We start from the raw sequence: 55428 nt of genomic DNA, 5'->3' as shown, positions 1-55428 counted from the left end.
CATTTCGACCTACGCGCTGTTTCTTGTTGGCGTTGTGGTTATGTCCGTGCTCTTCGCTATCGCCGCGATCTTCTTGCTCATCCGTCGGCTGACGCTTCCGTTTGACGTGTTGACCCACGGCATTCAGCGCGTCGAAGAGGGAGATCTGAGTTATCAGATCCCGCTCGACAAGACGTTCGGCGAATATCGGACTTTTGCGGACGGCTTCAACAAGATGGTTGCAGAGTTGCAGCGTATTCACGAAAGCCGCCGCCACATGCTTCTGGCGCTGCCGCATGAAATTCTCACGCCTCTGTCCCGCCTTAAGGTGCGCAAGGACATGGTGGACGATGCCAAGCTGCGCGAGCAGATCAGCAAGGACATCAGCGTGGTTGAAGAGATCCTGTCTTCGATCCTCGCGGCCGAAAAACGCAGCGCAGGCGAAAGCACGGCGGATTTCATCGACATCGAACCCTACGCGGACGAGCAGATCGCCCAGCTGACGCATCAGGGCGTGGACATCTCTATCCGCAACGATACTGGTCGCAAGACGGCCTATTTCGACAGCTTCCTGACCAGCGTGCTTCTGAAGAATTTCGTAAGCAACGCAGTGCGTTACGGGGAAGGAAATCCCATTGTTGTGCGCTTTTCCGATGACGGAGAACGCGGCTGCGACATGCGGATTGCGGTCCAGGATCAAGGGGTCGGCATCGCCGCCGATCAGCTGAACTACATGACCGAGCCGTTCTGGCGCGCCGATGAATCCCGGGGACGGGCTTCGGGCGGCTACGGGCTCGGGCTGTATCTTTGCAAGACTATCGTGAACGGGCTTGGCGGGCGTATCGATATCGAGAGCACGCTGGGCGTTGGAACAGAAATCAGCGTGGTTCTGCCGAATGCGCTGTGTACCACCCTGGAGGATATCTGACATGACACCTGCGACCCTCGCGCGGACCGACTTCCTGGATTTTGACCATCCCGGTGTGGCCGCATTCTTTGACAAAGCCACGCGCAACAGCGGCGATGATCCGAAAAAAATAGCCGTGGATCTCTTTTATGCCGTTCGGGACGGACTCTTCTACGAGATCTACAATGCGGATTTTTCCGAAGAGGCAATGAAGGCGAGCGCGATCCTGAAGCGGCGTTCGGGCCTGTGTATCCACAAATCCGTGGTCTACACCGCGCTTCTGCGACGCGCCGGCATTCCCGCCAGGCTCTGGATCACTGACGTGAAGAACCACCTGTGCTCCCCGCAGCTTGCCCAGCTGATGGGGACAAAGGTGTTTCACTATCATGTTCTGGTGTCTCTTTTTCTGAACGGGCACTGGATCAAGGCGACCCCAGTCTTTAATGCGCGTCTTTGCCAACTGTATGGAATGACTCCGCTGGACTTCGATGGAGAGAATGATTGTGTGCATCACGCATTCGATACAACCGGACGCGCTTATATGGAGATTATGCATGACCACGGGCAATACGATGACCTGCCGCACGAAATGATCTTGGATGGTTTAAGGGAAAAACACGCCCCCATGTTTCTAACAGATACCAAATTCAAGTCCGGATCGTTGGTGGCCGATATGGCGTAAATAATACCTGGTCAAAGTACCAAATTCAGTTTGTTCTGAGAGAAGCGGCCGTCGGACTACCGGCGGCCATTTTCTATTAAATAACTGTAATCTAAACAAAAAACTCTGTAACAGAGGCCTTCGATTTCTGAACGAAATCTCGCGCTCGCCAGAATTTTTCGTGTTTAACAAAAATCTTTCTGAACAAAACTACAAACTATCCACGAAATAGATGGGCTATAAATGATTCATGCCGGGATGGCAGGAAGATAAGCCCAATATCCTGGACACCGAGAAACCTGACACGAGGACACCATGATTATCAATTCTCTCGAAAAGATCGCCAATACAGAGCGCGATGTTGATTGGGGCAACGGAAAAAGCCGCCGTCTCCTGATCGAAAAAGACAAGATGGGGTATTCCCTGACCGATACCATCATCGAAGCCGGTTCGGCCTCCCTTCTGGAATACAAAAACCACCTGGAAGCCTGCTACTGCGTGGAAGGCGAAGGCGAAGTTGTGGATACCCAGACCGGCGAGGCGCACGTCATCACCCCTGGCACGATGTATGCGCTCGACAAGCATGACAAGCATTGGCTGAAGGCCAGCAAGACCATGCGTCTGGTTTGTGTGTTCAACCCGCCCCTCAAGGGCGACGAACGCCACTCGCTGAGCGGTGAGAGCTCGGCTTACTGAAACTTCGCTTGTTTCTACTCCCTGTCTCGCGCGTTCGGAGCACCCCCTCCCTGGCTTTGAGCGCGCAACTATCCCCACCGACTGACCAAAGGGTTGCACTGACATGATGGACAGCATCGTAATATCGGCAAGTCTGGCCGACGCCGCCTCCCAGGACCTCCTCCCTCCGGATCGGCCCATGGCAGATGCTCCCTTTGGTCCTTTTCCTTTGTATTATCTTGATCATGGGGCCGCGGAAGCGGACGCCCGGACGTCGAAAGGCCGTCACACACGTGTGTCTTTCCGTCTTGATGACATGATCACCCGCCTTCTGGCGCAGACCGGATTGAGCCGCGAGGATATCGCGGGCCCGGGCACCGGGTTGATTTCCGGCTCCTGTTACGGCTGCGCCCAGGTTTTCGAAATGCACATGCGCTTACGCAAAAAGGGTCCGCGCGGCGTTGACCCTGTCAGCTTTGCGCAGGCCACGCATAACTACCCTATCTCGGCCGCTGCCATTGAGTTTGGCATAGAAGGGCCGTGTCTTGCGGCTGTCAGCGCGGGTGGTGCGGGCCTAGATGCCTTGCAGATTGCCACGGACTGGCTGCGCGAAGGACGCTGCGAGCGGGTTCTTGTCGCTGCCTACGAGGATTTCGCGCCGCCAATTGCTGATCACCTGGCAGCAAGGGCGCAAACCACGCCGGGCAAATCCTACGGCGAGGCCATGGTTCTGCTTTTGCTGGAACGTGAGAGCGTGGCTGCCGCGCGCGGCGTACATGGCGCGCCGGAGCTGATGTCCATCGTCAATCAGAACACCCCGGAACCCAAGGTCGGAGCCAAGCCGCAAACCCCTTTTGCGGCGCAGACCTTTTCACCCAGAACAATCGACTATCTCGGTGCGGGCGGCCTTCTGGCCGTGCACGACCTGCTGAACAGCCCGGATGTGGGCCAGCGAGGGTCGGAGCACTGGCAAATCGCGGCGCCTGCCACTGCAGGCAGCAGCGTGGCCGTCCGTATCGGGATAAGGCAGATGGAAGATTGCATATGAGCCGCTCTGTTGTTGTGACCGGGTTGGGTGTGGTGGCGCGCGGCGCCATTGGCCTGCCCGCTTTTGAAGACTTGTTGGCGCAGGGCGGTGACGCCCCCGATGCACCCATGCATTTTGACACATCGGGTTTCCGCGCCCGGCGCGCCTATGCGGCTGACCCCCGCGACACGGAAGAGGCTTTGAGACAGGCCGAGCGCGCCGGGCAGTTGTCCGGGTTGACTGAACCGCAGATTGTCTGCGCCGGGCACGGCATACTCGCCGCGCTGGAGGCCATTCGGATGGCCGGTTTGTCCGAGATGCCGCGCGGCGTGGGCTGTGCCGTGGCCACCACGTCCGGTGGGCTGATGGACGGTTACAGCGATGCGCTGATGGCCGGAAAAGGTGAGCGGGACGCCCCGGATCTGGTGACCCCCGCCAGCGCCGCGCATGTGCTGTCACAGGTCTTTGATTTGAACGGCCCTCTTTGCGCCTTCTCTTGCGCCTGCGTGTCGTCGCTGGGCGCCATGTCTTATGCGCTCAGCCGGGTTCGTAACGGCGATGCTGACATTATGATTGTCGGCGGGAGCGACCGGATGCGCGCTGCCGATTTCGCCGGGTTCAACGCCCTGCGCGCCATGGACCGCGAAACCTGTCGCCCGTTTGATCGTACCCGCAAGGGGATGATGATCGGCGACGGCTCTGCCATACTCGTGATCGAGGCCGAAGACCATGCAAAGGCGCGCGGTGCCGAGCCGATTGTGCGCCTGAGCGGCATGGGTCTCGCGAGCGACAGCCATCACATCACCAGCCCCAATCCTCGCGGCTTGACCCGCGCCATGAAGCAAGCTTTGCAGCAGGCCGGGCGCAAGCCGTCGGACATCTCGTATGTCAACTGCCACGGCACCGGCACACCTCTCAATGATGCGGCTGAAGCAGAGGCTTTGGACGGTGTGTTCACCGGCAAAGGCGATCTGATCATCAGCTCGACAAAAGGGACGACGGGCCATCTGCTCGGGACCGCAGGCGCAATCGAGATCGTGGCCACGATCCTGGCGCTGAAGTCTGGCAAAGCCCCACCGATGCTGTCGACCAAAGATCCGGAGGACGTCCCCTTTACCCTGTCCCTTCCAGAGGCAGACCGGACCCTGGCCACCGGCGTGGTCATGAAAAACTCGCTGGGTTTTGGCGGGCTGAACGGCAGCCTCATTCTTGAACTTCCCGACATTGGAGACCTGTGATGCGCGCGATCCGCAGCCTGCCGCTTGGCGGCACTATTGAGAATTACCGCACCGACATGATGGCCCCGTTTTTTGAGGGTCTGGAGCAGTGGGCCCCGGCTTTCAATGACGGCTGGCAAGACGACGACATGATGGGCCGTTTTGGCACGGACCGTTGGAAAGCGGTTGTCGAGGCCGGTCTGACAGGCGTTGTCACCAGCGAAGAAGAGGGTGGTCTGGCGCTATCCGTGCCGGAATTGACCGATCTTCTGGAGACCTTCGGTCACATTTGTGAAGACAGCGGCCTCGGCTTTTCGCTCTCCACGCATCTGTGCAGCACCTGTCTGCCGGTAGAGCGGTTCGGCTCTGACGCGTTGCGTGCTGAATTACTGCCCAAGCTCGCGGAAGGGTCGCTGGTGGGGGCTCATGCGATTACCGAGCCGGACAGCGGTTCGGACGCTTTTGCGATGAAGACGACCGCGACCAAGGATGGCGATGACTACATCCTGAATGGCGAGAAATGCTTCATCTCCAACGCGCCGATTGCTGACATCATGGTGGTTTATGCACGCACGCATCCGACGAAAGGCGCGCTGGGCGGCTTCTCGGCTTTTGCGGTGGATACCAAGTCCGAAGGCTTCACCATCGGCAAGCCGCGCAAGAAAATGGGCATTCGCACCGCGCCCATGGCGGACCTCTACTTCAACAATGTGCGCGTGCCTGCCAGCCGCCTGATCGGGCGCGAAGGGCAGGGGTTCTCGATCCTTGATTACGTCATGCGTTGGGAGATCCTGTCGATCTTTGCTCTGCAGACCGGGGAAATGCGGCGGCAGATGGACCGCTCCATCGCCCATGCCAAAGAGCGCCAGCAATTTGGTGCGGCCATTGGCTCGTATCAGGCCATCTCGCACCGCATCGCCGACATGCACATGCGGCTGCAATCGGCGCGGTCGTGGCTCGCGCGGTTGGTGCAGGCGATGGAAGGGGGCGGCAATGCGTCGCTCGAATTTGCCTCTGCCAAGCTGGCGATTTCCGAGGCGCATGTGGCGAACAGCATCGACGCCATCACACTGCATGGTGGCTCTGGTTACATGGTGGAAACCGGGGTCGAGAGCCATCTGCGCAACGCCATGGGCGGGCTGATCTACTCCGGCACCTCCGACATTCAGAAAAACCGCATCGCTGCGATGCTTGGCCTTTAGGGCCCTTGGACCTGACCATTCGAGGACACTGACATGCTGCACCAGGACTTCTTTCAGATCGTAGGCACGCGGGCGTTTTCCGATTGCCTGACCGTCGAAATGGAAAAAACCCCGCGCTCGAAGATTGTCGACAGCGCTGGGGGAACAACCAGTTATCGCGCGTTGAGCGCATTGGCCGAAGAAATCGTTGCCCGCCTGCCCGGACCCGGTGTTCTTGGCGAAGAGGTGGTGGCCATTTGCGCCGAGAAGTCGCCGGGCTGTCTGGCCGCCGTTCTGGCCGTCCTGTCGACTGGCCGTGCTTATGCGCCGCTTGACCCCACGCATCCGGACGGGCGGTTGATGGACATTCTGACGGATCTCAATCCGGCCGCCCTGATTGTCGATGAGACGACTGCCCAGCGGTTGAAAGCCTGGGCTCTGGAGATGGGCGTATCCCTGGTTGAACTGGGTGATGCGGAGCCGCCCGCCCCGGCGTCTGTTCTGGAGAGCCTCATTCCGCGTCCGAACGTGGTGGTTTCGCAGCAGAACCTTGCTGCGGTACTTCACACCTCTGGATCGACGGGCAAGCCGAAGCGGGTCGAGATCGAAGCCCACGCGCTGAACGTGTTTCAGAATTGGGTGGTCGATGAGCTTGATCTCAATATCGACGATTGTCTGCTGAGCCACGCGCCCTTTGCCTTCGATCTCTCTTTCCTCGATATCTTTGCGTCTCTCATGTCCGGCGCTGATCTGGCGCTTGCGGATGCCAAGACCGCCCGTAACGGCGCGCGTCTGGTCGAGATGATGAAGCAGTCCGGCGTGACCGTTTGGCATTCCGCCCCATCCGCGCTCAAGCTGGTGGCGCAAGCGCCCGGCAATCCGATCTTGCCAGAGGTGCGCTCTGTGCTCTTTGCCGGGGAGCCCATGCCCGCCAAGACACTGGAACGTCTGTTTCAGGTCTTTCCCAATGCGCGCTTCCTGAACATCTATGGCTGCACCGAGACAAACGACACGTTCTTCTACGAGGTGCCGCGTGAGGGCACACCGGACCCGCTGCCGCTCGGGCGCAAGTTGCCCTACGTCGAATACCTTCTGGCCGATCCCGAAGGCATGCCGATCGAAGGCAAAGGCGAGGGCGAGTTGTGGGTGCATTGCCCGACGATGATGCGCGGCTATTCGGACCCGGAGCTGACCGCCAAGGCTACTGTCGTGCATGACGGCAAGCGCTACTACCGGTCCGGAGATATTGTCCGCCGTGATCGGGCAGGGATCATCCATTTTGTTGGCCGCAATGACAGCATCGTCAAGCTGAACGGCGTGCGCGTGGATCTCAATGAGGTGGACACGCATCTCAATGGGCACGCGGGTGTGTGCGAAGCGTTGAGCTTTGTCACGCGGTCCGGCGAAGGCACGATTCTGAATGCCTGGGTCAAGACCAAGGGCGAGGGCCTGAACAGTCTCGATCTGCGTCTGCATTTGATGAAGCGGCTGCCGGTTGCGGCGATCCCCCGGAATTTCACCATTTCCCTGCTGGAGGTTCCCAAGAACTCCAATGGGAAGGCCTGCCGGCGGATGCTGGCTCAAAACTGCCAGAGCGCGACCGCGTGACGGCCGACCTCGGACATCTATCAACAAAGGAGTTTTCCCATGTCCTACCCAACCTTGCGAACGTTCATCGCCGAAGAATTCGCGATGGATATTCCCGCAGATCAACTGACCGACGATCTCGACCTGATCGACACCGGCATCGTTGACAGCCTCGGTGTGCTCAAACTGATCGCTTTCCTCGAAGGGGAATTCGAGATGACGATCACCCCTGACGAGCTGGACGCGGATCTCTACCGCACCATCGGCCAGATCGAGACGATGATCGACGCAAAGCAGGTGCAGGCGGCCTGATCGGGCGCCATTTGACCAACCAAGACAAGGAGCGAAGGCCATGACGCCGGAACAGACCGCAGGCCAGCTTATCGCTGGACGCATCCCGACCGAAGATCAGATGCTCGACTACTGGCGGGCCACCGACGAAGGCCTTCGCCCCAAGGCCGAAACCGTGGCGGTGCTTGCCGCCCTTTCGGCATTGCCCTCCAATCTTGGGATGATGCGCAGCTTTGTGCGTTTCATTCGAGAGGCTTACCCGCCCGAAGCCCTGCCTGCCGCGCGCGACGCGGTGAACATCGTGGGCACCGGGGGCGGGCGCTCGACTTTCAACATCTCGACGACCTCCGCTTTTGTTGTTGCCGCCGCGGGTGGCAAAGTTCTGAAAAGCGGCTCGTCTGCGTATTCTTCTTCGGTTGGTTCCGGGGATATCCTGAACGCGCTGGGCCTTGCCCGGACTGCGTCGGATGAGTTTACCAATGCCATGCTCGAAGAGGTTGGTCTCGCCTTTGCCGCACCTCAGCGCTATGCGCCGGTGTGCAAACGGCTGGCTATTGCTGCTATGCCGCTGCCGTTCAAGATGATCGGGCGCTTCGTCAATTCGCTGGGGCCGCTGATTTGTCCTTATGACATGAAAGCTCATGTGATCGGCGCCTCCTCTCAACGCCTGTTCGAGCAGGTTCACCAGATCACCGGATCTCTCGAAATTCCGGCTGTCATCGTGCACTCGAACCTTGGCGTGGATGAGTTGCTCAGCGTTGCCACCAACCGTTGGGTGCGGGCAAACGAAACCCTGCCGCATCGGCTTTTGCCGACGGATCTGGGGCTTGGGAAAGACAGTATGCTTGGCGATCTCGCTGGCGGTGATCTTCAGGAAAACATCGGTATCCTGACTGACATTCTGAAAGGCAAGGCCAGCCGCGCCCAGATGGAAACCGTTGCCCTCAATGCCGGGATGGCGTTGCAGGCAGGCGGTGTCGTTCGCAATCTGGCTGAAGGCACCTGGCTTGCGCTCGATTGCATGAAGGATGGCGCGCCCTACCGCACGCTTGAAAAGGCGCAAGCTTTTGCCGCCGCCGAGGCCCCGAAACTGGTGGCCATGGCATGACATCGTCCTTTCATGATGCACTTGAGCGGGCAGTTTGCCCGCTCATCGCTGAAATCAAACCCAGTTCCCCAAAAGTCGGGCCGCTGCTGGCGAAACGCTCTGTGAGCCAGATTGCAGACGACTATCTACACGCTGGTGCGCCGTGTCTATCCGTGACGACGGGGGCCTGGCACAAGGGCAATATCGGCATGGTGTCTGAAATGGCCGCCACCGGCCTACCCGTCCTGCGCAAGGACTTCATCACCTCTCAGAGACACCTTGATGCGTCGAAAGAGGCGGGGGCCAGCGCCGTTTTGCTGACCTGCACCCTGCTGCGCCGCGCCGATATTCTCCGTCTCGCCGAAGCCGCGCTTGCCATGGGCCTCACGCCCTTTGTCGAGGCGGCAAATGCCAAGGAGCTCGACGGGCTGATGCTCCCGAGCGGTGCGATCCTTGCGATCAACAATCGGGACATTCGCGCTCAGGAAACGGATGATGGCGGGATCGAGCAGAGCGAGGCGCTGTTTGATTTGGCCAAAGCCACGCATCGCGGGCTTCTGGTCAGCGCATCTGGCCTGTTGTCGCCCAGTGCGGTGACCCGGGCAATGGATACCGGTTTTGATGGTGTTCTGGTGGGCACAGCGCTTCTTTCCGGAGAGCGCGGCATTCAAGAGACAACCAAGGCCTATCTAAATGCAGCAGGACAAAAGGCAGGACTATTCGCGTGATACCCAAACTACGCCTGCCGCCCGTCGGCGCAGAGACGATCGTCATTCTCGGAACCAAGGCTCAGCCTGGTTCCGTTTTGAATCAAAGCCTTGGCGGGCGGGGGTTTCTTCCAATCCTGGCGGTGGAGCCTCAGGAAGTTGAGAACCTCTTTGACCAGGCCATGGTCTCGGCCCTGATCGTCATGGACAGCGTTCCTGTTGACGTGACTTTGACGCTTTGCCGATCACTGAGGGCGCGCAATGCCGTCACGCCGATCATGGTTTTGCTTAATGAGCAGACGAACAACCACGGGATTGAGCTCTTGGAAGCCGGCGCGGATCACTTCGAGGTACAGCCTGTCGCTGTAGAAGATCTGTTGCGCGCGCTCTACGCCTTTACACGTCGCAGCTTCCGGCTTCCCAAGGGTGTGATGGTCTGAGGCCTGCACCCTTTGTGAACATGAAAAACCGCCCCGCGTCGACGGACGCGGGGCGGTTTTTTTGGTCTTGCGTGTCGATGGTTCAGGCGATGTTCCGGGCTATCCATCGGCCCCAAGGCTTCAACCTGTCACGTTTCCAATGGAGGAAACTGGCCAAGGCCAAACCGAGTGACAACACAACAAACGGCACGCCGCTTCCAGTTGATGTCAGGAGCAGGGCGAGCACCGAGGCGCTGACTTGGCCAGTGTAGAGTGCGGAGGCGATGAGTCCCGCCGTGGCATTGGCTGTCTCGGGGCTTCCTGCAGCCATGATACGCCGGACTGTCAGTGGCAAAAGCACACCAAACCCGGCCCCCAAAAGCGCTGCCGCGATCAAGAGCGCGGGCAACGAAGTGCCAAGGCCGAACTCCATCAACCCAAGGATCACCGAGATGATCGCCGCACTCTCGACGGTTTGCTCGGGCGCAGATTTGGTCAGCTCGGCAATGCGCCAGGAGGTGATCCCGCTGATCAAAGTGGCCGTGGCAATGGTCAAACCCGCCAGAGCCGGCACATCCGCCAATGGCGCCATGTAGGGCGCCTGTACCGGGATCAGGTAAAACGCCGTCATCGCCAAAGCGATTGTTGCCAAGGGCCGCCTCAGCGGTTTCAGATCCGGGCGTAGCGTGCTCTGAGAGACAGGAGCTTTCCAATTCAGGCCGGAGGCAAAGAACGCCACGGGCAGTGCCAGAAGGTAGAGCACAAATGGCAAACGCCAGCCCATCTGTGAGAGCAACCCGCCCAAAAGGACAAAGACCACCCCGCCAAACGTGTTGATCGCCGATTGCCGGTTCACCACCTGCGCGCGTTCCGTTCCCTGATACAGCGCAGCAATTGCGGCGGTGGCAAAGCAGAGTACAGCGGCGGTCGAAAGGCCAAGGCCGATGCGGCTCAGCAAAAGCCATCCAAACCCAGTGGCGAAGCCGCCCAAAATGCCAAAGCCTGCCAAGGCGCAAAGCGCCGTGACGAAGCCTTTGCGCTGATCCATCTGTGCAGTGCGCCGCCCGATCCAGGGGCCGGTCAGCATAATGACGAGAGCGGGCAGCACCAAAGCCACCCGCCCCCAGATCACGGACCCACCCGCCAACGCCTCTTCCATAAGGGGCACGGCGGGGGCGATGGCGGCGCCGCTCATGACGCCGCAGGCACTCGCCGCCCAGATCACCTCGCGCCGGTTTGGCGCGAGGCGGGGCAGTGCTTGGACATCGGCGCTCATTCTGCGGCCCACCGCGCAGGCGGGGCGTTGCGCTGGGCCGGGGTAAGCATCCGCTCAACCGCCAGATCAGCCGAGGTCAGGCAGCCTTCCATCGTGTGCCCTTCAAGGTAATCCCCGGCGATCTCCAGCCCGCTGATGCTCTCGGCGGCGCGCAGGATGTCCTTCTTTTTCTGCGTGAAGTGAGGGGCATAGCCGCAAATACCACCGGGGTGTCGGGCAACGTGGACACGCAATTTGCCCGCCTTGATCGGTAGACGTCTGGAGAAAGTTTCTTCGGCGATCTGCACCAGCTCGCTGTCGGACCGGTCCAGAATATTCCGCGCGGCCTTGCCCGAAAGGGTATAGCGCACGTGATGCGGTGAATGCAGACGGTTGGCCGAGCAATGGCCCAAAGGTGCGCCTGGCTCAAACATGATCGAGTGTACGCCATCCTTGAAGACGGGCGCGTCATAGACGACGTTGACCATGGCCAGTGGAAAATACCGCAGCTGATCCAGCGCGACGCGGCCATAGGCAGGCAGGTCAGCCATCTGGCGCAGAACATGAGCCGGAACCGCCGAGATCACGCGGCTGGCCGGGATCATGCGCGGGCCGGTTTTCTCTTCGAGCATAAGGCCGCTGACATGACCGTCGTAAGTCAGGATCTTGCGTACCTTGGAGCCGAACCGGATGGTCTTGCCCTTGGCCAAATTGTCATGGAACTGTCCGATGCCGCCTGCAATCGCGTGGTGTGAGCCTTTGCCGAAACCCGAGGCGAAAAGCATCATCAGCGATGGATAAAGCTCGGACGGCTCCGCACCACCCATGATGATCGAAAAGAGCCGCAACGGCCCGTCGTTCAGTTTCTTGGTGAAGTGTTTGTCGATGGTCTTGTCATCCCATCGCCTTTCAACCTGTTCAATCAGCCCGGAGGTGTAGTTGAGCCGGTCGGCGTTTTGCCGGGCATAGTTCAGGAAATTGCGGAACTGCAGCGCGCCGCGCGGGCCTAGGGCAGAGGCAAGGCGCAGATCGCCCGACAGGGTCTTGGACTTTTCCAAGGCCACCAGCGCATCGTTCAGGACGATGTGGAAACCGGGGTGCTGGTCTTCGAACTCCGTCAGGCCAAATTCCTGTAACAGGGCATTGAACCGAGGCCATGCGCTTGAGAAATTCTTGCCGCCGATCTCAAAGGCATGCTCGCCCTGCTGAATACAAGCGGCGCGGCCCCCAACGTAAGAGCCGGCCTCGTGAATGACGCTGGGAATGCCGCGCGCGGCCAGATAATGGGCAGCGCCCAGACCGGATACACCGGCACCAATGATATGAACGGGATCCATCAGGCTTCTCCTTGATCTTTCTTGGCCCGGGTTTTGACGCGGGCGGTTTGTATGGAACATTTGGCAAAGGGTTTTTGTCCGGCGTAGAGCCATGCGCTGCGGCTCAAACGCCCGCGCCCGGTTTCGCTGAAGTCACGCGCACCGCGCAGGAAGACGCCGCCCGAGAGGTCAGAGCGCGGCTCAAGCTGTTCAATGCTGACGCCGGTGAGGATGTCGCGGATGCGATGATCGCCGTCCGCCGTGGCGTTGAGATAGCGCTGCACCTGCATGAAGGATTCGAGCAGATAAAGCGGGTGGACGGCCTGTGTGCTGTCCGCGAACAGACACCGGTTGGAGATTGGCAAGAGCCGCGCTTCGACACTGTCCTTGCCCACAACGGGCGTCGTGATCAGCACATTTTCGGCGCGCACCTTGTTGAGCAAGTCCCCTTCGCAGGGTTGTAGGCCGTCACCGGGATGAAAGTCCGCGCGGCGGGGCAGGGGGCGGATCTGGCGGGTCAGCTCCACCTCGATCCGGGCGCGCAGCTTGTCCGCCTGATGCACCTCGACCTTGCAACATTGCCGCCCATTGCGTTCGGCGCTGTAGGTCTCCACCGTCACGGGATCGTCGAACATCACGTATTGAATGAACTCGGCGCGAATGGCGCTGACATAGCAGGGCGCGGTGGCGCAGTTCTGCGCCGCCTGAACAGCACCTTCGAGCAATAGCAAGCCGGGAACATGGTCCAGAGGATGATCAAAAAAGAACGGGTGGCGCTGGTCAATGATCAGGCGGGCCACGCCGGGGCGATCACTGGGGGAATACTGCAGCACCGCGTTGCGCAGGTCCATTCTGCGGTCGAGCGCGCTCATGAGAGTGTCTCCGTGTTCAGGGTTTCGATGAAGAGTGCCGCTTCTTCGACCGGGTCGAGCCCGGCGGCGAGCGCGGTTTCGACCACGCCGGAAATGGCGCTGCCGACAATGGCAATGTCAGCGCCGGCCTCGAAGGCTCGGGCCACATCTCCGGGAGTTTTGAGACCAAAGCCGAGCGCGATAGGCAGCGATGTGTGGCTGCGCAGAGCTTCGATCTGGCAGGTCAGATCCGCTGGATCGACGGAGCCGCCGGAGCGGCCATAGGATGAGACAAGGTAAATGAATGCCCCGGCGCGGTTCAGAACAAGCTGTCGAACCTCGGGCAGAGCATTGGCATAAATCGTGCCGACTTGCGCAAGCCCGGCACCTTTGGCAGCAAGATCGAACCGCGAAGTCAGCACCGGCGGCAACCCGTGGGGCAGAACACCGGCAAACCCGGCCTGCCTGGCCATGCCAAGGATATTTTCGAAACCTTCGGGGCGCAGGGTATGGCTCGAATCGGCCAGCAGAATGATGTCGATCTGATCGGTAAACTCGGCGGCCATTTCGATCACGGCCCGCGCGCTGGCTTCATTGCGCAGCGCCCGTTCGTGCGCCTGCAGCAGTGTCTTGCCATCGGTAAAGGCGTTGCGGAACGGCAGGCATAGCTCAACCATCGCCACGCCAATCTTGGCGCAATAGCGGAGTAGCTCGCGGGTGGCGTCCAACGACGGATCGCCCGCCATAATCAAGGGGCACAGCTTGCGCAACCGCGCCGGGGTCATTGGCAACACAGGCGTTGCCCGGGAAAAGTCGGGTGTGTGGTTCATCATGATGCAGCCTGAAAGAAGGTGGAAGGAGAGGACGCGAGGACGAGCATCCGCGCCGCTTTACGGTGAATGGCGCCGCCCTTGATGCGGGCGGCGGAATCGACGTCGACCGCTTCAAAGCCGCCGTTCTCGGACAGGTCGCAGATGCGGTCCGGGGTCAGACCACCGGCCAGCCAGATCCGGGATCCCTTCAGACGTGCGCCCCAGTGATCTGCGATGTCGGCATTCAGGCTGACGCCCGTGGAGCCGATCGCCTGTGCGCCGCCAATGCGGTCGATCAGGAAGATGTCACAGCCCGCGTCGCGGTAGGGGTCAATGAGACGCTCGATCGGGCTTTGGCCGTCGTCATCCACATGCACCGTCTTGATAACGGTCATGCCCTGGTCCTTGAGGTAGGCCACATCCCTGGGGGCATTGAAGCCGTGAAGCTGCACGTGGCGTACAGGTGTATGTTTCAGGAGTGCGCACAGCTCTTTCACGCGCCGTTTTACGCAGACAGCCACCGGGGTGACATGCTCGGCGGTTTCAGCCAGTTCGGCCAGCTTTGCATCGCTCAGGCTTTTGGGATGCCCAGCGATGCCGGTCCACAACCCCGCGTAGCGCGCGCCTTCCTGATCCAGGATGCCAAGCTCTTCACGATTGGTTATGCCACAGATTTTTAAATCCATCTTATTTCTCCGGAATCAGAATTGCGGAATTCAGTTCATGAGAGAAAAGTTACAGATTAACCCTGTTACGTTGTGTTCAATATTCAAATGAGTTGTTCGCGGAGGGCGCAGTCTGTGATCGCTCGGCACATTCTGTGACATTCGGGCCAGATGCGCCAAAATCCAAGTATACAAGGGCCATTTGCGTAACAGGCGCACGAAAAAAGAACTCTATGGTGTGTTAACTAACGCGTAAGTTGCGCCATGTTCTGTCACAATTCAAATGTTCTGTGTGAAATGTTCAGACAACAGAACGAAACGCCTTTTTGTTTTTTGATCGATTTAGGCGAGGTTGGCTGCGGAATAAAAATGACCGTTCCATTTCAAATCTGACCTGAGGAAATCAAAAATGCTCTCGAAATCCCGCACTTCTCTTCTCGCTCTTGCAACGGCTGCCGCAGGCGCGCTCGCAGGTATGGCACAAGCCGAACCGCTGCTTGAGCAGGCGACGCCAACCTCGCCGCTGATGAACGATTGCCGCGATGTCATGGAAGCGGTTCAGAACCGTTATAATGGCTACGACAGCTGGCGCGTTGTTCACATGACCATCACCGACGAGACCGGTGCCGTCAAAACCCGTCGTATCGCCGCCGCCCACAAAAATGACGGTATCAACCGCCGCCTCCGTTCCTATGTGTTCGACCCGTCCGAGCTGGCCGGTGTTGAAAGCTCCGTGCGCGACAGCTTTGAGCCCGCGCTGCCGGACAAAGTCTGGGTTTACCTGCCCTCCGCCGACAAGATCATCGACGTGAAGTCCGAAGACCTGTCCCAACGCCTCTATGGTTCTGACTTGGCCGTTGGCGAGATGCTGATCCGCCAGGCCGATGACTATGACTGCGAGATGCTTGGTGTTGGTGAGTTCCGTGGCTACCCGGTTTACAAAATCTATGTGACCCCGCGCACCGAAGACGAGGTGATCCGCCTCGGTTTGCGCGACGGTGAACTGTGGGCCGACACCGAAACCTTCATGCCGATCTACTCCAGCTTCAACGCCGATGCGCCGAACGAGCAGCGCGTTCTGGAAACGCTGGACCTGCGTTGGGTGAACGGTGTCTTCGCTCCGGAGAAGTATCGCGTTTCGACCATCAAAGAGGGTCGCGTGGTGTCCTTCTCTGACTTCCACACCGAAGGCGAAGCGTTCAACATCGGCCTGCCGTCGCGTTGGTTCGAACTGGACGATCTGTCCAACCCTGCGAGCGATTTCAAAGACTTCCGTTCCGACAACTTCGCGTCGAACTGATCCGAACCGGCGCAGTCGGCCTGATCCGGCTGCGCCCCTTCTCTTCCAACAGGAGCCCGATCCATGAATCCGCTTTCCTTCATTGAAGGGGCGATGACGCGGTATCTCCAGACGGTTTACAAACGTCGTCTGATCGCCTTCGTCCTGCTGCTTGCGACCGTCTTCGGTTACGTCGCGACCAATCTTCCCAACCTTCAGAAAGACGGCCGCGTCGAAGCCTTCATGCACGAAAGCGACCCGGCTCTGCACACTTACTATGACATGCGCCGCGAGTTCGGTCAGGACAACCGTCTCGTCGTTGCCGTGAAATCCGAGAATGTCTTTTCCACTGAGTTCCTGAACACCTTCTCCCGGATGCACCGCGAGTTGGCGGATGATGTGCCTTATGTTTCGGAGATCTTCTCGCCCTACAACATCCCGTTCATCGAGCACGAAGACGGCGGTGTGTACCTCGAAGAGCTTGTGCGCAACATGCTCCAGCGGGGCCGTGATCCGCAGGAACTGCGCGATCGTATCCTTGATACGCCGCTCTATCAGAACTTCATCGTCTCCAAAGATGGCAGCACCGCGGCCGTTGTGATCGAGCCCTATCGTTACGCCCCGGCTGCGAAGGACTGCACACCGGATCCGTCCAGTGGCGCGACCTGCGAGATTGTCTTTACCCCGCTCAGCGAACGCCCGCTTCTGGGTGCGCCGCAATATGCGGAAATGACTGCTGCCGCTCGCGAAATCGCAGCGCGGTATCAGGCCGAAGGCTTTGATATCTCCATCGCCGGTGCGCCTGTTTTGTCGACCGAGATCGTTGCCATGATGGAAGGCGACATGCCGCGTTTCACGCTGGCTTGTGTGATCCTGACCGTTCTGGCCATGCTCTTCCTGCACCGCAGCTTCCTTGTGGCCATCGGCGCATTCCTGAGCTTTGCCACCGCAATCTTCACCACGCTGGCCACCGTGGCTGCTACCGGCACCGCCATGACGCCACCGGTTCAGCTGCTCATTCCCATGACGCTCGTGGTGGGGCTGTGTACCTACATCCACTTTATCGCTACGGTTCTGAAAACCCGCAGCACCGAAAAGGATGGTCGTGAGGCGCTGAAACTGGCTGTGAAGAAGGCGAACACGCCGATCCTCTTCACTGCGCTGACCACTGCTGGCGGTCTGATTGGTCTTGCTGCCGCACCGCTTGCACCGATCACTGCGCTTGGCATCTTTGGTACGGTTTCCGTGGGTGTGTCTTACCTGCTTGCCATGACCTGGGCGACGCTGGTCTTCCGCACCCTGCCGGAACGCTATCTGAACAAGCAATCCGACAAGCCGGGTGTCATCGCCACGGTTCTGACCAAAGGCGCCATGTCGGCGGCTCAGGCTCCACGCCGGACATTGGCCCTTTGTGGTGGTTTTGTGCTCGCCGCAGCGCTTGGCATCGTCAACCTCAGCTACTCGCACAACTCCCTGCTTTGGCTGCCGGAAGACAATCAGGCGCGTCAGTCGACGGAGTTCATCGACAGCACGTTCAACGGCACCGTGAACCTTGAAATGGTGATCACGCCGACCGAAGGTCTCGACTTCCGTGATGAGACGCTGATGAAGACTGTTGAGGCCACTGCCCGCGAAGCTTACGGCGCTGTGGACATCCCGATTGGTCGCCACACCTCGATCATCTCATTCCTTGAAGAGACGAACCAGGCGGTGAACGATGGCGATCTGGCCGCACGGACGATCCCCGGCCAGGAAGAGATCTGGGAACAGCTGCTGCTGCTCGAAGGTCAGGGTATCGACGACATGAAGCGTTATGTCTCCATGGACTATTCGTCGGGCCGTGTGTCCTTCCAGACGCCGTGGCTTGAAGCCAAGCTCTACACCGACGTGATCGAAACCATCGAAACCCGCTTTGAAGCCGCTCTTGGTGACACTGCGACTGTCGAGAGCACTGGCCTCATCGCCCTGCTTGCCAAGACCTCCAAGAAGGTTCTGGACAGCATGACCGTGTCCTATGCGATCGCTTTGACGCTCGTGACCGGCATGATGGCGCTTGCGCTGCGCTCCGTTGGCCTTGGCCTTGTGAGCATGGTGCCGAACGTGGCTCCCTTTGTGGTGCTGCTCGGGATCATGGGCTACCTCGGTATCCCGCTCGACACCTTCACCGTGCTGATCGGTGGCATCATCACCGGCCTGATCGTCGATGACACGCTGCACTTCTTCCACGGTGTTCGCGATCGTCTCGCCATCGGTGAGAAGATGGAAGACGCGATCCAGGGGTCGATGACGGACATTGGCCGCGCGGTGTTCACCACCACGGTTGTGGTTATGGCGGGCTTCACGGTATTCAACCTGTCCTCCATGTCGAACATCCAGAGCTTTGGCCTGCTGATGGCTTGCGGTGCGCTGCTGGCGCTGCTTTCCGAAGTCTTCATCGGCCCGGCTGTCCTGATGATCTATGATCGTCTGCGCCAGCCGAAGAAGGCGGATGATGTGGCACCGGTGCTCACCGATGCTCCGGCCTGAGGCTGAAACCAATGAGGCCGCGCGGGACATCCGCGCGGCGCTCGCCTCCCTGAAAGGCCCCGGACGTCCGGGCCTTTTCCACGTCAAAACCGGCTTTTCACCTGATGAGGCCTGCGCGGACTTTGCGGCGCATCACGCTGGTCTTCCCGCTCGGCCGCGCCCCGGTGCTGAACCGGCGGTTCTCTACAAGCAACGCAGTGGGCCTGATCTTTTGCTTGGGCTTTATGGCTGCGAGGAGCGTTTGAAGTCCTGGCTTCCGGGTATCGCAGGGAGACCCATGCCTGAGGTTGTTCGTGCATTGGCACCCTGCGCGCCGATTAATGGCACCACCGATCATATCGAAGCTGCGCTGGACCTGACAGCTTTGCCCTTCCCGAAAATTACCCCCCGCGACGCCGGTCCTTATGTGACCATGGGTTTTGTCATGACCGGGTGTTCTGGCGCTGGCCTCGCGCTTTCTGCGCATCGCATGTTGGTGCTGGACAAACGCCGCCTCGGCATCTCCATGCTGACAAGCCGTGCTCTGCGGCATCGCGCGTTGGAAGCGCATGCGAAAGGGCATGATTTGCCCATTTCCGTCAACATCGGCGTGCCGCCCGCTGTTGCTGTTGCCTCTGCCACGGCCACGGCGCATCTGCCGCCTGCCTTCGACAAACTGTCATTGGCAGGGGCGCTGGCAGGTGCTCCTGTGCAGCTTGCCGAACAGACCGCTCCGTATCTGCCGCAGTCTGATTTTGTGCTGCACGGCAGGCTGACCGCCCAAACGGTGCCGGAAACACTTGGGGACAGGCCCAAGGGTGTCACTCTGCCCGAATTTCTGGGCTATGACGGACATGCCGGGCCGGATCTGATGGTTATCGAGATCGACGAGATCACACACCGCCCCGGTGGTGTGCTCCAAAGCTGTCTTGGCCCTGGCAAAGAGCAATCATCGATCTTGTCCCTCGGCGGTGCTTTGGCGCTGGCGCTGTCTTTGCAGGCCGAAGGTGGCCTGTCGCAGATTGCCGATATCCGCTTTGCTGCGGCGGGGGGCGGGATGCTGTTGCTCTATGTCGCGCTGAAGTCCGGAGCAGCGGAGCAGTTGGATCTAGCCCAGTTGTCGCGCCGGTTGACCGGTGTGATGCCTTTCACGAAGACAATCGTGTTTGTCGATGACGACGTCGATCTTTCGAGCGACGAAGATGTGCTCTGGGCGATGACCACGCGCTGCAATCTGGCGCGCGACACTCATGCAATCGAAGACCTGCCACCTTTGCGGATGGATCCGTCACAAGGAGTGTGCTGGCAAGAGGCAGGCGGTTCTGCGCCCTGCCGGTCATGGGTCAATGCTACCGTTCCGAGCGGGTTAAAGGAGCAAACATGGCGAAGTTTCCCTGAAACCCCCGAGGGTTGACGCAGGGGCAAGTCTCTCAATGACAGGGTGATACGCCTTATGGTATAGTTTCCAAAGATTAGTTCGCCTGTTTCTTTGGAGTGCATTTGCATTGACAAAAGCCGACCCACCCGTTCCGATTGGTTTCGCCCTTGTGGCTTTCGCTGGGCTGGTGCTCTTTTCATGGGCGCGGCCTACGGTTGGCGTGACCGCTCCGCAGGTCGCAACAACTGCCAACAAGCCGCCGTCGGTTGCGCAGCCACAACCAGCCAAGCCTAAAACCGGAGGGGCGCAGGCCGCTGCTTCGACAACGCCGCTCGCGGGGATTGATGTCTCGCACTACCAAGGCACAGTACACTGGGGGCAGGTGGCGCGGGCGGGCATGCAGTTCGCTTATGTCAAAGCCACAGCCGGGCTGACCTACAAAGACCCGCGGTATTCCGCAAACATCTCGGGTGCGCGCAAAGCGGGGCTCACCGCCGGTGCCTATCATTTCTATATCCCAGGTGATGATCCGATCAAACAGGCCGAGCATTACCTTTCCCACGTCACGGTGGGCCCCGGATCGCTGCCCCCTGCACTTGATCTGGAGAGTATTCCTGCGTCCGATTCAGACAGCGATGTCGGGGACACGGCATTGAAGTGGTTGAAGCACGTGGAGGAAAAAACCGGCTGTAAACCGGTCATCTACTCAAACGGATCCTATTATCGCGAATACCTTGGCAAGCCTCTGGAGGGATACCCGTTCTGGCTTGCCGAATATGCAAATCACCCGAGGCTTCCGTCCGGGATCAAGGATTGGACATTCTGGCAGCACAGTCAGACGGGGCGTGTGACGGGCATTACCGGTCATGTCGATCTTGATCTGTTTCAGGGAACCCCTGCGGATCTGGCCGCGCTGACGTGCAAGGGGGCCTCATGAGCGACACACCCAAACCTCACGTCAAAACACCTCCTGTTCCGGTCAAGGTTGACCCGAAGACGCTGCGCCTTTGTGTTGGCGCGCTGGCTCTAGGGCTCGCGGTGTTGCTGGCCTTCGGGCTGCTCGATTGGGCCGCTCCGCTCTTTGGTGGCGGCGCGATTGCTGATCAGAACCACGCCTACCTGACAGCATCGCGCGAACAGGTTGGCGACGATCTCATCGCACTGACCGAACTGCTTGCGGTGGTGAAAGTCATCGAAAGCGCAAGCCTCGGGATCGACGTGGTGGTGCACGCCTCGGTCGAAGTGGGTCAAGCCGCGGCCGCTTTTGGACTCGCGCTCGAACGGGCCTGGGGTGCCATGGCCGTCGCCGGTGTTATCGACGAATCTCTGCTTGGCCTGACGGCCATCGCCGCCGCACTGACCAAGCCGCTCTTGGTGATTGTGCTGGCAAGCGTTGGTCTATGGATCCTGGCGCGCACGCTGAAACTGCATATCCACGTGCTGAGTTTGGTTCGGACGGTTGCGGAGCTGTCGCTGGTTCTGTTTCTCGCGCTCCATCTGCTGGTTCCCTACAGCCTTCAGATCACCGGGTGGGCGAGTAATGCGGTGCTCGACAGCTTGCTGGAAGCGCAGCGCACCGGGCTTCACCAGATGCATCAGGACGTGAGCAGCTATGCCAAACATGACCGCTCCTTCGAAGGGTGGACCAAAGGCAATGATGTTGGCGCGGCCTATGCCACGGTTGTTGACAAGCTACCGCAGAAACTGGGCGTTATCGAGCGCTACACCACGGGGCGCATCGCCCGCAGCGTGCTGGTTGGTCTCGTGATCCCGATTGGGAGCTTTGCGCTTCTGTGGTTGACCTTTCGGTCGATCATCCGGCGGATGATTGTTCTTTTCGAAAGCGCCGCTTTGAGCGGTTAGGCGGGGATAGCCCAAACTTCCCCCGGCGCAAGCGCGCGAAACCTGTCCGGTGAAATCTCGTGTTTATGCAAGGAGGCCTCCAGAGCCCTCAGCGGGGCATCCCGTGCCTCATTGGTCAACTGGATCGTGCCCCAGTGATGCCCGATGGCAAAACGCGCGGCACTTATGCGAAACCCCTGCACAGCCTCCTCCGGGTTCTGGTGTTGGTCCTTCATGAACCATCGCGGCTCGTATGCGCCTATGGGTAGCAAAGCGACACGTGGCGCGCCGAACCGATCTGACAGACCGGCATAAGGCCTGCCCTTGTCGAACCCTGTATCGCCGATGAAATGCACCGGCCCGGCTGCGCCGGTGAGCATAAAGGCGCTCCACAGCGCCATGGACCGATCCCCCATGCCCCGCGCGGACCAGTGGTGGCTGGGCAGGCAATGCACGCCGAGGTCGCCGAACGAGGCCTCATCCCCCCAATCCATGGTCTGCACCCGCAATCCGGTCCCGGACAGCAAGGTGTCGTTGCCCAACGGTGTGATCACCAGCGGATCATGCGCTTTCAGGCGTGTTAGTGTCTCCAGATCCAGATGGTCGTAGTGGTTGTGAGAGAGCAAGACCAAATCGATCTTGGGCAAAGCCTCAAACGGAATGCCGGGCGCCACAACCCTCCGCGGACCGGCAAAGCTGAGCGGAGACACGCGCCGGGACCAGACCGGATCGGTCAGGATGTTGAGGCTCTGCATCTGGATCAGCATCGTTGCGTGCCCAACCATGGTCACGGTCAGGTCCTTGACCCGATCCGCCGGTTTGGCAATCTCTCCAACAACAGACTCCGGCCATTCCGCCGGCTTGGGACCAAAGCGCCAGCGCATGAGATCGGAAAACCCCTTTGGTTGGGCACCATCCGGGTTGAAGAAGCGTGTGCCGTCAAAATGATCGGAAACGGGCCCTTGGTAATACCGGTTCCCACGCACCGAAGCGCTGTTCGCTCCGGCTCCAAGCGCACCCAGCCCAATTAGAGCGGCGGCAGAACGAAAAAGGGTGCGGCGCTTCATGAGGGTCTCCCAGTTCAGATACGTCTAGATTTAAGTGCACCCGTTCACATGTCACCTGTTGCTTTCGAAAAGGCTTTGCCTTTCTCTGCCGAAAGGCGACCCGCCCGTCGTCTTGGAGACAATCATCGAAGAAAGCACAAGGCAAATGGACGATCACGTGACAACGCATCAGGCCGCAGAAGATGCGCGCAATGAGAGCGTTCTGATCTGGGTGAATGGCCAGTTGAAACCACGGGCAGAGGCAACCGTCAGCGTCTTTGATTCCGGCTTCATGTTGGGTGATGGCGTCTGGGAAGGGTTGCGGCTCTACGATGGGCGCTGGACCTTTCTCGATGAGCATATGGACCGGCTTTTTGAGGCTGCCAAAGCAATCGATCTAGATATCGGCTTGACCCGAGACGAGGTGATTTCCGCCGTGATAGAGACGCAACGTGCCAATGCGATGACAACGGATGCCCACGCCCGGCTGATGGTAACGCGCGGTGTGAAAACCCGTCCGTTTCAGCATCCCGGTCTGTCACAACTGGGACCGACGATCGTCATCATCATGGAGCATTCAAAGCCGTCCATCCCCCGTCCGATCCGGCTTGCCACGGTGCCGCATATTCGTGGATTGCCGATGACGCAGGATCCAAAGCTGAATTCCCATTCCAAGCTGAACTGCATCCTCGCCTGCATCGCCGCCGAGAAGGCCGGGGCGGATGAGGGATTGATGCTCGATGTGCATGGTTTCGTGAACACGACAAACGCTTGCAATTTCTTCATCGTACGCAAGGGGGAGGTTTGGACCTCGACCGGCGATTACTGCATGAACGGCATCACTCGGCAAAAGGTGATCGACCTGTGCCGCGCCAACGGCATTCCCGTCTTCGAACGGAATTATTCACTTGTCGACACCTATGGTGCAGATGAGGCGTTCCTGACGGGCACTTTTGGCGCACAAACGCCGGTCGGTATGGTCGACGGGCGGCAAATTGGGGATGGGCAGATGGGGCCGATGACGAAACGGCTTCGCGGCCTCTACAAGGAAATGGTGACACCATGAGACTGGCCATGTGGTCCGGGCCGCGAAACCTTTCGACGGCGATGATGTACGCCTTTGGCAACCGCGCCGATTTTGCAGCCTGGGATGAGCCGTTTTACGGGCCGTATTTGCGGCTGACCGCGCTTGATCATCCGATGGCCGAGGAGGTCAAGGCAAGCCGCCCGGAAGACGCAATTGCGGTGGAACAGAGACTGATTGGTCCAATCCCGGACGGCAAACCGCATGTCTATCACAAGCACATGTGCCAACATATGATTGACGGGATTCCGCGCGATTTCCTGGCGGACTCGACCAACGTATTTCTATTGCGCCATCCCGCGCGGGTCGTGTCGAGTTTCATGAAGGGGTATCCAAAAGCGACGGCAGACGACATTGGCTTTGCCAAACAAGCAGAGCTGTTCGAACACTGCCGCGCCTTGGGGCAATCCCCCGTGGTGATCGACAGCGCCGACATTCGACAAAGCCCGGAACATGCGCTGCGCGGGCTTTGCGAACGGATTGGCCTCGATTGGGACCCAGCGGTTTTGCAATGGCCAGAAGGGCCAAAGAGCTTTGATGGGGCATGGGCATCGGTCTGGTATAAATCCGTGCACGCCAGCACGGAATTTGCCGGGGCAGAGGGGCCTTTGCCGGAGCTGGAAGGCCGAGCAAAGGCTTTGGCGGATGAAGCGATGCCTTTCTACGAGCAGATGAAACGCGCGGCGGCTTAACCCAGAAGCTGGCTCAGCTTCAGCGCCAAAGACATGTCGCCGGAGACCTTGATTTTGCCCATGGCAAAGGCGGTCATCGGGTTCAGGTTGCCTGCGATCAGCTTTTCTAGGTTGGTTTCGGAAATCCTGATCGTGCAATCGGCGTCCAAATCCGCCAGATGGGCCGTTCCGCCCGACAGTGTGATCGCCCCGTCTTCCGCGCAATCGAACTTGATCGATTGTTCAAGGGGGTTCTTATCAAGGCCGCGCTGCATTTTGGCGGCAATGTCGGTGAGTGGCATGTCTGTCCTCCAGTCTGTTGAAGGCAGGTAAGTCAGCGGCGAAATGACCCGCAACCGTGACGTTGCGGCGGTGCTCGCACCAAAAGAAAAGACCCGCCTGCTGCACAGGCGGGTCTTTTGGAAAGTCCTTTTTCAGGCCTATTTCGCCAGACGCCGGTTCCGCGCCGCCAGAAGGCGCAGACGCAGAGCGTTCAGGGTGATGAACCCTTCTGCGTCCTTCTGGTCATAGGCACCGGCGTCATCTTCGAAGGTCACATGCGCTTCGGAGTAGAGCGAATGATCGGACCAGCGGGCGATGGTGTTCACGGAGCCTTTGTAGAGCTTGAGACGGACGGTGCCGGAGACGTGCTCCTGACTCTTGTCGATCAGTGCCTGCAGCATCTCGCGCTCCGGGGAGAACCAGAAGCCATTGTAGATCAGCTCCGCATAGCGCGGCATGATCGAATCCTTGAGGTGCCCAGCGCCGCTGTCGAGCGTGATCTGCTCAATGCCGCGGTGCGCTTCGAGCAGGATGGTGCCGCCCGGTGTCTCGTAGACGCCGCGGGACTTCATGCCAACAAAGCGGTTCTCTACAAAGTCGAGACGGCCAATGCCGTGCTTGCGGCCGTACTCGTTCAATTCGGTCAGAACCGTCGCCGCGCTCATCGCTTCACCGTTGATCGCCACCGCGTCACCCTGTTCAAAGGTGATCTCGATGATTTCCGGCGTGTCCGGCGCATCTTCGGGGTTTATGGTGCGCTGGTAGACGTAATCGGGCGCGTTTTCGGCCGGATCTTCCAGAACCTTGCCCTCGGAAGAGGTGTGCAGCAGGTTCGCATCCACGCTGAACGGTGCTTCGCCGCGCTTGTCCTTGGCGATCGGAATCTGGTTCATTTCAGCGAACTCAAGCAGCTTGGTCCGCGAAGACAGGTCCCACTCGCGCCACGGTGCGATGCATTTGATGTCCGGGTCGAGCGCCGCAGAGGACAGCTCGAACCGCACCTGATCGTTGCCTTTGCCGGTCGCGCCGTGGGCGATGGCGTCGGCGCCGGTCTCATGCGCAATCTCGACAAGCCGCTGGGAAATCAGCGGGCGCGCGATGGAGGTGCCGAGCAGGTAGAGACCTTCGTAAACCGCATTGGCGCGGAACATCGGGAAAACGAAGTCTTTCACGAACTCTTCGCGCACGTCTTCGATGTAGATGTTCTCGGGCTTGATCCCAAGCATCTCTGCCTTGGCGCGTGCAGGCTCAAGCTCTTCGCCTTGACCGAGATCGGCGGTGAAGGTGACAACCTCGCAGCCATATTCGGTTTGCAGCCATTTCAGGATGATCGATGTGTCGAGGCCGCCGGAATAGGCCAGGACGACTTTCTTGGGCGCGGACATGCTTGGAATCCTCTGTCAGTGATTGACGCGCGGCTTACTGCCTTTTGTCCGCTTCGGCAAGGATAGCCGTTGACGGCGCTGACCTGCGTGCTAGCCCTTCGGTTGCATACAAGGAGATGAGCCATGAAAGGCTGGACGATTTTCACGCATTCCGTGCGTTTGGTGTTTGAGAATCTCGACATGGCGCTGCGGGTGTCGCTGCTTTTGTACTGCGTACAGGCGGCGTTTCAGATTGTGAGCTACATGGCCATGCCTGCGGCGGTGGTGCCCGGTCAGCAATTCATGCTGGATCCGGGATCTGCCTTGCAAGTCTTCTTCCTCGGCATTGCCGCCGTGGTCGCCAGCTTGTGGATCGCCGTTGCCTGGCACCGCTATGTCCTGCTGGAAGAGCGCCCAGAGGGATGGCTCCCCAAATGGCACGGCGGCAAGATCCTTGGTTACCTGGGGCGCTCGATGCTGATCGGTTTGGTCATCTCGCTTGCGATCCTCGTCACGATGCTGATCGTCATGGTGATCCCGATGGTGCAGCTGCTGATCCTGCCCGGTATCGTGCTGGCCGGATCGTACTTCTTCTTCCGGCTTGGCGTCATGCTGCCAGCGGGCACGGTGGATCAGAAACTGACGATTGCCGAAAGCTGGACCGCGACAAAGGACAAGGATGGCGCGATTGTCGTTCTTGCCGTGATCATGATGGTCGGTACGTTCCTGTTGCAGGTTCCGACCATGCTCAGCGGGGATCAGTCTTCGGTCATCACATTGATCTACAACATCGTCACCGGTTGGTTTGCCACCATGATCGGCGTGTCTATCCTGACCACGCTCTATGGGCATTATGTGCAAGGTCGTCCCATCGAGTGACTTGAAAGCGGGCTCAACCCCTGACACTCATGCCAGATGAGCGATTTTCAGGATAAGGCCCGCGCGGCCGCCAAAGCGATGCGAGCGGTGTTCCCCGAAACACCGCTTCTGCGGAATGCCCATCTGTCGGATCTCTACGGTGCCGATATCTGGCTGAAGCGGGAAGATCTGAGCCCGGTGCGCAGCTACAAACTGCGCGGGGCCTTCAACGCCATGCGCAAACGGGATGGCCTTGAGCTTGTCGTCTGTGCCAGCGCCGGCAACCATGCGCAGGGCGTTGCTTTTATGTGTCGGCACTTTGGTGTGCGCGGCGTGATCTTTATGCCGGTGACGACGCCTCAGCAAAAGATCCAGAAAACCGCGATGTTCGGCGGGGATAGTGTCGAAATTCGGCTGGTTGGCGACTACTTCGATCAATGTCTCACGGCGGCACAGGATCATGCCAAGGCGGAGGGCGGCTTTTTCCTGTCGCCATTTGACGACGTGGACGTGATCGAAGGCCAGGCCAGCGTCGGCGCGGAAATCGAAGCGCAGCTGGGGGGCGTTCCTGATACCCTCGTTGTTCCGGTTGGCGGCGGCGGTCTTGGCTCCGGCTTGCTTGGCTATTTCGGAAGCAAGCCGAATTACACCTTCGTCGAACCAAAAGGCGGGGCCTGTCTGCGCGCGGCGCTTGAAGCCGGAAAGCCGGTGACACTGGACAAGGTCAACACCTTCGCGGATGGCGCGGCGGTGGCACGTATCGGCGATGTGACTTTTGAGCGGCTCAAGGATGTCGGTCTCGCCAGCACGTTGCAGATTAATGAGGATCGCCTGTGCACCACTATGCTCGACATGCTCAATGTTGAAGGGATTGTGTTGGAACCTGCCGGGGCGCTTTCGGTTGATGCGCTCAAGGACATGGGCCAGATGATTCGCGGTCGCCGTGTGGTGTGCATTACCTCGGGCGGCAACTTTGACTTCGAGCGGTTGCCGGAGGTCAAGGAACGGGCGCAGACTTACGCGGGCCTGAAGAAATACTTCATCCTGCGTCTGCCACAGCGCCCCGGTGCCTTGCGTGGTTTTCTTGATATGCTAGGGCCGGACGATGACATCGCGCGGTTCGAATACCTCAAGAAATCCGCCCGCAATTTTGGTTCGGTTCTGATTGGCCTCGAGACCCGCGATCCGAAAAACTTCACTGTTCTGTACGAGAAGCTCGATGCCGCGGGATTTGTCTACACCGACATAACCGAGGACGAAGTTCTCTCGAATTTCATTATATGAAACTGAACGCGCGCACCGCGATTGTCACTGGTGCCGGGCAGGGCATCGGCCGGGCGATTGCCCACGCTTTGGCCAGCGAAGGCTTGCAAGTGTGCGTGAGCGACATTGATCCGCAGTCAGCTGCCAAAGTGGCGCAGGAGGTGGGTGGCGTGGCGTCCGTCTGCGATGTTCGCAAGCCGGATGAGATTGAGCGGCTCGTGAAACAGGCTCGCGATGAGATGGGCGAAATCGACATGTTGGTGTCGAACGCAGGGTTCGCCAAGGGGGCGTTTGACGGGCCGGCAGCGGCCCCTGATCAGCAATGGCAAGACAGTTGGGATGTGCACGTCATGGCGCACCTGCGCGCGGCCCGTTTACTGCTGCCGGAAATGCTGGAACGTGGTGAAGGATGGCTGGTCAACGTGGCCTCTGCTGCGGGACTGATCAGCCAGATCGGCGATGCGCCCTATTCTGCGACGAAACACGCCGCCGTCAGTCTTGCGCAGTCTCTGGCGATCGAACATGGCGATCAGGGTATCCATGCAAGCGTGGTTTGCCCGCTCTATGTTGCCACGCCATTGCTTGGTTATGCGGACGAGGCCCCCGAGGATCAACGCCCGCATGACAGGGTGCTCGGGGCAGACGATGTCGCCAAGGCCTTGCTTGATGGGTTGAAGGAAGGCCGATTCCTGATCCTGCCGCATCAGGAAGCTGCGCTTTTTGCTCAACGCCGTGCGGAGGACATGGATCGCTGGATAGCCAGCATGCGTCGGCTCAGGCGGCAGGCTTTTGACGGTACCAACCCGGGTTCTTTGGCAGACCTGCACAAGCTACTCTGAGCGCGATCCGGTTCAGGCGGCAAACCTTTGTGGGAAGTCTGTCAAAAAGGCGGCTTTGCTCTGATCAAAGGTGGCGCGCACCTTGCCGAATGGCACAGCATTCGCATCGCCTGCGGCGGCTGCCCTTTCCCCAGTTTCACAAAGCGCGGCCAGATCGGCAAAGCCGAGATTGAGGGAGGCACCTTTCAGAAAGTGCATCTGCTCTTCTGTGACCACAGGGTCTCCCTGTGCGCCATCAAGCAGATCAATAGCGCCCTCGACCTCCATCAAGAACAGCTCAAGAACCTCACCAAAGTCCTCAGGACCGATTTCTTCCCGCAGTTCACCAACGCGTGCCCAGTCAATCATGTTCGGTTACTCCACTACTGCGTGCATTGATAGACAGCAAAGGTGAACGGTACGTTTCACGCAAAAGGTGATTCATTCAGATTTTAGATTTCAGAGCCTGTTAACTTGGGGTCCCGTATCAAGCCTTGGACGAACTGAATTGCCCATGAGGCTGAGAGAGACCGTGCAGGCACGCGCAAAAAATGAATTGAACAATGAACCGGATGCCGTTCGACGTGTATTGATCGTGGACGATAGCCCGATGCAGCTGAAAATCGTCAGCTCAATGTTGGCGCGTTCCGGTTTTGACGTGCTGCAGGCAAAGTCCGGATTGGAAGCGCTTGAGATTTGCGCGCAAACGCCTCCTGATCTGGTGCTGTCTGACTGGATGATGCCGGGCATGGATGGTTTGGAGTTCTGCCGCCGGTTTCGGGAAATTCAGGATGAGACCTATGGCTATTTCATTCTGCTGACATCCAAGAGTGACAAGGGTGATGTGGCGCAAGGGCTTGATGCCGGTGCCGATGACTTTCTGACAAAGCCGGTAAACGCACATGAATTGCGTGCGCGCATCAACGCAGGTGCCCGCGTCGTTTCGATGGAGCGGCAGCTCTCGGAAAAGAACCGCCAGATTTCAGAAGCGTTTTCCGAGTTGCAGAGCATTCATGAAGCGATCGACAATGACCTCAAGCAAGCTCGGAAAATTCAACAGGCGCTCGTTCCGGAGCGCGTGCGCACTTTTGGCACATCCCGGGTGAGCTTGCTGCTTCAGCCTTGTGGTCACGTGGGTGGCGATCTGGTTGGGATGTTTGCCCCGGGATTAGATCGTATGGGTCTTTACAGCATTGATGTGTCCGGCCACGGCATCACCTCTGCGATGGTGACGGCACGGGTTGCTGGCTATATGTCCAGCGCTTTTCCCGATCAGAACATCGCCTTGGAAAAACGGTCTGACCAGAACTACTTGATGCGGGAACCGGCCCTAACCGGCCAGATGCTCAACGAAAGACTGGCGGCGGATCCGGGGGTGGAAGAGTACCTGACGATGGCGTTTGTCTCCGCCGATTTGAAGAGCGGCGATATGCAGATGATTCAGGCGGGCCACCCGCCGCCGATACTGTTGCGCCGCAATGGCGCCGTTGAGTTTCTAGGCAGCGGCGGATTGCCAATCGGCTTGGTTGACGAGGTGATGTACGATCAAGTCGGCTTCAAGATGGAGTGCGGTGACCGGCTTTTGCTTTACTCCGACGGGTTTACAGAGGCGGTCATGAAAGACGGCTCGATGCTGGAGGAGGAGGGGCTCGCGGACATTTTCCGCAAGAGCGTTGAAACCGGCGGCGAGGGACCCGAGCTTTTGGAAGACATGTTCTGGCGACTGACCGCCGACATGGAAAACGCCGAGTCGCTCGGGGACGATGTGTCCGCCGCTCTTCTGGAGTTTGACGCCGTCAGCCAGCCCTGATTCTCAAAGAAAGCTCTGAATCACAAAAGCCCGATCGCCGGGATTTCCCAGGCTCTGCGCGGCGGCGAAGGGAGTCAACCAATGGGCACTGTGGCCATCTTCGGTTGGCGCGCCGTGCGCTCGAACCGGACAGGCGTGATAGACAATACAGAGCTTTTCTGCCCAAAGATCGTACTCCGGCATGAAGGTAAATCGACGAAATGCACCCAACCGCCGTGGGTTTGCAATGTGCCAACCGGTTTCTTCGAAAACCTCACGATGGAGGGCTGTCAGCGGGTGCTCGCCCGGGTCTATACCCCCACCAGGTAACTGGAATTCCGGCTCTGGATGCATTTGATGCGTCAGAAGAAGACGGCCGTTCCGAGGCAGAATTGCGTAGACTCCCGGTCTGGATTTGTACCTCAGACCCTGTTTGGGAGGTTGCCCGTATCTCCGGATCATGCCATCGCCCCTTTGCGCTCGCCTTGATCGCTCCTATATGGCTGCGGTATGCCAGCGCTTGGCTGATAAGGAAACCCCATGACCATTGGCTCGAAAATCGCCTGGGACGATACCGTCCTGCCATTCCAGCTTGACCGCTCTGATATGCGCGGTCGGATTGCGCGCCTTGACGGCGTGCTCAGTGGCGTCTTGAAACAGCACAATTATCCTGCCCCGGTGGAGGCCCTGGTTGCAGAGATGGCCTTGCTCACCGCCTTGATCGGCCAAACGATCAAGCTGCGTTGGAAGTTGTCCTTGCAGGTGCAGACCAACGGGCCCGTGCGTATGATCGCAACGGATTACTATGGCCCCGACGAAGAAGGGCAACCCGCGCGCATCCGGGCCTATGCCAGCTTCGACGAGGATCGAATCACCGACGCACCGCCGTTTCAGCAGCTTGGCACGGGGTATTTTGCGATCCTGATTGACCAGGGCGAAGGCATGCAGCCCTATCAGGGTATCACCCCGATTGCGGGCAACAGCCTATCGGATTGTGCATCCAGCTATTTTGCACAGTCTGAGCAGCTGCCGACGACGTTCGCCCTGTCCTACGGCCGGTCCAGCGCGCCTGGCATTCCGGAGCATTGGCGTGCCGGGGGTGTCATGCTGCAGCATATGCCAAAAGCGTCACCTTTTGCGCAGGATGGTGGGTCGGGTGACGAAGGCTTGCTCGTAGCCCATGACGTTGTCGATGAAGATTCCGAAGAGAACTGGACACGCGTCAATATGCATCTCGGGACGGTTGAGGAGCTTGAATTGATCGGCCCGAGCGTGTCTCCGGACCAATTACTCGTGCGGTTGTTCCACGAAGAGCAGCCTCGGGTTTTCGATGCGCAACAGATCCGGTTCGGGTGTACCTGCTCCGAAGAACGTGTGCGCCAGAGTCTTTCGATTTATTCCGCCAGGGATATCGAGAAGATGACAACCGAGGACGGGAAAGTGACGGCAGATTGCCAGTTCTGCGGAGCCCACTACGTTTTGGACCCGGCCACTGTGGGGTTCGAGGCGAACGATGGAGACCGTTGAACAGATCAATGCTTTGAGAAAAGCGGTTACCGTCCAAGGGGCGGTAACCTCTGATTTTGATCTCAACCCGGACGTTGTCCTGCCTGCGGATCGGAAACTGCGCCCGGCCGGTGTACTCTGCGCGTTTGAGCAGACGCCTCTGGGTCTTGAGGTCATTCTGACCAAGCGGTCGTCTCGTTTGAAGCATCATCCAGGCCAGATCGCCTTCCCCGGTGGTAAACAGGATGAAGGTGATCGGGACGTTGTCGATGCAGCGCTGCGCGAAGCATACGAAGAGATCGGCCTGCCCAAGACACATGTCGAGGTCATTGGAACTCTTCCGACGCATGAGACGGTGACGGGCTTCCTTGTGACACCGGTTCTTGGGCTTGTTCGGGAATCCTTTGAGGTTTTGCCGGAAAAGGGTGAGGTCGAAGAGGTGTTTCGTGCGCCCTTTGCCCATGTGACGGATCCGGCGCGTTACGCCGTGCAAAGCAGGCGGTGGCGCGGGCACCGCAGATCGTATTTTACTGCGCCGCTTGGCCCATATTACATCTGGGGCGCGACGGCGCGTATGCTGCGGGTCCTGGCGGACAGAGTTTCGGAATGACTCGGGTTTCGGGGTCTTGGCTGGAAGCCAAGGGAACACAGCTTGTCATGAAAACGCTGGAAGAGGCGGGTTTTGAGGCCTTTGCTGTCGGCGGCTGTGTGCGCAATGCACTATTGGGTGAACCTGTGGCCGATGTGGATATTTCCACCTCTGCGCGGCCTGAAGACGTTTTGAAGCTCGCCAAGGCAAGTGGGTTGAAGGCGATCCCGACAGGTATCGATCACGGCACGATCACGGTTGTGGCCAATGGCGAGCCTTATGAAGTGACGACCTATCGCGCGGATGTGGAGACCGACGGACGCCGCGCCGTGGTTCGGTTTGCTCAAACCATGAAAGAAGACGCCATCCGGCGCGATTTCACGATGAATGCTCTCTATGCGGATCGGCATGGTCTGATCAAGGACCCGCTTGGCGGGTTGGAGGATCTGCGCGCGCGGCGATTTCGGTTCATTCAGGATGCGCAGACGCGCATTCGCGAAGATTATCTTCGGATTCTCAGGTATTTCCGATTTACGGCCTGGTACGGCAACCCGGAGGCGGGCGTTGATCCGGAGGCCCTCGCCGCGATTGCCGAAAACCTGGATGGTCTGGACCACCTCTCCAGAGAGCGAGTGGGTGCTGAACTGTGCAAACTGTTCGCCGCGCCGGACCCCACCGTGGCCGTTAGCGTGATGGAGCAGACAGGTGTCTTGCACCGAATCATGCCGGGCGCCACGACACGCGCGTTGGGCCCGCTGATCATCCACGAGCAATCCATGGCGCTGGGTCCGGATGCGCTCAGGCGTATGGCGGCAACGGGATTTTTCGATGGCGCTGCGCTGCGTTTGTCCAAACAGGCGCAAAAGCAGCTGGCTCTTTTGCAGTGTCGTATCTCGGACTCCAAGGGTTTGCCGGAGATCGCCTGGCGTGACGGCGGTGCGGTTGCGCAGGACGTTGCTGTCTTGCGTGCTGCCATGCTGGAAATGCCTTTGGCTTCTGATACCGAAGCTCAGATCCAAGCCGGAACACAGGCTCAGTTTCCCGTGACCGCCAAAGATTTGATGCCGCACCTGCAAGGACCAGCGCTTGGTAAAGCACTGACAAAGCTGCAAAGGTTCTGGATTGCATCAGGTTTTACCCTTCAAAAAGAGGCGCTTTTGAAACTGCTCAACCAAGAGGGGTGACAAGAGCTTGGATTTCCGCTAATCCAACATCACCTATCGGAGGAAATTTGATGATGAAGAACAGGATTCGAACCAGCCTAGCCTGAGTCGCCCTGTTTGTGTGTGGGCCCGTCAGGTCCCGCCCCTCGTCAAATTTGCCAGTGCCTATACGTGAGGCTTCCGATATGTTTCGCTTCTTTGAAAACCTAGTTGACCCTTATGCGGATTATCCTGTGCAGGATACGCCGCCGCAAAAAGTCCTGCCCTTTATCTGGAATTACACCCGTGTTTTCCGGGGCATTTTCGTCTGGGCGGTTTTGCTGTCCATTGTTGTGGCCGGGATCGAGATCGGCCTGATCTGGGCCATGGGTTGGGTCGTCGACATCCTGTCCGGTCAGCCCGAGCAGGTTTGGGAGACCCACGGCACGACGTTGATTGTCTTGGCCGTATTTATCCTGGTTCTTCGGCCGATTATTCAGGTTGTGGATGTTGCCCTGCTGAACAACGCCATGTTGCCCAACATTGGCACGTTGATCCGGTTCAGGGCGCATAGCCATGTGCTGCGCCAGTCTGTTGGCTGGTTCGAGAATGACTTCGCCGGACGCATTGCCAACCGGATCATGCAAACCCCGCCTGCCGTGGGCGAAGTGACCTTTCAGGTCTTTGACGCCATGACGTTTTCGATTGCCTATGTCGTCGGGGCGGCTGTCTTGCTTGCGGACGCAGATGCGCGGCTGATCCTGCCACTGCTGATCTGGGTCGTGCTGTACGGTCTGCTTATCCGGTGGACAGTCCTGCGTGTCAGCCCGGCGTCGAAAGCGTCCAGTGACGCCCGCTCGAAGATCACCGGGCGGGTGGTGGATGCCTATACCAACATCCATGCGATCAAGATGTTTGCGCACCACGATCAGGAAATGGCCTATGCTGGTGAGGCGATCGAACATGCGCGCCGGACATTCCAGCGGGAAATGCGGCTCTATACCACCATGGATGTGGCTTTGGTCATATTGAACGGCCTGCTGATCGTCGGTGTTGTCGGCTGGGCGATTGTTCTCTGGTCGCAGGGCAATGCCTCTGCCGGAGCTGTTGCTGCGGCGTCGGCGCTTGTGTTGCGGCTCAACGCGATGACCGGCTGGATCATGTGGGCGACCACGAGCCTGTTCCGCGAAATCGGCGTGGTTCAGGAAGGCATGGAAACCATTGCCCAGCCGATCACACTTGTTGATGCGGATGCGGCCAAGCCTTTGCAGTTCAAAGAGGGGCAAATCGAGGTCAGCGAGGTCTCGCACCATTACGGCAAGGACAGAGGTGGTCTGGATGCGGTGTCTTTGACGATCAACCCGGGCGAAAAGATCGGTCTGGTTGGGCGATCCGGGGCGGGCAAGTCCACGCTCGTGAAACTGCTGCTGCGTTTCTACGATGTGGAGAAGGGCCGGATCATGATAGATGGTCAGGACATCGCCGGGGTTACGCAGGACAGTTTGCGCCAGCAGATCGGCATGGTGCAGCAGGACAGCGCGCTGTTGCATCGGTCCGTGCGGGACAACCTGCGGTTCGGGCGGCCAGAGGCAAGCGATGAAGAGATCATTGAGGCCGCCAAGAAGGCGCAAGCGCATGACTTCATCCTGGATCTGGAAGATCCGGAAGGCCGGACCGGCTATGACGCGCATGTGGGTGAACGGGGGGTCAAGCTTTCGGGGGGGCAACGGCAGCGGATCACGCTGGCGCGTGTGATGCTCAAGGATGCGCCAATCCTGCTCTTGGACGAAGCCACCAGCGCGCTCGACAGCGAGGTGGAAGCGGTCATTCAGGAAACGCTGTATGGCCTCATGGAAGGCAAAACCGTAATCGCCATCGCGCACCGCCTGTCAACCATTGCCCAAATGGACCGCATTCTGGTGATGGACAACGGGCGTATCGTCGAAGACGGCACGCATGAGGTGCTTTTGGCGCAAGGGGGGCTATATGCTGGGTTCTGGGCGCGCCAGAGCGGCGGGTTTCTTGATCCGGATACAGACAACAGCACAGGCAGTGCCGAGGCAGCGTTATGAAGCCGACTGAATGGATAAACCATCTTGCCGAAGCGGACGGCCCTCCGCCTGACACCCTGTGGCGGTTTTCGATGTGGGCGATCCGTGGGGCATGGCCGCCGCTGATCCTTGCCTCCGTGTTTTCGGTGCTGGGCGGAATGGTTGAAGTATCGTCAGCCGTCATCCTTGGCTGGGTGGTGGATGGGGCGCTTTCGGCTGGAACAGAGACTGTTTTCAGCTCGAATGTCCTGTTGCTTATCTTCGCACTGGGCTTTTTCATTGTTCTGCGACCGGTGCTGTTCGGTGTGAACGCCTATCTGCAAACGCAGGTCACGCAACCGAACGTGTTCAGCCTTATTCTCAGCCGCGTACATCGGTTCACCATCGGCCATTCGGTCAGCTTCTTTGACAATGATTTCGCCGGGCGGATCAGTCAGAAGGAGATGCAGACCGCACGGGCGCTCAACGACGTCATCACGGAAATCCTGCACACGGTGCTTTTTGCCGTGGCATCAGTGGTGGGGGCTGTTCTGCTGCTTGGCACGGTGGATTGGCGTATCGCGGCGGGTCTGGTGGTCTGGATGGTCGCCTATGGTTTCCTGATCCGGTATTTCATGCCCAAGGTGCGTGAAAAGTCTAAGGCGCGCGCGGCGGCCCGGGCGATGATCACCGGGCAGATGGTGGATACGGTCACCAACATCAAGACCGTGAAGCTCTTCGCGCACTCCGAGTATGAGGATCAGGCGGCGCTGGGCGCGATCGGAACCTATCGCACGCGGTTCATCGAGTTTGGCCGTGTCAGTGTCGCATTTCGCTTCTGGCTCATGGCGCTTGCCGGTTTGTTGCCGGTCATGATGGTTGGCGGCGCGCTTTGGTTCTGGAGCCTTGGCATGGTCTCCGCAGGGGACATTGCCGCTACCGGGGCGGTTTCTTTGCGGCTGGCTCAGATGACCGGCTGGGTATCGTTCGCGCTTATGGGGCTCTACGCCAACATTGGCGAGGTCGAAGACGGCATGCGGACGCTGACGCCGCCGCATGATCTGGTGGATGCGCCGGAGGCCGGAGCGCTGGCGGTTGATCAGGGACGGATCGAATTTCGCGATGTCGGCTTTGCCTATGGGCGCGAAACCGGTGGCGTAGAGCACATCAACCTGACCATAGCGCCGGGTGAGAAGCTGGGTGTTGTCGGGGCTTCGGGTGCAGGAAAGTCCACGCTGGTATCGATCCTGATGCGGCTCTATGACGTTGAGCGGGGCGATGTTCTGATCGACGGGCAGGACATTGCGACGGTCACACAGGACAGCTTGCGGCGCCAGATCGGCATGGTCACACAGGAGACGGCCATGTTCAATCGCTCGGCCATGGACAACATCCGCTACGGCCGCCCCGATGCCAGCGACGAGGAGGTGTTCGAAGCCGCGCACCGTGCCGAAGCGCACGATTTCATTCTCGGTTTGAAAGATCATGCAGACCGCGAAGGGTATGAGGCGTATTTGGGCGAGCGCGGTGTGAAACTGTCCGGAGGGCAGCGCCAGAGAATTGCCCTGGCGCGCGCCATTTTGAAAGATGCGCCGATTCTGGTATTGGACGAGGCCACCTCCGCCCTTGATTCCGAGGTTGAAGCCAGCATTCAAGACGCTTTGACACGTGTGATGGTGGGTAAAACCGTGCTCGCCATCGCGCATCGGCTCTCCACGATCAGCAGCATGGACCGGATCATCGTGATGCACGATGGCAAGATCGCCGAAGAGGGAACGCATGAAGCGCTGCTCGCGCAGGGCGGGCTTTATGCGCGCTACTGGGAGCGGCAATCGGGCGGATTCCTTGGCTCGGACGAAGCGCAGGAAGCGGCGGAATGAAACGGGTGATGATCGTCGGGCAACCGGGGTCCGGCAAGTCAACGCTTGCCCGGATGATTGGCGACAGAACCGGCCTTCCGGTGGTGCATGTGGATCGCATTCACCATTTGCCGGGCTGGCAAGAGCGCCCCCGGGATGAAAAGATCGCCATGGCCATGGCGGAACAGGCCAAACCGATCTGGGTCTTTGAAGGCGGACTGTCGGCGACATGGGAACACCGGTTTTCGCGGGCGGACACCTATATCTTTCTCGATTTCCCGCTGCATGTCAGGGCATGGCGCGTGTTTTGGCGCACGATCCGTCACTATGGTCGCACGCGGCCTGACATGCAGGAGAATTGCCCGGAACGGTTCAATTGGGAATTCACCAAGTGGATCTGGGACACGCGCCATACGGGGCGGCGCAAACCTCTGGCGCTTTTGCAGCGTGTGGGCCCGGGCAAGACAGGCCATCATCTGCGTAATGCGGCACAGGTCCGAGCATTCCTGAGCCGACTGGACGAAGCCGGGGTAACCGGGTTAGAGGCGCGTCATGACAGTGATCACAATAGAACGGCTCGGCCACAAGGGTGACGGCATTGCGCCGGGGCCGATCTTTGTGCCCGGAGCCTTGCCGGGCGAAGAAGTGTCCGGCGACATCGTCAACGGTGTAATGGCCAAGCCCAGCATCGTGACCCCGGTGCCGGAGCGGGTGAAAGCATCTTGCGCGCATGCCAAGTCCTGCGGTGGGTGTCAGCTCCAGCACGCGAGCGATGCCTTTGTCGAAAACTGGAAAACCGACATCGTCGCGCGTGCTCTGGATGCGCACGGGTTGTCTACGGACATTCGCGCCTGTGTGACTTCGCCCGCACAGTCGCGCCGCAGAGCGCGTTTCTCGGCGCGCCGCACAAAGAAGGGCGCCTTGGCGGGATTCCACCAGAAGGCTTCCGACATTGTTGTTTCGGTCCCGAACTGCCAACTGGTCACGCCTGCGCTTGCCGGCTCTTTGCCCATGGTCGAGGCGTTGGCGATCCTCGGGGCCAGCCGCAAAAGCGAGCTTTCGGTGCTCGTAACCGAAAGCCTGGGCGGGCTGGACGTGTTTGTTTCGGGTGGCAAGGACGTTGATACGCAGCTTCGCGTGGCCCTGTCTGATCTGGCGCGAAAATTCGATCTGGCTCGGCTGGCGTGGGATGACGAAGTCATCACGCGGCGTCCAGCGTATCAGCGCTTTGGCACCGCCGACGTTGTGCCTCCGCCTGGTTCGTTCATGCAAGCCACGGCAGCAGGCGAAGCAGCGTTGCTGGAGGCGGTCCGCGAAGCGCTTGGCGCGATGGGCAAAAACGCCAAGATCGCGGATCTCTTTGCCGGATGCGGGACTTTTGCCCTGCCTTTGGCGAGAGACATGCGGGTGCATGCGGTCGAAGGCGAGAAATCCATGGTGCAGGCACTGGACCATGGTTGGCGCAATGCGGAAGGGTTGAAGCATGTCACGCATGAAGCGCGGGACCTGTTTCGCAACCCGTTGATGCTGGATGAACTTGATCGGCTTGATGGTGTGGTGATCGATCCGCCGCGCGCCGGGGCCGAGGCGCAGATTGCAGAGATTGCGCGGGCGAAAGTGCCACGCGTGGCCCATGTTTCCTGCAACCCGGTCACCTTCGCGCGTGATTGCGCCACGCTGGTGCAGGCGGGGTACACGCTGGACTTCGTACAGGTGGTTGATCAGTTCCGCTGGTCGACTCACGTGGAAGTGGCGGCGGGTCTCTCACTTAAAGTTTAATGCAAGAGTTAGCTTTTTCGGGTTATCGTTTTCGGGTATGGTGAACGAAAAACCTGAATGGGTAGATCGATGCAGTTTCTAAAGGTCTGGCTGGTACTGGCCATGCTGCTCGGGCTGGGCGCCTGCAGCAGCAAGTTCAAGACATACGACGGTCCGGAAGTGACCCATGTGCTTGTCAGCAAGAGCGCAAGGCGCATGTATCTGTTGCACAACGGCGAAGTGCTGAAGGCTTATCGGGTCGGATTGGGATTTGCCCCGACAGGGGACAAGAAGGTGCGCGGTGACGGCAGGACGCCGGAGGGCGACTATTTGATCGACCGCCGCAATCCCAACAGCCAGTTCCACCTCAGTATCGGGATTTCCTATCCGAACGCGCGGGACATTGCAGAGGCCGAGGCCTTGGGAAAAAGCCCGGGTGGCGACATCTTCATCCACGGCAGGCCGCGCAAATACCGCGACGGGCGGCGTGACTGGACAGCCGGTTGCATTGCGGTCCGGGACCGTGAGATGGAAGACATCTATGCGATGGTGAAGGACGGCACGCCGATCCGTATCACACCGTAATTAGGATGGGATCGCAGGCGCTGCGCCGGGAATAACCGACAGCTCGGGCGAGCCGGTGATCAGCGTCCACCAGATCTTTCCGCCGCTTTCCTGATGCCAGGCAAAGCCCAGGTCGCGGGCGGAGGGATCAAGGATCACCTTGCGCGTGGCTTCGTCTTCCATCCAGGCACCGAGTGTTTCAAGCTCGGATTCGAAGGTTTCGGAGATGTTTTCACCGACGATGCGGCCCTGATAGCCCGCGCGTTGAACGCGGTCGATCGGGGAAGAGCCATCCGAGCCGAAATGCCAGGGCCGGTTCTGGACGGACATGTCACGCGCATGTGTCGCGGCAGCTGCGGTCAGGCGTGCATCCAGTTGCAGCGGCGGGGCACCGGCCGCCTGGCGCAGAGCGTTGACCGAGTCGAGCGTGCGGAACTGGATCTTGGCCGTAGCGCCGGCTCCGATTCGGTAGACTTTCGGAAGCGGTTTGCCGTCCGGCCCAAGCGCGTTGCTGTATTGCGGCTCTGCACAGGCAGTGAGGACCACGGCTGTGGAGAGGGCGAGAAAACTACGGCGGTTCATATCTGACGTCTCTTGGACAACTACTGTTAACGTTTCCTTAGCTTGCCAGCCGTTGCCAATCAAACCCACATCGGCGTGAGCCCGCCCAAACACGCGGGTTTGAATTGCGACTGAGACATTCGAGCCATAATATTGGCCATCCAATTGTTATTCGACAGGAGTATGGCGCATGGCCATTCCCTCACGTAAAGGCATGAACCGCCGTCATTTCCTTGCCACGGGCGCCGCGCTTATCGGCGCGCCAGCGCTTGCGCAGGACGTGAATGAAGGCACCACAGAGATCGAACGTGACATCAACACGGTGGTGCGGCGCAACATTTCCAGCTTCCGGACACTGGACTGGCAGCCGTATTTCAACAACCTGAATGGTGGGGCGATCCTTGTTGATATCAGCAGCCGCGCGCTGCACTTCTGGGAAGATAACGGGCGTTATCACCTGTATCCGTCCTCCGTTCCGCTGACCGAAGACCTGACGCGCAGAGGCCGGACCGAAGTGGTGCGCAAAGTAGAAGGCCCGTCCTGGCGGCCGACGCCCTCCATGAAGAAGCGCAACCCGGAATGGCCGGATTTCGTCGGCCCGGGCCCGGACAATCCGCTTGGCACGCACGCCCTGTACCTGAGCTGGACCTACTACCGCATTCACGGCACGCATGACACGCGAAAGATCGGTCGTCGTTCGTCCAATGGCTGCATTGGCCTCTATAATGAGCACATTGCAGAGCTTTTCGGCATGGCGAAAGTTGGCACACAAGTGTTGCTAATTTGACGACACTTTTTCGAGCGGCCGTTAGGGCAAGCCAAGATGCAATTGCAATCGCCCTAAAATACTGCTTAGACAATCATACGAGGTAAGTCTTGGGTGCCTGTCGTGCGTTCCTCAGTTCGGGCGCGGCGGGCAAATTTCTGGAGAAGAACATGAAGAAAATCGCTCTTGCCGCCGCTTTTGCTGGTGCAGCATCCACCGCCATGGCCGGTTCCTATGCCAAGGACGACGTTGTGATGGAGCCCGTTGTTGTGGTTGAAGAAGCCGCAGCATCCTCCTCCTCCGCTGGTCTGCTGATCCCGCTGCTGCTGGTTGCAATCATCGCGGCTGCCGCAGCTGACTAATCGTCAGTTACGGAACGTATTGGAAAAGGCGCTGCGACGGCAGCGCCTTTTTCTTTTGTGGCGCGTGATCAGTGCGCCATGGTGATTGCTGGTCGAACCTGTCCAGTCACAAGACCGTCCCAGTTCCTGATGTCGGGGCACAGGAATCGCTGAACGTCAGGATGGTTCGCATCAACGACGCCCAGTTTCACCAGAATCGCGGCAATCGCACTTTCTGCGGCGCGAGTCGTGCCATCCGCCACTTTCAAGGCAACGCCCAGCTCCTGCTCGGGCAGAATCGCGATGAAGTAACCGTCGGCACCGGTCTTGATGGCCACAGGCTGGTTGGCAGCCCGCATCAGCAAAGTGCAGGCGCGCCCATGCCCGGCTACCATCATCGGATGGGCATACATCGCCTGAACCAGACGAGCCCCCGCAACGCTCAGGGCATCTTCACGTTTGTGTGCGCCTGCAAACCAGGCCATGCCCTTGGCCATCGCGGCAACGCTCGTGGCGAAATTCGGGGCGGAACATCCATCTACGCCGAAACCGGGGCTGTCGCGATCCGTGATCGTCTCGAAAACGTCGCGGCAGGTTTTCTGGACCGGATGCGCCGGGTCAACGTAATCCGCGCCAGCCTGCAGGTATTTCGTAAGCGTAAGGAAACCTGCGTGTTTGCCTGAACAATTGTTGTGGATCCTGCACGGCTTCTCGCCATCGCGAATCATCTGCAACTTCAGTTCCTTGTCGCGCGACGTTTGCGGACCGCAAATCAGATCGGGTTCGTTGTATCCCAGATCATTGAGCCACTTGGACACGGCCTCTACATGGAGAGGTGCCCCTTCATGTGACGCGCAGGCAAGGGCCAGTTGCGCCTCTGTCAGATGAAAATGATCGGCTGCCCCGCTGGCGACCAGCGGTAGGGCCTGAATCATCTTTGAAGAACTGCGGGGCAGAACGATGGTTTCGCCTTCTCCCCAGGCTTCGACGACACCCAAGGCATCGCTGATCACGGCGTGTCCAAAGTGCGCGTTCTCCAAAAACGGACCGCGATAGGTTTCTGCAAGCAAGGCTGGGGCTGTCATGGGTGTCTCACGTCTAAGCGATAATCTGCCAAGAGGGCTTTCGTTTTTCAGCTATTTCAGGCTATTGTCCCGCCGTCGAGAGAAAAGGTCTAGCCCTGTCCAAAGGGCGGTTCGAATCCCAAGGGCGGGCCTGTACGATTGAGGCAAAGACAGCTGGAGGCTGCGAGAGATGAAATCAAGCTTTGTGCGCGTGATCGCCGCAACGGCGCTGACCCTGACCGCGTCTTTTGCGGCGGCGCAGGAAGAGAGCACCAACCGCGTCGACGCCATGACGGACTGGTCTGTCTTTGAAGGACAGGACCCGCGCGAATGCTGGGCGGTGACCACGTTCAAGGAAAGCGTCAACACCAAGGATGGCCGCGTTGTTGCCGTGACCCGCGGCGAAATCCTGCTGATGGTGTTTTACCGCCCGGATGCGAAGGTACAGGGACAGGTCGCCTTTACCGGTGGCTATCCCTTTGCAAATGGATCCACGGTGAACGTGAACATCAGCGGCAACGAGTTTGAGCTCTATACAGAGGGCGAATGGGCCTGGCCGGCTACGCCGCAGGACGACACGAAACTGATCACGGCCATGAAGCGTGGCGCTGACGCTGTCATGACAGCCGTGTCATCGCGTGGGACAACAACCAAAGACACTTTCTCTTTGCTGGGCTTCACAGCCGCCGTGACGGACGCGGAAAAGCGCTGCAACTGATCACGCGCTGCAGCGGTTGAGATTTGAAGGGTCGGGGTCACTCGGCCCTTTGTGTTTTCTGGCGAATCCTGTATGGGACAGGCTTCTTTTCTTGAGGATACGTGTCATGGCCACCGAGGCGCCGATTACCCAGGACGTTCTGACCATCCCCCGCAAACTGCCGGAGGACGGGAAGGTCAATCTTGTTGGTCTGACCCGCGCAAAGCTGCGCGAGGCTCTGATTGGCATGGGCACGCCCGAGAAGCAGGCCAAGATGCGCACCGGCCAGATCTGGCAGTGGATCTATCACTGGGGCGTGCGCGATTTTGCGGAGATGACAAATCTGGCCAAGGCTTACCGGGCCCAGCTTGCCGAGCATTTTGTGGTCGAAGTGCCGGAGGTTGTTTCCCGTCAGGTAAGCGCCGATGGCACACGCAAATATCTCGTGCGGATCGCCGGCGGGCATGAGGTCGAGGTTGTCTACATCCCCGAGGCCGATCGCGGCACGCTGTGTATCTCAAGCCAGGTTGGCTGCACGCTGACCTGCTCCTTCTGCCACACGGGCACACAGAAGCTGGTCCGCAACCTCACCGCTGCTGAAATCGTCGGTCAGGTTATGATGGCTCGGGACGATCTGGATGAGTGGCCGGAGCCCGGTGTTGGTACTGGCGATGCCGGTCCGCGTCTTTTGTCGAACATCGTTCTGATGGGCATGGGCGAGCCGCTCTACAACTTCGACAACGTGCGCGACGCGATGAAGGTGGTGATGGATGGCGAAGGAATCGCCCTGTCGCGCCGCCGCATCACGCTGTCCACTTCTGGCGTTGTCCCGGAAATCGCCAAATGCGCCGAAGAGATCGGATGTCTTCTGGCGGTCAGCTTCCACGCCACCACCGATGAGGTGCGCAACAAACTGGTGCCGATCAACAAGCGTTGGAACATCGAAGCCTTGCTGAACTCGCTGCGTGAATACCCGCGCCTGTCCAACTCCGAGCGTATCACGTTTGAGTACGTGATGCTCAAGGATGTGAACGACACAGATGCGGATGCACGGCGGCTGGTCAAGCTGATCCAGGGCATTCCCGCCAAGATCAACCTGATCCCCTTCAACGAATGGCCCGGCTCTCCCTATGAGCGCAGCGATTGGGAGCGGATCGAGCGGTTTGCGGACATCATCTACAAGGCCGGCTATGCCTCCCCGATTCGCACGCCGCGCGGCGAAGACATCATGGCCGCATGCGGTCAGCTCAAGAGCGCGACAGAGCGGGAACGCAAATCACGGCGTCAAATCGAGCAGGAAACCGGGCTCTGACGCTCTTGGAGCTTGGTGATTAGTCTCCAGATTGACTTTGCTGATAATTTTTGTCAGGAATAAATCCGAGAGAACTCGGAGGCGTTCGTGTGGTATTCGGACATTAAAAGATCTGACGTTGGTCTACGGGGACCAGAGCGCCGCTTGATCGGTATGCTTCGGCATTGGGCCGAAGGCGAAGCGGCGCAGATGGCCGTTTGGCATGACCTGCGCCAATGCCTTGGGGAGCAACGCGCCGCGTCGTGCCTGAACGGTTTCGAAGACATGCTCGACCTGCTAAAGAAACACGGCTGGCACGCCCCGCTGATCCTTTCACCCGAGGCGACAGGCTACTCCGAAGACGAACTTGCGATTGCGCGTTTCGTCATGGCGGCAACCGAACAAAGGCGGGGGGTTGCGCTCGCCGAGGCAAGCTTTCTGGTTTCACCCTGCGCCATGCTCAACCTTATGCACGCAGCGAGCCGAGCCGGACTTCCTTTGCTCTGCGAGGACTGCCGTCTCCGCGTCATGATGGGGCGGCGAACCGTCCACTGACGCTACTCGAGCCAGCCTTTCAGGTTGGTCTCGATCACCGCGCTCAGCGCTTCGATATGAGCATCGTCATCATTGAGACAGGGGATGTAGGTGAACTGTTCCCCTCCTGCATGTTCGAAGCTTTCCTGGATCTCTTCGTTGATCTCTTCGAGCGTCTCGATGCAATCGGCAGCAAAGGCCGGGGCAATGACGGCAATCTTCTTTTTGCCTTGCTTGGCCAGATCGGCGACATGCTCGACCGTATAGGGGCGCAGCCACTCCTCGGAGCCAAAGACAGACTGGAAGGTGGTGCAGATCTGTGTGTCGTTCCAGCCAAGCCGTTCTTTCAGCAGGCGCGTGTTTTTCTGGCACTGGCAGTGATACGGATCGCCCTCGAGCAGGTAGCGCTTGGGCATGCCGTGGTAGGAACAAACCAGCATGTCGGGTTTGTCATCCAGCCCCGCATAGGCCGTTTCAACAGACTGCGCGAGCGCGTCGATATAAAGCGGATGATCGAAATACGGTGGGATGGTGCGCACGGCGGGTTGCCACTTTTCTTCCATCAAGGCGCGGAAGAATTCGTCGTTCGCGGTTGCCGAGGTCGCTCCGGCCTGTTGAGGGTAAAGCGGCACAAAGAGGATCTTCTGGCAACCGGCCTCGACCATCGCCCGGACCTTGGACTTGGTTGATGGATTGCCGTAGCGCATGCAGAAATCGACCATCACCTGTTCGCCATAACGCTCTTCCATGGCTGCGGCCATCTTGGCTGTCTGATCTTTGGTGATTGTCATCAACGGGCTCTCGCCCTTGTCGTGGTTCCAGATCGACTTGTAGTTCGCGCCGGAGGTGAAAGGCCGCTTGGTCAGGATGATCAGTTGCAGCAATGGCTGCCACTTCCAAGATGCGATGTCGATGACACGTTTGTCTGAGAGAAACTCGTTCAGATACCGGCGCATCGGCCAATAGGTGTAGTCATCCGGCGTGCCGAGATTGGCGAGCAGAATACCCACTTTGGCGGGTTTGATCGCCGGATGATCCGCGGGCGCATGGGCTGGCACTACGGCTTCGTCGGTCATGTCGCGCATCTCATGCGTCCTCTTGTCCCTTTGGCTGTGGCGTAAGTATCGCCTTTTCGCGATGCGTCAATCCTTGAGGGGCGTTTCTTCGGTTCCCAACGCCTCAGCGAGACTTTGCGTCGCGGAACCGGGGCGGAGTGGCTTTGGCTGACTGTCGTCGGGCGCCCAGCCGGTCAGGGTTATGATGTCGAACGTTGCGGGTATTCTGCCATCCGGCCCCGCGTGCTGCTCGACATAAAGTTGCGCGGCCTTCATTAAAATAGATCGACGTGTCGGGTGCCGCAGACGCCCGGACAGAGCATTGGCTTCTCCCATCGCGCGTAGCTCTCTCATGAGATGCAGCGGGGTTTCGTAGCTGGTGTTCAGGCTCAGCGAGTCCGCGACAGGCATGGCCAAACCCGCCCTTTGCATGACCGCGCCGAGATCGCGGATTTCGCCCATGGGCAGGACGCGGGGGGAAAGCCCGCCGGTTATGTCCGCTTCAGCCGTTGCGAGCGCGCTGCGCAACTCGTGCAGCGTTTCACCTCCGAAGGTCAGGCAAAGCAGCAGCCCGTCCGGACGCAAGGCGCGGCGACATTGGATCAGCTGACCGACGGGGTCATTGGCCCAATGCAAAGCCAAGGCGTGCACGATGAGATCGTGGGCTGCTTCGTCCAGACCAAGCGTTTCTTCATCCGAAATGATCCGCGCTTCGGGAAAATCCTCCTGCCAAATCGCCGGGAAAGGCGTCACGATCGCCGGATCTGTAAAGTCCTTGTTAACCAACGCGAGGCGATCATGAACATCGTCCCGAGCCATTTCATGCAGGAACAGCGCGGCCGGGTCGGAAACACGCGTGCGATTGCGGATCAGGGCCTTGCGGTCGGTCAAGGGAAGCGGCTGTGACATGAGGGGAAAACTATGGGCTGGGTAGATCGGATGCAATCGATCGTTCAGATGGTCTATCCACCGCGCTGTCTGTCCTGTGGCGCCATGGTGGATGAAGACTTCGGTCTTTGTGCCGCGTGTTGGAAGGAAACACCATTCATCGCCGGTTTGTCCTGCGATCTTTGTGGTAAACGCCTGTCCGGGCAGTCTGACCGCGAGGAGCTGTGCGATGATTGTCTTACCATCGCGCGCCCGTGGAGCCGCGGCAGAGCAGCGCTTGTTTACGAAGGCCGTGCGCGCCGTTTGGTGCTGGCGCTCAAACACGGCGACAGGCACGATATCGCGAAGCCTGCCGCGCAGTGGATGGCGCGGATCACCCGTCCAATCGTGCGCCCCGATACTTTGGTTGTGCCCATTCCATTGCACGTGAGACGCCACCTTTCCCGGCGCTACAATCAGTCCGCCTTGCTGGCTCAGACCTTGGCGGACGTGCTTGATCTCGACTATGTGCCGGACCTCTTGCACCGGGTGCACCCGACGCCGATGCTCAAAGGAAAGAGCCGCGACGAGCGCTTTGAAATTCTGGCGGGACAGTTGCAGGTCACACCCAGTCACGAGCCGCTTGTGGCGGGTCGAAGTATACTGGTTGTCGATGATGTCATGACCTCCGGCGCGACCCTCGCAGCGGCGGCGGATGCCTGCCTTGCGTGTGGCGCAAGTGAGGTTTTCGTGAGTGTACTGGCGCGGGCTGGCAAAGAAGCCTAAGTAAGGTCCCACACCACACGGGACATGCGACATGCAAGACGTTGAAATCTATACCTCGCCCCTCTGCGGGTTCTGCCACGCAGCAAAACGCTTGCTCAAACAGAAGCATGTGAAGTTTTCAGAAGTGGATGTCCTGCAGGAACCCAACCGCAAGCCCGAGATGATGGATCGCGCCGGTGGGCGTCACACGGTGCCGCAGATTTTCATCGGCGGAAAACACGTCGGCGGCTGCGATGAGCTCTATGCGCTGGAACGCGCGGGCAAACTGGACGCGATGCTGGCCGGGTGATGCGGGTCGCGCTGCTTCAGACCTGCGCCAGCGATGACGTGAGCCGGAACCTGGACGGGCTTCTTGAGATGTTGGAACAGGCCGCGCAGGCTGGCGCGGACCTCGTTCTGACGCCCGAGGTGACCAACATCGTCTCCATGGACCGGGCATATCAAACCGAAGTTCTGAAGACCGAAGCCGAAGACGACACCCTGCGCGCGGTCCGTGAATTTGCAGCGCAACGGGAGCAGTGGGTCCTCTTGGGATCGCTTGCCCTGAAGTCCGATCCGCCAGAGGCACGGTTTGCCAATCGCTCCTTGCTGATTGACGACAAGGGCTCGATAAAGGCCCGTTATGACAAGATGCACATGTTCGATGTGCAGGTGTCGGAAACCGAAACCTACTGCGAATCAAGCGGTTATGCGCCGGGCGAGCGGGCTGTGGTTGCGGCTACTCCCTGGGCCAAGATCGGTATGACAATCTGTTACGATATTCGTTTTGCCTATCTCTACCGCGCTCTGGCTAAGGCGGGAGCGGAGATTCTGACCGTGCCGGCCGCCTTTTCTCCCGGAACCGGGCCAATGCACTGGCAGCCGCTTTTGCAGGCGCGGGCGATTGAAACCGGTGCCTTTGCCATCGCCCCGGCACAAACCGGAACCCATGACGCACGATCAGGCCGGACACGCAGGACTTATGGGCATAGTATGGTCATATCACCGTGGGGCGAGGTGTTGCTGGACGCGGGCACCCAGACCGGGGTCTTCGTGGTCGATCTTGATCTTTCCGCTGTGGCCGAGGCGCGCCGGAAAGTGCCGTCCCTAACCCACGACAGAGTATTCGAGGGGCCGTTATGAATGACGCCAGTACACTTGCCATCTCGCTGTTCAGCGAGCTTCTGACAGCGGACCAGCTGCTTCGGGCGCGTCTGAACAAAGTTCTGCCCAAGAAGATGGAAATCTCGCACTTTTCCGTGCTGAATCACCTTGGACGCGGCGGCGAGCGCACCCCGGCGCAGTTGGCGCGCGCGTTTCATGTCACGCGCGGCGCGATGACCAATACACTCGGGAAACTGGAGATGGCCGGTTACGTGCATATTCGGCCCGATTGGGATGATGCCCGGCGCAAACTTGTCTCGATCTCGCCCGCCGGAAAATCCGCACGCGATGCCGGACTGGCGGCGATCTCGCCACTGATCACGGAAATGGTCGGCGAACTGGGGGACGAGAAGGTCCGCGCCGCGCTGCCTGTTCTGCGTGAACTGCGCGTGAAGCTGGAACAGGACTAAAGAGCTCCGCCTGCGGGGGCTGTTTCAGGCCAAAATCCGGACGCGGCAATCAGCCGAAAATAACCTGTGCATGGTCTTCAAGATAGATGCGCAGCCAAGGCGTATACCGTTCTGGATACTCAGCCACGCGTTTCTTGAGCGCTCTGATGGCGATCCATTCCGTGTCCATCACCTCGTCAGGGTTCGGAACAAGCGGCATGTCATCCGCCGCTTCCGCCACAAACAGATCGACCACTTCATGTTCGGTCAACCCGCCACCAACATCCGCCCGATATTCAACCTGTTGCCGGAACGCGAGAGAAAGGCCGGTGATGCCCAGCTCTTCCTTTACGCGCCTCTGGCCGCAATCCTGCGCGGCTTCGCCCCAATGCGGATGTGTGCAGCAGGTGTTCGCCCAAAGGCCCGGGGTGTGATACTTCTCCAGGGCTCTGCGTTGCAGCAGAACTTTTCCATCCCGCACAACAAACACGGACACGGCCTTGTGCCTGAGCCCCCGTTGATGGACGGCGAGTTTTTCAACAGGCGTCAACGTCCCGTCAACCCAGGCAGGGATCATGATCGGGGTTTCGTCTGCCATGTCAGGGGCCTCTGGCATCGATGAGGATGCTCCGTGGTGTTTCAAGGGAAGACCCAGTCGTGGTCTCAGATTGGGAAAACAACAAAAGCGCGCCCCTGTTCGGTCGCGCGCCTGTATTGTTGATTTCGATATTATCGGGCCAGATTGGCCGCGCTCGCCGTCAATCCAAAGACCGACCCGACAAGGCTGAAGACCGTTTGCACCGCGTTGACCGGGCTTTCCGTTGCCAGAACCGTATCATCTGGATGGATCGGGAACTTCTTGGCCGCGAAGAGACCATCCGCGCTGGTCAGGTCAAAGGTAAAGACCACCTGCTGCATGTCAGGCCCCGGGCCGCTGTGGGACAGGTGCTCGGCCGCGTATTCACGCAGGACAAGAACGCCCTTCGGGTCAGCACGCAGGTCAGCGATACCGCCCATCAAGGACATGGCTTCGAGGGCCATCACTTCGTCCTTCGGGAAGTAGATCAGGTTTTCGGTTCCAGAGGCGCCAAGCGTGGTAAAGGCGCGCTCGTCGGGCTCGACGATAACGGTGTCGCGCGGATGCATGAGCGCGTTTTTGGAGCCGTCTTCGAAAAGCCTGTCGGCCGAAATCTCGTAGGTCTTGCTTCCGCGGAGCAGGCGAACCTGCGGGTTGCGCATGGCGCTGGGAATGCCGCCCGCATCGGAGATCACGTTCAGGATCTTGTAGTTGCGCGACGGCATGGGGTAGGCGCCGGGTTTGTTCACACCGCCAACAACGTCAATCGAATGATCGCGCCCCTGTTGCAGACTAAGCTGAACCTGCGCAGAGGGCACAATCGGTTCCAGGCGGCTTTGGATTTTCGCACGTGCTCCCGACGTTGTCAGTCCACGCACACCAACCTTGTTTACATAGGGCAGATAGATCGAACCGTTGCCGTCGACCTCGAGGTTTTCGATCTTGGTGAAACGTTGCCCGGGGTTGGTGATCAGAGAGTTGTCCTGACTGTCCCAGATCGTCACATCGATCCGATCCCCCGTCCGGATCATCGACGATGTCGAGCCGTTGGATGTGGCTGGCCAATGGTAGTGGCCGTAGCCGCTGTGTGCGGACCAAGCGAGAATTCCAGGAATGTTTTCGCGTGTGACCGGTACCACCTGAAAGGTCGGACTCTCGGCCTGGCTTTCACTCAGGACTTCCGATTGCAGGGCTGCGCCGCGTGGAAGGCTGCAGGCTGCCAACGCCAGAAACGCAGCGAAGGCCGTCAGGAGTTTGAATTTCGCAGTCACGTTGCCCCCAGACATCTCTGACCAACATATTGTATCAAAACTTGTTACCGTTGATAGATAGTCCCGGTCCAGATTGGAAGAAGAATGACAAGCGCCGGGAGAGCGGGCAATTGACCAAACGCGTTTTGATGCTGGGGGCGAGCGGGAAGCTGGGGCGGATGTTGCGCGCAGTCTGGCGACACATCCCGCAGCAAGATTATGAAATCATTCCTGTTTTTCGCACCCTTACGGACTTTCCCGGAGCGGTCACCTGGCAGCCCGGAGAAGATGCGGCAGTTTTGCCACGGATTGATTCAATTATAAGTGTGTGGGGGGTGACGCGAGGGGATGATGAGGCGCTCTCGACGAACGCGCGGCTAGCTGTCGCGGCGATGGATTTGGCGACGGAATTGGGAGCAGAACGCGTGCTGCATGCGTCCACCCAAGCGATCTACAAACCCAAGACGACACCGATAAACGAAGACAGCGCCCTGCAACCGGCAAACGCCTATGGCCTTTCGAAACTCTTGGCAGAGCGGGCCGTGACCCAATGGCGGGAAACACATCCTCATGGGCCGCGCGCGGTCCAGTTGCGCATCGGTAATGTTGCGGGGGCAGAAAGCCTTTTTGCCAATCTTTCTCCAGAGGGCACTGTAACCTTGGATCAATTTGCCGATGGGTCTGGCCCGTCGCGCAGCTACATCGCACCGCAGGATCTGGCCACCTGCATTACCGGCCTTCTGCAATCGGATTTTGAAGGCCCGATCAATGTCGCGGCCCCTCAGACCACATCCATGGAAGCCATCGCACGCGCTGCCGGGGCCGATGTACGATGGAAACCCGCGCCGCCGCAAGCGATGCAGAGGATGGCGCTTGATACCACGCGGCTTGATGGCTTATGCGCGCTCTCTGAGCAGGCAGCTGATCCTGTGCACCTAGTTGAAGGCGCGCAGGCCACGGGAGAATGGCCATGACACCGTTTCGACGTTTGATCGACATCCTGAGCGCCTTTGTGCTGGGCGCCGTGTTGATGCCCGTCATCATCTGGGTGTCGCTGCTTCTATTGATCAAGGAAGGGCGGCCGCTGCTGTACAAAGCTGAGCGCATGAAGACACCGGATCAGGCCTTCCTGCTTTGGAAGTTTCGCACGATGAAGCCGGACGCAGGGGATCGCGGTGTGTCTGGCGGTGACAAATCCAGCCGGATTACCGCAACAGGTGCCATGCTCCGGCGCAAACGGCTTGATGAACTGCCGCAGCTCTGGAACCTCTTGCGTGGTGATGTGAGCCTTGTTGGCCCGCGCCCGCCCCTGCGTCGTTACGTTGAGATGTACCCGGAAATCTACCGCGAGGTTCTGAGATCACGGCCGGGAATTACCGGCCTTGCTTCCGTGGTGTTTCACAAGCGCGAAGAGGTGCTTCTGGAACAATGCCAAACGGCGGAAGATACCGAAGCGGTCTATTGCCGCCGCTGCATTCCGACAAAAGCGCGGATCGACAAGCTATATGAGCCGAAACGCAACATCTGCACGGATTTCCGCGTGATGTTCGCCACCGTTTTCAAGAGCGTCGACCCGCACTAGGCGGGCCGCAGTTTTCAGCGACGCAGCGCCTGCGTCCCGATGAACCCGATGGTAAAGCCAACCCACTGACGCCCGGCCAGAATCGTGCCGCGTTTGTCGACCACATAGGTGTTGTCGAACTGCCCACCTTCACCCCGGCAAGTGGCTGTCATCACGGTCCCGCCGCTGTTGATCTCGCCCGCCTTGATCGCCTGGGTGCCGCCGGGAACGACGGAGCACTGGAAGCTCAGTGTCTTTGTTTCATCACCCGGTGTCAGAAAATGCATCTGGTAGCCGGCATTGCCAGCCTGACGCGATTGCACGGCACGCAGAAGCGCGTCTTCCTCGCTGCTCATCAGATCGCCGCCCAAGCCTCTTGTCGCGGTGATCATGCCGCTGCGCAAAACGAGGCTTTGCCGCGCTGCGGTGCCGTAAGTGGAGTAGGGACCGTTCTGCTCGATGCCGATCATCAATGCCTGGCTGTTGCGGGCTTCGATGTTGACGAACTCCACAGGCGATGGTGTCGCAGCGAGGACCTGTGCGGTTTGATCTGCAGTTACAACGCCGCCTGCATTGGAGTCGGTCTTCGCGCCGCCAACAACGCCTTTGAGGTAGTCCACAGCCGGGTTGGGTTCAGACCCACAGGCGGCCAGCGCGAGGCTTGCAATCAGGGCAAGGCCGAAACGGCGTTTCAGAATAGCGCTCATCGCCAGAACCTCCCCCAGGAGCGTGCCACATCCGGTTCGTGGTATTCCCGGACTTGATCGTACAGGCGTCCACGGACGGACAGTTTTGCGCCGCCGTCGCGGGACAGCGATTGCACCGTGATATTGTCGGTTCTGCGGGTTGCCGTTCCCAGAAGCGTGGCAAACGGCACGGTAAACCGTATGCCCTTGTCAAAGGACCCTTCGCCAAAATCCTCCGCCGAGACGTTGGTTTTTGTCGCGTAGGCACCGATGCGCCAGCCGTTGGCAAATTCCTTGTCGATGGCGACAGTCGCGCCGTAGTCGCCAGCAAGGTAACGACCCACATCAACCTGCCCGTGGAAGCCGTTTCCGAAGGCATAATAGGCAGAGATATGGCCGTTCAGGTTGGGAATCTCGCGGCGCGCGCCGGTGACCGGGTCAACCGTGACCATGTCCTGAAGCCCAAAGCCCATGTCGAAATCACGGCGCTGGACGTAGTTCAGCTCGGCCCCGATTGCGAGCCTGCTGTTCACCGGCTTCCAAAGGATCTCGCCGGAGACACCGGCGTACATCGGTTCGAGATAGCCGAAAGTCAGGCGCGAGTAGAGGTTTTTGCCGGGGCGGCCATGCAGCGCAACGGTCAGATACTCAATCGCATTGTCTGCCTGCTTGTAGAGCGGCGCGTCGGTCCGCACACGTGGCAACGCGCTTTCGCTTTGACGAATGGCGCCGTTGCCGTTCTCGAAGAGTTTCGTGGTGACAGAGCCGGACACGGTGATGTTCGGCGCGACTTCCCAATCGGCCGTGGCCCTCAGACCGCCGCGCACTGCAACGGGATTGTTGGGATCAAACAGCGTGGCCGCGAGGTAAGGCCCAAGCGACCAGTTGAATTTCGGGTAGATGCCGGGATCGGCTTTGGGCAGGCGGCCATAGGCGTCCGAGATTGCCGTGCGGGCCAGCATGGCGTCGGCATTGTCGTGTTCCAGCCGTTCAAGATCCGAGCGCCGCATGGTAACGGCGGACATGGCCATGCCGTTGACCACAGGAATGACAACGAATTCTTCGACGGAGGTTGGCATCGTGCGGCTCATCGCCCGCGCGGTGCGACCGATGGCCTGGCTGGGTGCGCCATACGTCGGGTTTACAAGCCGAACCGTGGCACGCCGCGCTTCAAGATGCAGGCCTTCGACGGTCAGGCCGTCTTTCTGGGTCAGTGCGCGCAGCTCGCTCTTTGCCGAAGCGGCGACGGCGTCATTCCCGACCCAACCCAAATCGTTTGCGGACCCCGCGGGGCGGACACGCACCGGATAAGACGCAGGTTCATTGCCGCCGGGAATGCCGAAAGTCTTGGGGTTCAGCACGATGCTGAACTGCGCTCCGACCTCATTGCCATTCACATGGTAGAGCGAAAGCTGTGAACCGCTCTTCCAGCGATAGTCCACACCAAAGTTCCACGGGCTGTCCTTGGACATCTGCCCAAGCCGGGTTTCTTCGGTGTAGTTGTCCGAGGAATACTCGAGCGAGAAGTTCCATTTGCTGTTCGGGGCGTAGGTGATCCCGGCAAAACCGGCGACAGGGCCACGGAACCAGCGATCA

Annotated in this window: 59 protein-coding genes (2 of these 59 only partly in view); 41 read left to right on the top strand and 18 right to left on the bottom strand. The window is 59.3% G+C overall.

What is annotated here, in order from left to right; translation table 11 throughout:
• The 11 genes from E4662_RS19935 to E4662_RS19885 form a co-directional block, all read left to right on the top strand.
• Positions 1 to 907: the 3' portion of a sensor histidine kinase gene (locus tag E4662_RS19935; RefSeq protein ID WP_136443384.1), read on the top strand. Its footprint begins 401 nt before the window's first position; the window shows 907 of its 1308 coding nt (coding positions 402-1308); its start codon lies off the left edge, out of view; the stop codon is at positions 905 to 907.
• Position 908: 1 nt separating this feature from the next.
• A complete protein-coding gene (locus tag E4662_RS19930) occupies positions 909 to 1568 on the top strand; it encodes a transglutaminase-like domain-containing protein (RefSeq protein WP_168798030.1) in 660 nt (219 codons plus the stop codon).
• A gap of 294 nt (positions 1569 to 1862) precedes the next feature.
• Complete coding sequence (locus E4662_RS19925) at positions 1863 to 2243, top strand: ectoine synthase (protein WP_136443382.1); 381 nt, start codon at positions 1863 to 1865, stop codon at positions 2241 to 2243.
• Positions 2244 to 2421: 178 nt separating this feature from the next.
• A complete protein-coding gene (locus E4662_RS19920; protein WP_168798029.1) occupies positions 2422 to 3270 on the top strand; it encodes a beta-ketoacyl synthase N-terminal-like domain-containing protein in 849 nt (282 codons plus the stop codon).
• Positions 3267 to 4487: a beta-ketoacyl-[acyl-carrier-protein] synthase family protein gene (locus tag E4662_RS19915; RefSeq protein WP_136443380.1), complete on the top strand. Its 1221-nt coding sequence runs from the start codon at positions 3267 to 3269 to the stop codon at positions 4485 to 4487. Before E4662_RS19920 ends, E4662_RS19915 begins: the two co-directional genes overlap by 4 nt.
• A complete protein-coding gene (locus E4662_RS19910) occupies positions 4487 to 5668 on the top strand; it encodes an acyl-CoA dehydrogenase family protein (protein ID WP_136443379.1) in 1182 nt (393 codons plus the stop codon). The genes E4662_RS19915 and E4662_RS19910 overlap by 1 nt, the downstream gene beginning before the upstream one ends.
• A gap of 33 nt (positions 5669 to 5701) precedes the next feature.
• Positions 5702 to 7255 (top strand): AMP-binding protein, encoded by a 1554-nt coding sequence (locus E4662_RS19905; protein ID WP_136443378.1) that lies wholly within the window; start codon positions 5702 to 5704, stop codon positions 7253 to 7255.
• A gap of 39 nt (positions 7256 to 7294) precedes the next feature.
• Positions 7295 to 7546, top strand: coding sequence for an acyl carrier protein (locus E4662_RS19900; RefSeq protein WP_136443377.1), 252 nt, complete (start codon positions 7295 to 7297; stop codon positions 7544 to 7546).
• Between the two features lie 40 nt (positions 7547 to 7586).
• On the top strand, positions 7587 to 8633 hold the full coding sequence (locus E4662_RS19895) for a hypothetical protein (protein WP_136443376.1): 1047 nt from the start codon (positions 7587 to 7589) through the stop codon (positions 8631 to 8633).
• The gene (locus E4662_RS19890) at positions 8630 to 9340 is read left to right on the top strand and encodes a beta/alpha barrel domain-containing protein (protein ID WP_136443375.1); all 711 of its coding nucleotides are present in this window, start codon (positions 8630 to 8632) and stop codon (positions 9338 to 9340) included. The genes E4662_RS19895 and E4662_RS19890 overlap by 4 nt, the downstream gene beginning before the upstream one ends.
• Positions 9337 to 9759 (top strand): response regulator, encoded by a 423-nt coding sequence (locus tag E4662_RS19885; RefSeq protein ID WP_136443374.1) that lies wholly within the window; start codon positions 9337 to 9339, stop codon positions 9757 to 9759. Before E4662_RS19890 ends, E4662_RS19885 begins: the two co-directional genes overlap by 4 nt.
• An 82-nt stretch (positions 9760 to 9841) precedes the next feature.
• Here E4662_RS19885 and E4662_RS19880 read toward each other — a convergent pair whose 3' ends face one another.
• From E4662_RS19880 to E4662_RS19860, 5 genes are read right to left on the bottom strand one after another with little or no spacing between them, the layout of a single operon-like run.
• Positions 9842 to 11014 (bottom strand): MFS transporter, encoded by a 1173-nt coding sequence (locus E4662_RS19880; protein WP_136443373.1) that lies wholly within the window; start codon positions 11012 to 11014, stop codon positions 9842 to 9844.
• A complete protein-coding gene (locus E4662_RS19875) occupies positions 11011 to 12330 on the bottom strand; it encodes a protoporphyrinogen/coproporphyrinogen oxidase (protein WP_168798028.1) in 1320 nt (439 codons plus the stop codon). The genes E4662_RS19880 and E4662_RS19875 overlap by 4 nt, the downstream gene beginning before the upstream one ends.
• Positions 12330 to 13181, bottom strand: a complete 852-nt coding sequence (locus tag E4662_RS19870; RefSeq protein ID WP_136443371.1) for an AfsA-related hotdog domain-containing protein — start codon at positions 13179 to 13181, stop codon at positions 12330 to 12332. The genes E4662_RS19875 and E4662_RS19870 overlap by 1 nt, the downstream gene beginning before the upstream one ends.
• Complete coding sequence (gene trpA, locus E4662_RS19865; RefSeq protein WP_136443370.1) at positions 13178 to 13993, bottom strand: tryptophan synthase subunit alpha; 816 nt, start codon at positions 13991 to 13993, stop codon at positions 13178 to 13180. The genes E4662_RS19870 and trpA overlap by 4 nt, the downstream gene beginning before the upstream one ends.
• Complete coding sequence (locus tag E4662_RS19860; protein WP_136443369.1) at positions 13990 to 14658, bottom strand: phosphoribosylanthranilate isomerase; 669 nt, start codon at positions 14656 to 14658, stop codon at positions 13990 to 13992. Before E4662_RS19860 ends, trpA begins: the two co-directional genes overlap by 4 nt.
• A 388-nt stretch (positions 14659 to 15046) precedes the next feature.
• On the opposite strand from E4662_RS19860, the gene E4662_RS19855 reads away from it, so the two are divergent.
• The 5 genes from E4662_RS19855 (at position 15047) to E4662_RS19835 (ending at position 21662) form a co-directional block, all read left to right on the top strand.
• On the top strand, positions 15047 to 15937 hold the full coding sequence (locus E4662_RS19855; RefSeq protein WP_136443368.1) for an outer membrane lipoprotein-sorting protein: 891 nt from the start codon (positions 15047 to 15049) through the stop codon (positions 15935 to 15937).
• A 63-nt stretch (positions 15938 to 16000) separates the two neighbouring features.
• Complete coding sequence (locus E4662_RS19850) at positions 16001 to 18442, top strand: efflux RND transporter permease subunit (protein WP_136443367.1); 2442 nt, start codon at positions 16001 to 16003, stop codon at positions 18440 to 18442.
• Positions 18429 to 19835, top strand: a complete 1407-nt coding sequence (locus E4662_RS19845; RefSeq protein ID WP_168798027.1) for a UbiD family decarboxylase — start codon at positions 18429 to 18431, stop codon at positions 19833 to 19835. Before E4662_RS19850 ends, E4662_RS19845 begins: the two co-directional genes overlap by 14 nt.
• 91 nt (positions 19836 to 19926) lie before the next feature.
• On the top strand, positions 19927 to 20736 hold the full coding sequence (locus E4662_RS19840) for a glycoside hydrolase family 25 protein (protein WP_168798026.1): 810 nt from the start codon (positions 19927 to 19929) through the stop codon (positions 20734 to 20736).
• The gene (locus tag E4662_RS19835) at positions 20733 to 21662 is read left to right on the top strand and encodes a hypothetical protein (RefSeq protein WP_136443364.1); all 930 of its coding nucleotides are present in this window, start codon (positions 20733 to 20735) and stop codon (positions 21660 to 21662) included. The genes E4662_RS19840 and E4662_RS19835 overlap by 4 nt, the downstream gene beginning before the upstream one ends.
• Here E4662_RS19835 and E4662_RS19830 read toward each other — a convergent pair.
• Positions 21659 to 22708 (bottom strand): MBL fold metallo-hydrolase, encoded by a 1050-nt coding sequence (locus tag E4662_RS19830; protein ID WP_136443363.1) that lies wholly within the window; start codon positions 22706 to 22708, stop codon positions 21659 to 21661. The genes E4662_RS19835 and E4662_RS19830 overlap by 4 nt on opposite strands.
• 145 nt (positions 22709 to 22853) lie before the next feature.
• Between E4662_RS19830 and E4662_RS19825 the strand changes: the two genes are divergently transcribed.
• Both E4662_RS19825 and E4662_RS19820 read left to right on the top strand, forming a co-directional pair.
• Complete coding sequence (locus E4662_RS19825; RefSeq protein WP_136443362.1) at positions 22854 to 23753, top strand: D-amino acid aminotransferase; 900 nt, start codon at positions 22854 to 22856, stop codon at positions 23751 to 23753.
• Positions 23750 to 24463 (top strand): sulfotransferase, encoded by a 714-nt coding sequence (locus E4662_RS19820; RefSeq protein WP_136443361.1) that lies wholly within the window; start codon positions 23750 to 23752, stop codon positions 24461 to 24463. The genes E4662_RS19825 and E4662_RS19820 overlap by 4 nt, the downstream gene beginning before the upstream one ends.
• Here the strand turns inward: E4662_RS19820 and E4662_RS19815 are convergent.
• Both E4662_RS19815 and E4662_RS19810 read right to left on the bottom strand, forming a co-directional pair.
• Entirely contained in the window at positions 24460 to 24744 is a 285-nt protein-coding gene (locus E4662_RS19815; protein ID WP_136443360.1) for an SCP2 sterol-binding domain-containing protein, read from the bottom strand. The genes E4662_RS19820 and E4662_RS19815 overlap by 4 nt on opposite strands.
• A gap of 138 nt (positions 24745 to 24882) precedes the next feature.
• Positions 24883 to 26109 carry an argininosuccinate synthase gene (locus E4662_RS19810; protein WP_136443359.1) on the bottom strand — a complete coding sequence of 409 codons (1227 nt, stop codon included), beginning with the start codon at positions 26107 to 26109 and terminating at the stop codon, positions 24883 to 24885.
• A gap of 123 nt (positions 26110 to 26232) precedes the next feature.
• On the opposite strand from E4662_RS19810, the gene E4662_RS19805 reads away from it, so the two are divergent.
• From E4662_RS19805 to E4662_RS19795, 3 genes are read left to right on the top strand one after another with little or no spacing between them, the layout of a single operon-like run.
• The gene (locus E4662_RS19805) at positions 26233 to 26967 is read left to right on the top strand and encodes a hypothetical protein (RefSeq protein ID WP_136443358.1); all 735 of its coding nucleotides are present in this window, start codon (positions 26233 to 26235) and stop codon (positions 26965 to 26967) included.
• A 36-nt stretch (positions 26968 to 27003) separates the two neighbouring features.
• Entirely contained in the window at positions 27004 to 28230 is a 1227-nt protein-coding gene (gene ilvA / locus E4662_RS19800) for a threonine ammonia-lyase IlvA (RefSeq protein WP_136443357.1), read from the top strand.
• The gene (locus tag E4662_RS19795; protein WP_136443356.1) at positions 28227 to 29048 is read left to right on the top strand and encodes an SDR family NAD(P)-dependent oxidoreductase; all 822 of its coding nucleotides are present in this window, start codon (positions 28227 to 28229) and stop codon (positions 29046 to 29048) included. The genes ilvA and E4662_RS19795 overlap by 4 nt, the downstream gene beginning before the upstream one ends.
• Before the next feature lie 12 nt (positions 29049 to 29060).
• Here E4662_RS19795 and E4662_RS19790 read toward each other — a convergent pair whose 3' ends face one another.
• Positions 29061 to 29396 (bottom strand): Hpt domain-containing protein, encoded by a 336-nt coding sequence (locus E4662_RS19790; RefSeq protein WP_136443355.1) that lies wholly within the window; start codon positions 29394 to 29396, stop codon positions 29061 to 29063.
• Between the two features lie 145 nt (positions 29397 to 29541).
• On the opposite strand from E4662_RS19790, the gene E4662_RS19785 reads away from it, so the two are divergent.
• On the top strand, positions 29542 to 30837 hold the full coding sequence (locus E4662_RS19785; protein ID WP_136443354.1) for a PP2C family protein-serine/threonine phosphatase: 1296 nt from the start codon (positions 29542 to 29544) through the stop codon (positions 30835 to 30837).
• 3 nt (positions 30838 to 30840) lie between these two features.
• Here the strand turns inward: E4662_RS19785 and E4662_RS19780 are convergent, their stop codons facing one another.
• Complete coding sequence (locus E4662_RS19780) at positions 30841 to 31278, bottom strand: NUDIX domain-containing protein (protein ID WP_136443353.1); 438 nt, start codon at positions 31276 to 31278, stop codon at positions 30841 to 30843.
• A gap of 78 nt (positions 31279 to 31356) precedes the next feature.
• On the opposite strand from E4662_RS19780, the gene hslO reads away from it, so the two are divergent.
• From hslO to E4662_RS19740, 8 genes are all read left to right on the top strand, one after another.
• Positions 31357 to 32343: an Hsp33 family molecular chaperone HslO gene (gene hslO, locus E4662_RS19775; protein ID WP_136443352.1), complete on the top strand. Its 987-nt coding sequence runs from the start codon at positions 31357 to 31359 to the stop codon at positions 32341 to 32343.
• Entirely contained in the window at positions 32330 to 32932 is a 603-nt protein-coding gene (locus E4662_RS19770; RefSeq protein ID WP_136443351.1) for a CoA pyrophosphatase, read from the top strand. The genes hslO and E4662_RS19770 overlap by 14 nt, the downstream gene beginning before the upstream one ends.
• Positions 32929 to 34095 (top strand): CCA tRNA nucleotidyltransferase, encoded by a 1167-nt coding sequence (locus E4662_RS19765; protein WP_136443350.1) that lies wholly within the window; start codon positions 32929 to 32931, stop codon positions 34093 to 34095. The genes E4662_RS19770 and E4662_RS19765 overlap by 4 nt, the downstream gene beginning before the upstream one ends.
• Positions 34096 to 34259: 164 nt before the next feature.
• The gene (locus E4662_RS19760) at positions 34260 to 36125 is read left to right on the top strand and encodes an ABC transporter ATP-binding protein (protein ID WP_136443349.1); all 1866 of its coding nucleotides are present in this window, start codon (positions 34260 to 34262) and stop codon (positions 36123 to 36125) included.
• The gene (locus E4662_RS19755; protein ID WP_136443348.1) at positions 36122 to 37963 is read left to right on the top strand and encodes an ABC transporter ATP-binding protein; all 1842 of its coding nucleotides are present in this window, start codon (positions 36122 to 36124) and stop codon (positions 37961 to 37963) included. The genes E4662_RS19760 and E4662_RS19755 overlap by 4 nt, the downstream gene beginning before the upstream one ends.
• Positions 37960 to 38535: an AAA family ATPase gene (locus E4662_RS19750; RefSeq protein WP_240705262.1), complete on the top strand. Its 576-nt coding sequence runs from the start codon at positions 37960 to 37962 to the stop codon at positions 38533 to 38535. Before E4662_RS19755 ends, E4662_RS19750 begins: the two co-directional genes overlap by 4 nt.
• Positions 38495 to 39721, top strand: a complete 1227-nt coding sequence (locus E4662_RS19745; protein WP_136443347.1) for a class I SAM-dependent RNA methyltransferase — start codon at positions 38495 to 38497, stop codon at positions 39719 to 39721. The genes E4662_RS19750 and E4662_RS19745 overlap by 41 nt, the downstream gene beginning before the upstream one ends.
• A gap of 69 nt (positions 39722 to 39790) precedes the next feature.
• Positions 39791 to 40285, top strand: a complete 495-nt coding sequence (locus E4662_RS19740) for a L,D-transpeptidase family protein (RefSeq protein WP_136443469.1) — start codon at positions 39791 to 39793, stop codon at positions 40283 to 40285.
• Here E4662_RS19740 and dalA read toward each other — a convergent pair whose 3' ends face one another.
• Positions 40286 to 40846 (bottom strand): divisome-associated lipoprotein DalA, encoded by a 561-nt coding sequence (gene dalA / locus E4662_RS19735; RefSeq protein ID WP_136443346.1) that lies wholly within the window; start codon positions 40844 to 40846, stop codon positions 40286 to 40288.
• A 169-nt stretch (positions 40847 to 41015) separates the two neighbouring features.
• Between dalA and E4662_RS19730 the strand changes: the two genes are divergently transcribed.
• A complete protein-coding gene (locus tag E4662_RS19730; RefSeq protein WP_136443345.1) occupies positions 41016 to 41612 on the top strand; it encodes a L,D-transpeptidase family protein in 597 nt (198 codons plus the stop codon).
• A 149-nt stretch (positions 41613 to 41761) separates the two neighbouring features.
• A complete protein-coding gene (locus E4662_RS19725; RefSeq protein ID WP_136443344.1) occupies positions 41762 to 41953 on the top strand; it encodes a ferrochelatase in 192 nt (63 codons plus the stop codon).
• A 68-nt stretch (positions 41954 to 42021) separates the two neighbouring features.
• Here E4662_RS19725 and E4662_RS19720 read toward each other — a convergent pair whose 3' ends face one another.
• Positions 42022 to 43017: an asparaginase gene (locus E4662_RS19720; protein ID WP_136443343.1), complete on the bottom strand. Its 996-nt coding sequence runs from the start codon at positions 43015 to 43017 to the stop codon at positions 42022 to 42024.
• 169 nt (positions 43018 to 43186) lie between these two features.
• Here E4662_RS19720 and E4662_RS19715 point away from each other — a divergent pair, with 169 nt between their 5' ends.
• The 3 genes from E4662_RS19715 (at position 43187) to E4662_RS19705 (ending at position 45539) form a co-directional block, all read left to right on the top strand.
• On the top strand, positions 43187 to 43714 hold the full coding sequence (locus E4662_RS19715) for an invasion associated locus B family protein (RefSeq protein WP_136443342.1): 528 nt from the start codon (positions 43187 to 43189) through the stop codon (positions 43712 to 43714).
• Positions 43715 to 43820: 106 nt separating this feature from the next.
• Positions 43821 to 45005: a dual-specificity RNA methyltransferase RlmN gene (rlmN, locus tag E4662_RS19710; RefSeq protein ID WP_136443341.1), complete on the top strand. Its 1185-nt coding sequence runs from the start codon at positions 43821 to 43823 to the stop codon at positions 45003 to 45005.
• Between the two features lie 144 nt (positions 45006 to 45149).
• Complete coding sequence (locus E4662_RS19705; protein ID WP_420819279.1) at positions 45150 to 45539, top strand: hypothetical protein; 390 nt, start codon at positions 45150 to 45152, stop codon at positions 45537 to 45539.
• Positions 45540 to 45541: 2 nt separating this feature from the next.
• Here the strand turns inward: E4662_RS19705 and hemH are convergent, their stop codons facing one another.
• A complete protein-coding gene (gene hemH / locus E4662_RS19700; protein WP_136443339.1) occupies positions 45542 to 46603 on the bottom strand; it encodes a ferrochelatase in 1062 nt (353 codons plus the stop codon).
• A 57-nt stretch (positions 46604 to 46660) separates the two neighbouring features.
• Positions 46661 to 47482, bottom strand: coding sequence for a methyltransferase domain-containing protein (locus tag E4662_RS19695; protein WP_136443338.1), 822 nt, complete (start codon positions 47480 to 47482; stop codon positions 46661 to 46663).
• 12 nt (positions 47483 to 47494) lie between these two features.
• Here E4662_RS19695 and E4662_RS19690 point away from each other — a divergent pair, with 12 nt between their 5' ends.
• From E4662_RS19690 to E4662_RS19675, 4 genes are read left to right on the top strand one after another with little or no spacing between them, the layout of a single operon-like run.
• A complete protein-coding gene (locus E4662_RS19690) occupies positions 47495 to 48226 on the top strand; it encodes a ComF family protein (protein ID WP_240705261.1) in 732 nt (243 codons plus the stop codon).
• Positions 48227 to 48257: 31 nt separating this feature from the next.
• Positions 48258 to 48515 carry a glutaredoxin 3 gene (grxC, locus tag E4662_RS19685; protein WP_136443337.1) on the top strand — a complete coding sequence of 86 codons (258 nt, stop codon included), beginning with the start codon at positions 48258 to 48260 and terminating at the stop codon, positions 48513 to 48515.
• Positions 48515 to 49348 (top strand): carbon-nitrogen hydrolase family protein, encoded by an 834-nt coding sequence (locus E4662_RS19680; protein ID WP_136443336.1) that lies wholly within the window; start codon positions 48515 to 48517, stop codon positions 49346 to 49348. The genes grxC and E4662_RS19680 overlap by 1 nt, the downstream gene beginning before the upstream one ends.
• Positions 49345 to 49779, top strand: a complete 435-nt coding sequence (locus E4662_RS19675) for a MarR family winged helix-turn-helix transcriptional regulator (protein ID WP_136443335.1) — start codon at positions 49345 to 49347, stop codon at positions 49777 to 49779. The genes E4662_RS19680 and E4662_RS19675 overlap by 4 nt, the downstream gene beginning before the upstream one ends.
• Positions 49780 to 49828: 49 nt before the next feature.
• Here the strand turns inward: E4662_RS19675 and idi are convergent, their stop codons facing one another.
• Positions 49829 to 50356, bottom strand: a complete 528-nt coding sequence (gene idi / locus E4662_RS19670; protein ID WP_240705260.1) for an isopentenyl-diphosphate Delta-isomerase — start codon at positions 50354 to 50356, stop codon at positions 49829 to 49831.
• 131 nt (positions 50357 to 50487) lie between these two features.
• On the bottom strand, positions 50488 to 51606 hold the full coding sequence (locus tag E4662_RS19665; protein ID WP_240705259.1) for a polysaccharide biosynthesis/export family protein: 1119 nt from the start codon (positions 51604 to 51606) through the stop codon (positions 50488 to 50490).
• A 128-nt stretch (positions 51607 to 51734) separates the two neighbouring features.
• On the opposite strand from E4662_RS19665, the gene E4662_RS19660 reads away from it, so the two are divergent.
• Together E4662_RS19660 and E4662_RS19655 are read left to right on the top strand one after the other, a co-directional pair.
• The gene (locus E4662_RS19660) at positions 51735 to 52559 is read left to right on the top strand and encodes an NAD-dependent epimerase/dehydratase family protein (RefSeq protein WP_276606317.1); all 825 of its coding nucleotides are present in this window, start codon (positions 51735 to 51737) and stop codon (positions 52557 to 52559) included.
• The gene (locus tag E4662_RS19655; protein WP_136443332.1) at positions 52556 to 53167 is read left to right on the top strand and encodes a sugar transferase; all 612 of its coding nucleotides are present in this window, start codon (positions 52556 to 52558) and stop codon (positions 53165 to 53167) included. The genes E4662_RS19660 and E4662_RS19655 overlap by 4 nt, the downstream gene beginning before the upstream one ends.
• Positions 53168 to 53181: 14 nt before the next feature.
• Here the strand turns inward: E4662_RS19655 and E4662_RS19650 are convergent, their stop codons facing one another.
• Both E4662_RS19650 and E4662_RS19645 read right to left on the bottom strand, forming a co-directional pair.
• A complete protein-coding gene (locus E4662_RS19650; protein WP_136443331.1) occupies positions 53182 to 53853 on the bottom strand; it encodes a YjbF family lipoprotein in 672 nt (223 codons plus the stop codon).
• Positions 53850 to 55428, bottom strand: partial view of a YjbH domain-containing protein gene (locus E4662_RS19645; protein ID WP_136443330.1) — the 3' portion only. Its footprint extends 584 nt past the window's final position; 1579 of the gene's 2163 nt are visible here — the last part of the coding sequence; its start codon lies beyond the right edge, outside the window; it ends in the stop codon at positions 53850 to 53852. The genes E4662_RS19650 and E4662_RS19645 overlap by 4 nt, the downstream gene beginning before the upstream one ends.

The sequence above is a fragment of the Pacificoceanicola onchidii genome, from assembly GCF_004804335.1.
GTDB lineage: Bacteria > Pseudomonadota > Alphaproteobacteria > Rhodobacterales > Rhodobacteraceae > Pacificoceanicola > Pacificoceanicola onchidii.
The sequence above is the reverse complement of the archived record's forward strand: the minus strand, read 5'-3'. Positions and strand labels throughout refer to the sequence as shown.

Coding starts and splice junctions, on each gene's coding strand:
- E4662_RS19795 (WP_136443356.1), top strand. CDS start 28,227: ATGAAACTGAACGCGCGCACCGCGATTGTCACTGGTGCCGGGCAGGGC.
- E4662_RS19755 (WP_136443348.1), top strand. CDS start 36,122: ATGAAGCCGACTGAATGGATAAACCATCTTGCCGAAGCGGACGGCCCT.
- E4662_RS19675 (WP_136443335.1), top strand. CDS start 49,345: ATGAATGACGCCAGTACACTTGCCATCTCGCTGTTCAGCGAGCTTCTG.
- E4662_RS19725 (WP_136443344.1), top strand. CDS start 41,762: ATGAAGAAAATCGCTCTTGCCGCCGCTTTTGCTGGTGCAGCATCCACC.
- E4662_RS19765 (WP_136443350.1), top strand. CDS start 32,929: ATGACTCGGGTTTCGGGGTCTTGGCTGGAAGCCAAGGGAACACAGCTT.
- E4662_RS19730 (WP_136443345.1), top strand. CDS start 41,016: ATGGCCATTCCCTCACGTAAAGGCATGAACCGCCGTCATTTCCTTGCC.
- E4662_RS19680 (WP_136443336.1), top strand. CDS start 48,515: ATGCGGGTCGCGCTGCTTCAGACCTGCGCCAGCGATGACGTGAGCCGG.
- E4662_RS19880 (WP_136443373.1), bottom strand. CDS start 11,014: ATGAGCGCCGATGTCCAAGCACTGCCCCGCCTCGCGCCAAACCGGCGC.
- E4662_RS19890 (WP_136443375.1), top strand. CDS start 8,630: ATGACATCGTCCTTTCATGATGCACTTGAGCGGGCAGTTTGCCCGCTC.
- E4662_RS19905 (WP_136443378.1), top strand. CDS start 5,702: ATGCTGCACCAGGACTTCTTTCAGATCGTAGGCACGCGGGCGTTTTCC.
- E4662_RS19820 (WP_136443361.1), top strand. CDS start 23,750: ATGAGACTGGCCATGTGGTCCGGGCCGCGAAACCTTTCGACGGCGATG.
- E4662_RS19855 (WP_136443368.1), top strand. CDS start 15,047: ATGCTCTCGAAATCCCGCACTTCTCTTCTCGCTCTTGCAACGGCTGCC.
- E4662_RS19830 (WP_136443363.1), bottom strand. CDS start 22,708: ATGAAGCGCCGCACCCTTTTTCGTTCTGCCGCCGCTCTAATTGGGCTG.
- rlmN (WP_136443341.1), top strand. CDS start 43,821: ATGGCCACCGAGGCGCCGATTACCCAGGACGTTCTGACCATCCCCCGC.
- E4662_RS19860 (WP_136443369.1), bottom strand. CDS start 14,658: ATGGATTTAAAAATCTGTGGCATAACCAATCGTGAAGAGCTTGGCATC.
- grxC (WP_136443337.1), top strand. CDS start 48,258: ATGCAAGACGTTGAAATCTATACCTCGCCCCTCTGCGGGTTCTGCCAC.
- E4662_RS19695 (WP_136443338.1), bottom strand. CDS start 47,482: ATGTCACAGCCGCTTCCCTTGACCGACCGCAAGGCCCTGATCCGCAAT.
- E4662_RS19900 (WP_136443377.1), top strand. CDS start 7,295: ATGTCCTACCCAACCTTGCGAACGTTCATCGCCGAAGAATTCGCGATG.
- E4662_RS19920 (WP_168798029.1), top strand. CDS start 2,422: ATGGCAGATGCTCCCTTTGGTCCTTTTCCTTTGTATTATCTTGATCAT.
- E4662_RS19715 (WP_136443342.1), top strand. CDS start 43,187: ATGAAATCAAGCTTTGTGCGCGTGATCGCCGCAACGGCGCTGACCCTG.
- ilvA (WP_136443357.1), top strand. CDS start 27,004: ATGAGCGATTTTCAGGATAAGGCCCGCGCGGCCGCCAAAGCGATGCGA.
- E4662_RS19690 (WP_240705261.1), top strand. CDS start 47,495: ATGGGCTGGGTAGATCGGATGCAATCGATCGTTCAGATGGTCTATCCA.
- dalA (WP_136443346.1), bottom strand. CDS start 40,846: ATGAACCGCCGTAGTTTTCTCGCCCTCTCCACAGCCGTGGTCCTCACT.
- E4662_RS19720 (WP_136443343.1), bottom strand. CDS start 43,017: ATGACAGCCCCAGCCTTGCTTGCAGAAACCTATCGCGGTCCGTTTTTG.
- E4662_RS19650 (WP_136443331.1), bottom strand. CDS start 53,853: ATGAGCGCTATTCTGAAACGCCGTTTCGGCCTTGCCCTGATTGCAAGC.
- E4662_RS19870 (WP_136443371.1), bottom strand. CDS start 13,181: ATGAGCGCGCTCGACCGCAGAATGGACCTGCGCAACGCGGTGCTGCAG.
- E4662_RS19850 (WP_136443367.1), top strand. CDS start 16,001: ATGAATCCGCTTTCCTTCATTGAAGGGGCGATGACGCGGTATCTCCAG.
- E4662_RS19825 (WP_136443362.1), top strand. CDS start 22,854: ATGGACGATCACGTGACAACGCATCAGGCCGCAGAAGATGCGCGCAAT.
- E4662_RS19845 (WP_168798027.1), top strand. CDS start 18,429: ATGCTCCGGCCTGAGGCTGAAACCAATGAGGCCGCGCGGGACATCCGC.
- idi (WP_240705260.1), bottom strand. CDS start 50,356: ATGGCAGACGAAACCCCGATCATGATCCCTGCCTGGGTTGACGGGACG.
- E4662_RS19740 (WP_136443469.1), top strand. CDS start 39,791: ATGCAGTTTCTAAAGGTCTGGCTGGTACTGGCCATGCTGCTCGGGCTG.
- E4662_RS19660 (WP_276606317.1), top strand. CDS start 51,735: ATGCTGGGGGCGAGCGGGAAGCTGGGGCGGATGTTGCGCGCAGTCTGG.
- E4662_RS19915 (WP_136443380.1), top strand. CDS start 3,267: ATGAGCCGCTCTGTTGTTGTGACCGGGTTGGGTGTGGTGGCGCGCGGC.
- E4662_RS19930 (WP_168798030.1), top strand. CDS start 909: ATGACACCTGCGACCCTCGCGCGGACCGACTTCCTGGATTTTGACCAT.
- E4662_RS19760 (WP_136443349.1), top strand. CDS start 34,260: ATGTTTCGCTTCTTTGAAAACCTAGTTGACCCTTATGCGGATTATCCT.
- hemH (WP_136443339.1), bottom strand. CDS start 46,603: ATGCGCGACATGACCGACGAAGCCGTAGTGCCAGCCCATGCGCCCGCG.
- E4662_RS19780 (WP_136443353.1), bottom strand. CDS start 31,278: ATGATCCGGAGATACGGGCAACCTCCCAAACAGGGTCTGAGGTACAAA.
- E4662_RS19815 (WP_136443360.1), bottom strand. CDS start 24,744: ATGCCACTCACCGACATTGCCGCCAAAATGCAGCGCGGCCTTGATAAG.
- hslO (WP_136443352.1), top strand. CDS start 31,357: ATGACCATTGGCTCGAAAATCGCCTGGGACGATACCGTCCTGCCATTC.
- E4662_RS19875 (WP_168798028.1), bottom strand. CDS start 12,330: ATGGATCCCGTTCATATCATTGGTGCCGGTGTATCCGGTCTGGGCGCT.
- E4662_RS19770 (WP_136443351.1), top strand. CDS start 32,330: ATGGAGACCGTTGAACAGATCAATGCTTTGAGAAAAGCGGTTACCGTC.
- E4662_RS19655 (WP_136443332.1), top strand. CDS start 52,556: ATGACACCGTTTCGACGTTTGATCGACATCCTGAGCGCCTTTGTGCTG.
- trpA (WP_136443370.1), bottom strand. CDS start 13,993: ATGATGAACCACACACCCGACTTTTCCCGGGCAACGCCTGTGTTGCCA.
- E4662_RS19810 (WP_136443359.1), bottom strand. CDS start 26,109: ATGTCCGCGCCCAAGAAAGTCGTCCTGGCCTATTCCGGCGGCCTCGAC.
- E4662_RS19895 (WP_136443376.1), top strand. CDS start 7,587: ATGACGCCGGAACAGACCGCAGGCCAGCTTATCGCTGGACGCATCCCG.
- E4662_RS19790 (WP_136443355.1), bottom strand. CDS start 29,396: ATGATTGACTGGGCACGCGTTGGTGAACTGCGGGAAGAAATCGGTCCT.
- E4662_RS19910 (WP_136443379.1), top strand. CDS start 4,487: ATGCGCGCGATCCGCAGCCTGCCGCTTGGCGGCACTATTGAGAATTAC.
- E4662_RS19835 (WP_136443364.1), top strand. CDS start 20,733: ATGAGCGACACACCCAAACCTCACGTCAAAACACCTCCTGTTCCGGTC.
- E4662_RS19745 (WP_136443347.1), top strand. CDS start 38,495: ATGACAGTGATCACAATAGAACGGCTCGGCCACAAGGGTGACGGCATT.
- E4662_RS19785 (WP_136443354.1), top strand. CDS start 29,542: ATGAGGCTGAGAGAGACCGTGCAGGCACGCGCAAAAAATGAATTGAAC.
- E4662_RS19805 (WP_136443358.1), top strand. CDS start 26,233: ATGAAAGGCTGGACGATTTTCACGCATTCCGTGCGTTTGGTGTTTGAG.
- E4662_RS19750 (WP_240705262.1), top strand. CDS start 37,960: ATGAAACGGGTGATGATCGTCGGGCAACCGGGGTCCGGCAAGTCAACG.
- E4662_RS19925 (WP_136443382.1), top strand. CDS start 1,863: ATGATTATCAATTCTCTCGAAAAGATCGCCAATACAGAGCGCGATGTT.